Source organism: Streptomyces sp. NPDC037083 (assembly GCF_055606485.1).
In genome coordinates this window covers 630,475-688,145 of sequence record NZ_JBVJSQ010000002.1, presented here as the reverse complement: position 1 = coordinate 688,145, position 57,671 = coordinate 630,475, and the positions used below count along the sequence as shown (strand labels likewise).

Genomic DNA, 57,671 nt, shown 5'->3' with positions numbered 1-57,671 from the left:
CCGGAGGCGGTCGCCGCCCTCGTCGCCACCGCCCTGCTGGGCGGCCGCAGGGCGCGTTCGGCGGGCGAGGGACTCGCCGAACGGATCGGCGCCCACGGGGCGCTGAGGCTGCGCGACCGGTCCGGACGGCTGCTCGCCGAGCACCTCGACCGCGTGATGTACGCGGAGCGCGACCGCCGCCTCGCCCCGCTCGAGGGACTCGAAGTCCACCCCGAACCCCAGGCCGAACTCATCGCCGCGCTGTCCGTACTGCAGAAGGAGAGGTGACCGGTGACCGCCGTCACTGACCAGGACCACACGGACAACAGGGACCAGGAGCAGGAGCACACCGAGCACGTCGATCATGAACACACCGACCACACGGATCAGCGCCACACCGGCCAGGACCACACCGGCCACACGGATCAGCGCCACACCGGCCAGGACCACACCGGCCAGGACCACACCGGCCGGGACCACACCGGCCAGGACCACGCCGGCCAGGACCACGCGGACCAGAAGCAGGCGGACCAGGGGCAGGCGGACCAGGGCCACACGCCCCGCGACCGCACGCCCCCGGACCACACGGACCGGGGCCACTCGGACCGCGGGCACGTGAACCGGACCGGCAGTCCGAGGGAGGACGGGACCGCGGAGACCGGTGTTCGAGACCAGCGGTCTCAGGACCGTACGGACCGGGCCCTCACCGATCCGGGCCGTGCGGACCAGGGTCGTCCGGATCCGGGCCACACGGACCAGGGTCGTCCGGATCGTTCGGATCCCGAGGGCAGCGCCGTCCAGGAGCACTCCCGCGCGGGGGAGGCGCGCGCCGAGAGACGGGGCTGGGCGAAGCAGGAGGCGGCCCGCCACGCGCGCGTGCCCAAGGCCGGCGAGGACTCCTCCTCTCGTACGGACTCCGGCGCGGGCGCCGGTGCCGAGTCCTGCGCGGAGGGCGCAGGAGCCTGGGACGACGGTCTCATCGCCCGCCGGGTGAACGAGACCTCCGCCGCCGAGCAGGCCGCCGTCAAGGAGACCCGGAGCGGCGGAGGCGGCGGAGGTGGCGGAGGTGGCGGCGCAGGCTCCCTGCCCTCGACCCCGCTGTCGTACGACGGGCATCTGCGATCCCGGCTGGAGGCCCTGCGTGAGCTCGTGGGGCTCTCCCGCACCCGCGTCGACAACCGGACGCTCGCCCGGGCCGGCCGGGTGCTCGACGAGGCGGCCGCCCGGCGCAGACTCTCCGGGCAGCACACGGTCGTCGCCATCGCGGGCGCCACCGGGAGCGGGAAGTCGCAGCTGTTCAACGCGCTAGCCGGAGTGACCATCTCCGAGACGGGCGTGCGCCGGCCGACCACCTCGGCGCCCGTCGCGTGCAGTTGGAGCGACGGCGCGTCGACCCTCATCGACCGGCTGGGCATCCCGGGCCGACTGCGCAGGCGGCCGGTGCAGAGCCAGGAGGATGAGGCGCAGTTGCGCGGGCTCGTCCTGATCGACCTGCCCGACCACGACTCGGCGGCCGTGCAGCACCGCGAGCAGGTCGACCGCGTCCTGGGGCTCGTCGACGCCGTCATCTGGGTCGTCGACCCGGAGAAGTACGCCGACGCCATCCTCCACGAGCGCTACCTGCGGCCCATGGCGGGTCACGCGGAGGTCATGTTCGTCGTCCTCAACCAGGTCGACCGGCTGCCCGGCGAGGCCGCCGAGCTGGTCCTCGACGATCTGCGACGCCTTCTCGACGAGGACGGCGTCGCCCTCGGGGAGTACGGAGAGCCCGGCACCACCGTGCTCGCCCTGTCCGCGCTCACCGGGGACGGCCTCGGGGAACTGCGCGAGCTGCTCGGTCAGTTCGTCGCGGAGCGCGGTGCCGCGGCCCGCCGCATCTCGGCCGACGTGGACTCCGCCGCGTGGCGGCTGCGGCCCGTCTACGCCACCGGGCGGCGCGTGGGGCTCAGCGAAGCGGCGCGCGACGAGTTCGCCGACCGTCTCGCGGACGCCGTGGGCGCCACCGCGGCGGGCGAGGCAGCCGAACGGGCCTGGCTGCGCAACGCCGGCCGCGCGTGCGGGACGCCGTGGCTGCGGCTGTGGCGGTGGTCACAGGACCAGTGCGACCCTCCCACCGGACGGCTGGCGGTCCGTGCCCAGCCCGACGAGGAGATCACGGCGCGGCAGCGCGTCGAGCAGGCGGTGCGCACGCTGTCCGAGCGGGCCTCGGCGGGGCTTCCCGTGCCGTGGGCGCAGGCCGTGCGGGAAGCGGCCGTACGCGGTGCGCAGGGCCTGCCCGAGGCGCTGGACGAGCTGGCGGCGCGGGCCGGCCTGCCGCCCGGTCGGCCGCCGCGGCCGGGCTGGTGGCCGGTGGCCGTTCTGGCCCAGGCGTCCATGACGCTTCTTCAGGTCGTCGGCGGCCTGTGGCTGGTCGGGCAGATCGTCGGGGTCCTCGCGCCGAATCTCGGGGTCCCGGTGCTGTTGATGCTGTCCGGCATCGTCGGCGGTCCGCTGGTCGAGTGGAGCTGCCGGATGGCGGCCCGGGGGCCGGCCCGGCGCTACGGCCAGGACGCGGAACGCCGGCTGAGAGAGGCTGCGTCCGGGTGCGGGCGGGCGCGTGTGCTGGATCCGGTGGCCGCGGAGCTGCTGCGGTACCGGGAGGTGCGGGAACAGTACGCGCGGGTCACCGGGGTGGGAGCCGGAGCACGGTGAGGGGCGCTCGGCGCGGGTGGCCGCGGCCGTCCACCCAGGACGGGAGGCCTGGTCGGTAGGGGGTTGGGTGGTGATCCGCCCGGGCGGATCACCACGGTTGGCCCACACGGGTTGATCCACTCGGAGGCGATGAGTATCACTCGTCCGGGTGGTGGGGTTTTCCACAGGCGGGTGGTGGTCCACAGCGCCCGGCGGGCCCGGCTCGGCGGAGGCAGTCTGGCTCCACGGCGATCGCGACGGACGCGGTGGCCGTGCGGGCGGCGACGGTACGCGGTGCACGAGGTCGGTGCACCAGGCTGCGGCCGTCGCGGCGGACGCAGCCGTACGGGACGGGCCCGTGGGCGCATCCGGGCGGCGCGACCGTCCGGTGAGGGAGGGGTTCTAGTGAACGAGACGATGGTCTGCGCGGTGGGCAACGTGGCGACGCAGCCGGTCTACCGGGAGCTGACGGCGGGCGCGTCGGCGAGGTTCCGGCTGGCGGTGACCTCGCGCTACTGGGACCGCGAGAAGAACGCCTGGACCGACGGCCACACCAACTTCTTCACGGTGTGGGCCAACCGCCAACTGGCCACGAACGCGATGGCCTCGCTGAACGTCGGCGACCCGGTGATCGTGCAGGGCAGGCTGAAGGTGCGCACGGAGGCACGCGAGGGACAGCAGAACTGGACGTCGGCGGACATCGACGCGGTGGCGATCGGCCACGACATCTCGCGGGGTACGTCGGCCTTCCGGCGGTCGGGCCGCCCGGAGCCGGCGGCGCAAGGGGCGCCGGTGCGTCCCGAGCCCAACTGGGAGACACCGGCTCCGGATTCCGCGGAGCCGGAGCCCGACACCGTGAGGCGCCGCGAACCGGTGGCGGTGACGTGAAGCGGTGGCGGTGACGCGATGCGGTGGCGGTGACGTGAACCGAGGTCCGGTGCCGCGGCGCCGGACCGTTCGCAGCGTGACGAAGCGACCTGGTGACAGAGCGTCAGGGTGCCGCCTGCACCGACGCTGACCGATCCGTGGCTTATCGACGCATGTGCTCCGAACGACCGAGTGTATTTGTCGATAAGCCCGGGCGGTGGACGATCTTGGGGATAACGATTCCGATTCGGATCGGGGATCCGATGAGATGACCGGTAAGCGTGGTGCGTCGCGTCTCTAGGATGCCGGACGTGGCTCACGGGGCTTCTGATTCTGCTGGTGGGACCGTACCCCCCCACATCAACGGGTCCTGCTCGAAGGGGAATTGTGTGATTTCTTCGTTCTCGGCGCCGTTCACGCGCGGGCGGGGCGCGGTTCGCCTCGCCGTGGCGACGTTGGTGTCCGGCTTCGTCGCGGCGGGCGTCATCGCCGGAGCGGGCACGGCCGCCGCCGCCGAGGTGACACAGGGTCAGGGCGGAGCCACCGCGACGATAGGCGGCCTCAAGACCTACGGCACCGCCGTGATCCATGCCGACGGCGGCGACCAAGAGGTGTCGGCCGGTCTCTTCGAGATGTCCGTCGAAGGCGGCGGCACCCTGCAGACGTACTGCGTCGACCTGTACAACCCCACGCAGCGTGACGCGAGATATCACGAGACCCCCTGGAGCGGCACCTCGCTCGGCGCCGACCAGGACGCGGGCCGCATCCGTTGGATCCTGCAGAACTCCTACCCCCAGGTCAATGACCTCGCCTCGCTGGCGGACAAGGCCGGCATCGGCGGCGGTCTCACCGAGCAGGACGCCGCCGCCGGCACCCAGGTGGCCATCTGGCGCTACTCGGACGGCGCACGCGTCGACGCCGTCGACCCGCAGGCCGAGCAGCTCGCGGACTATCTCCAGAAGGCCGCCCGCGTCCTGGTGGAGCCCCAGGCGTCCCTCACCCTCGACGTGGCCGCCGTCTCCGGTCGCCCCGGCGAACTGCTCGGCCCGGTGACGGTGCACACCGACGCGAGCGGCGTGACGGTGACGCCACCGCTGGACGCCGCCACCAGCGGGGTTCGGATCGTCGGCAAGGACGGCAAGGCGGTCACGTCCGCGACGGACGGCAGCGAGCTGTTCTTCGACGTGCCCGCCGACGCGGCCGCCGGTTCGGCCGAGCTGACCGTGCAGGCGTCGACGACCGTCCCCGTCGGCCGCGCCTTCACCTCCGAGAGCCGCAGCCAGACGCAGATCCTGGCCGGCTCCAGCGAGTCGACGGTGACGGCGGCGGCAAGCGCGGCCTGGGCGCCGCAGGGGGCGGCGCCGGTCCTGTCCGCGACGAAGAACTGCGCTAAGACCGGAGTGGACCTCACCGCCGTCAACCGGGGGGACGCGGCCTTCGTCTTCGAGCTGATGGGCGCCGAGCACGCCATCCCGGCAGGCGCGTCTCAGACGGTGACGATCCCGCTGCAGGAGGACCAGGCCTACGACTTCACGATCAGCGGTCCGCAGGGCGCCGACTACCGCTTCACCGGCGTCCTGGACTGCCGGACCCAGGCCGACGAGATCGCCGGCCTGACCACCCAGACCCTCAGCGAACCGAGCCCGGCCACGGTGGGCGGCTCCTCCACAGAGAACGGCACCGACCTCGCCGCGACCGGCGGCACCAGCGCCACGCCCCTCATCGCGGGCACGGCCATAGGCCTGGTCATCATCGGCGGAGCGGCCCTGGTGCTGACCGGCCGGAAGGAGACCGACGTACCCGACTGAGCCCACCCACCGCCCCCAGATCACGCCACGCCGGTCCGAACCGCGCCAGGCCGCATCACGCCAGTTCACGACGCTGATGCGCAGGCGCGTGGCACGTACCCCGGCCGCCGGCGTCGTCGGGCCGGCCGATGACCTTTCGAGCGGCTCCTGTGTGGATCGCGGAGGACCGGACTCGGTGACCGGAGGCGGCATGAGTGGCGAGCTCGAGCGGGGCGGCGGACGCGTTCCGGTTCAGTGCCACCAGTTCGGCATCGGCGACGAGGGCGGGCCGACCGGCCCGGAGATCGAGGGCACACACAACGGGCTGGTGGAGGTTGCCGAAGGAGTCATCGTCGTCCTGACCGGCATCCACGCCGGCGACGTCGACGTGACGGTCACCCTGCACGAGGCCGAGCCCCCGGTGGGCGCGCGCGGCTGGCAGGAGATCGTCGAGGTCTGCGCCCACTCCGCGTCCGGTGAACTCACGGTCCGCGGAATGATGGACGACCTCGATGAAGAACTGCCCGTCCTCTCCTTCGACGGCCCCGGCGACTACCGGCTCCGTGTTCATGCCCGAGGCCGGGACACCGCCGTTGATCTGGCTCCCGACGAGATCACCGAGTGGTACCTGATCCAGGCATGGCCGGCAGCACCCCCCGCGAAACGGCAGTACTGCGCCTGACGGACGGCTACGGCGCATCGGTGCGTTCCCGCTGAACAGGCGACGGGACGGCAGTGATCTCACCGGTGAGCAAGCAGGCGGCCGCAAGCGGGTACTTTTGCGAATTACCCTCGCCGGTATATTCCGGAACCCGAAGACGCTGGCGGTCCAATAGGTCGCCAGCGTCTTTTCTGGTTCCAGCCGGAAGGGTCAGGTGTTAAGGCACGGAGTCTTGATTCCCTGCGAAGCGTTCACATCCGCGGGGTCGGGATACACCATGAGCAGGAAGGCCTTGTAACACTGCGTCCCGGCCTTGTCCGCGATGGTCGTCTCGAAGCTGGAGCCCCTGTCCTTGTTGATTATCGTCTTCAATGGAAGCCTTCTGGCCACCCACGATCTTGGCAGTCCGTCATGACCACTACAAGCAATGGGTGAAGCTTTGAGGTAGATCTGAGGTTGGGGAAATCCTGGCGGCGGACAACAGGCAAAGCGGGGGTATTCAGCCGCTCTGCGGAATTGGTGCAGAACAGCCGTGACGGAATGGTCGGCTCCGATTGTTCAACGTTTCTGACACACATAGTGCGACCGCACCGCAAGCGCACCGGACGGCCAAGGAGCGACGGGGGATCAATTCCCGCAGCTTCCCCAGGCTGAGGGCCGGCACCGACAACGTCATTGAGCCGGTCCGGGGGCAGGGAGGCGCACGCGCGCCTGGTCGGTCGAGGGCCCGCCCGTCAAGCGTGTCGTGCCATGACAGTGATCAGCGCAACCAGCACCGCGGCGGCTTCACCAGCCCAGGAACCGTCCACCGAGAGCCCCCCCGCACGATCATCCACGGACGTCCATGCGCTGCACCGGAGACCAAGGGATACGAGGTCGTGCTCCACGGCGGCAGGAACGCCTCGATCTCCGCGGACATGCAGTGGTCGAGAGACGCAGACTCCCCGTCCACCATGTGGCGCAGCCGGCACTCGTATAGTCGCTGCATGGTGACTGCGACTGTCCGTGAGTGGCACGACGAGGAGGGGTGGGGGGTACTCGACTCTCCCGAGACACCCGGCGGTTGTTGGGGCCACTACTCCGTCATCCAGACGAAGGGCTTCCGTACGCTGTCGCCGGGACAACGTGTAGACCTCCAGTGGGAAGCCCCTGGCTACAAGCAGGACGGCTACACGTATCGCGCAGTGAACATAGTGCCTCAGCCGGCCTGACATCCACGTCTGACATCAACAACGGCAGACAGCAGCAGCTACGAGCGTCCCGTGACGGCCATGCTCCAGGCATCCGAAGCTCCCAAAGCCGCGTTGATCGAACTCCTGAGCCGGAGCTCTCAGAACCCATGCCGCACTCGGCGTGTGCGGTGGCTGTCACCATCATTGGATGGCAGGCAAGCAGCTCCCGGCAGGTTGGACCCTGGAGGAGATCCGCAAGGTCTCCGGCGACCGGGAGGCCACACCTCTCGGCACCGATCGCGTCGTGACAGGCTGGCCCGCGCAAGGCGAGCGCCTCCACCCTGAGATCGTCTTGGGATTCCACGGGCTCTGCCTGGTGAAAGCCGTCAACGACGACGACTGGTACATGGGCAGCCTGAACGACGACGGCAGCGTCAGCTGCTGGAGCGCCTACGCCGACCTCTACGAGGCACTTCGCGGCCTCTAGCCCGACGACACCTGTACCGGCCGGACGTCAACGTCCGTTTCAGTTTCCGTCTCATTCAGCGCCGTTCACGGCCGTTCGGACGAGACCCGTAGCCGCCCCCGCCCCGATGGCCGACCGCCCATGAACGCAGGTGAACGCCCGGGGACGACGCCCACCACCCCACCACCACAGTTGGAGGGCGTGTTGGAGGCACCGGGATTGAACGTACGGCACACCAAGACCAGCGCCCCGTGATCAGCTTGGAGCGTGGAGACCATCATCGCCAGCGCCATAGCCGTCCTGGGCACTCTGCTCGGTTCAGGGATCACTCTGGCGTTCCAGCATCGCACCACCGACAGGAGCCACCAGTTCACCCGCCGCGAGAAGCTCCGGCAGGAACGACTTGATGCCTACTCCGCCTACGCCGGCGCGCTGATCAACTATCGCCGCTGCTTGGTCCACCTCTGGTTCTGCGAGCATGAGCAGCCACCGCCCGAAGACGCCGACACGGTGCGCATTCGAGCATATGACTTGCGCTCCAACGCCCAAGAAGCCCTGTTCAGAGTACAGATGCTTACAGATGACGAGACACTGAGCCGGACCGCGGAGGATGTGCTCGCCGACATCACGGCGTTACCCAAGGTCGGCAGCAGAGTCGAGCTCGACGCCCTCAGGGTGCAGACCCGTGATGACATCGGTCGACTTGTCAGCACGGGCAAGCAACACCTCTGAGGGCTTGCACAGCCGCTTCTGCAGAGTGTCCAGACCAGACCGCACCACAAGCGCACCAGATCGAGCGGGGAACAGTGGGGAATCACGGTGAAAGCAGGCGGACCCAACGAGGCCCCGTCTCGACCTTTCGCTCAGGTCAGCCTCGGAACCAGCCGCCAATGATCGCAGCTTCCCAAGCTGATGTCTCCAACAGAAATCAGAAGGTCGAGCCAGCCGCCGGCAGGGACGATGGCAACACGAACTGCGTGACAACGCCGACGAACAGCAGCGGGCCGGCGCGGACGGCCGGCCACGTCCAAGGTGCCCTCAGTCGGTCAACAGGCCGGACCGGGATGATCAACCCTGGGCAGTCCCTGGGCAGTCCCTGGGCAGTCCCTGGGCAGTCCCTGGGCCGTCCGAGGTTCCCCGAGGCCGCTCGACGGTGACCGGCAGTGACAGCAGTCGAAGGCGTCCACGCCGAACCCCCAGGTCAGCCGCCCCCCACCATTCGGGTTACCACCCAGGGGTGGACCTCAGGCAAGATGGGGTGTATCTGCCCACTGCCTGATTTCAAGCTGCCGGACGGTTTCTCTTGGCTGAGTACATCTACACCATGCGCAAGACGCGCAAGGCACACGGCGACAAGGTCATCCTTGACGACGTAACGCTGAGCTTCCTGCCCGGCGCGAAGATCGGTGTGGTCGGGCCGAACGGTGCCGGTAAGTCCACCGTTCTGAAGATCATGGCGGGGCTCGAGCAGCCCTCCAACGGTGACGCGTTCCTGTCGCCCGGATACAGCGTCGGCATGCTGCTGCAGGAGCCGCCGCTCGACGAGTCCAAGACGGTCCTGGAGAACGTGCAGGACGGCGCCGCCGAGATCATGGGCAAGCTCAAGCGCTTCAACGAGGTCGCCGAGCTGATGGCGACCGACTACTCCGACGCGCTCCTGGACGAGATGGGCAAGCTGCAGGAGGACCTGGACCACGCCAACGCGTGGGACCTGGACACCCAGCTGGAACAGGCCATGGACGCCCTGGGCTGCCCGCCCGGCGACTGGCCGGTCACCAACCTCTCCGGTGGTGAGCGCCGCCGCGTCGCGCTGTGCAAGCTGCTGCTCGAGGCCCCCGACCTGCTGCTGCTCGACGAGCCCACCAACCACCTGGACGCCGAGTCCGTGCAGTGGCTGGAGCAGCACCTCGCCAAGTACCCCGGCACCGTCGTCGCCGTCACCCACGACCGGTACTTCCTCGACAACGTCGCCGAGTGGATCCTGGAGCTCGACCGCGGTCGGGCCCACCCCTACGAGGGCAACTACTCCACCTACCTCGACACCAAGGCGACCCGCCTCAAGGTCGAGGGGCAGAAGGACGCCAAGCGCGCCAAGCGGCTCAAGGAAGAGCTGGAGTGGGTGCGGTCCAACGCCAAGGGCCGGCAGGCCAAGTCCAAGGCGCGTCTCGCCCGGTACGAGGAGATGGCGGCCGAGGCGGACAAGATGCGGAAGCTGGACTTCGAGGAGATCCAGATCCCGCCGGGCCCGCGGCTCGGCTCCATCGTCGTCGAGGTCAACAACCTCTCCAAGGCCTTCGGCGAGAAGGTCCTCATCGACGATCTCTCGTTCACGCTCCCGCGCAACGGCATCGTCGGTGTCATCGGCCCGAACGGCGCCGGCAAGACCACCCTGTTCAAGATGATCCAGGGCCTCGAAACCCCGGACTCGGGCTCGATCAAGGTCGGCGAGACCGTCAAGATCTCGTACGTCGACCAGAGCCGCGAGAACATCGACCCGAAGAAGTCGCTGTGGGCCGTCGTCTCCGACGAGCTGGACTACATCAACGTCGGACAGGTCGAGATGCCGTCCCGCGCGTACGTCTCCGCGTTCGGGTTCAAGGGACCGGACCAGCAGAAGCCGGCCGGGGTCCTCTCCGGCGGTGAGCGCAACCGTCTGAACCTCGCGCTCACCCTCAAGCAGGGCGGCAACCTGCTGCTCCTCGACGAGCCGACGAACGACCTCGACGTCGAGACCCTCAGCAGCCTCGAGAACGCGCTGCTGGAGTTCCCGGGCGCGGCCGTGGTCGTCTCCCACGACCGCTGGTTCCTCGACCGGGTCGCCACGCACATCCTCGCCTACGAGGGCGACTCCAAGTGGTTCTGGTTCGAGGGCAACTTCGAGTCGTACGAGAAGAACAAGATCGAGCGCCTGGGACCGGACGCCGCGCGTCCGCACCGCGCCACCTACAAGAAGCTGACCCGGGGCTGATCGGTCTTGCGCCACCTCTACCGCTGCCCGCTGCGCTGGTCGGACATGGACGCGTACGGCCACGTCAACAACGCGGTCTTCATCCGCTACCTGGAAGAAGCCCGCATCAACTTCCTGTTCCGCCCGGACAAGGACTTCAAGCAGGGGTCCGTGGTGGCGCGCCACGAGATCGACTACAAGCGGCAGCTCGTGCACCGGCACACACCGGTCGACATCGAGCTGTGGGTCACCCAGATCAGGGCGGCGTCCTTCACCATCACCTACGAGGTGAAGGACGGCGACCAGGTCTACGTCCGGGCGTCGACGGTGGTCGTGCCGTTCGACTTCGAGGCCGAGCGGCCGCGCCGGCTCACCGCCGAGGAGCGCGAGTTCCTGGAGGAGTACCAGGACGAGGACCGGGACGCCGACAAGGAGGCCGTCGCCGCATGACGGCGCTCCACCTCGCCGACGAGGGGGAGGCGGCGGACCTCGCGGCCTTCCTCTCCCGGCTGCTCCACTACGACCGAGGAGCGGCGGTCCGGCTGCAGGCGGCAGGCACCGCCCTCGCCGTCTTCGGCCGGCCGCCGTCCTTCGAGGTGCTCGCGATCCGCGCGGTCCGGCTGGCCAAGCCGTACGAGAACGGTCTCGACGTCACGCTGGACGTGACCGTGTCGGCCGGTGAGCTGCTGGAGTCCGTCGACGAGAGCGCCGCCACGGCCGCCGTCCCGGCTGCCGTCACCGGCCCGCCGTGGGCCGGGGTGCTGCCGCCGCGCGGCGGCTGGACGCCCGAGCCGGGGCTTCCCGCTCCGGACGCGCTGCGCGCGACGGTCGGTGCCGCCGTCACGGAATTCCGTTCCCGTACCGAGGAGTTGGCGGACGAGTCGCGCACGCGCGCCGAACTCGACCGGATCGGGCGGGAGATCTGGTCCCGGGCGATCGGGGAGACCGGCCTTCCCGTGCGGGCCGTGCACGCGGCCCAGTCGCTCGGATTCCTGCGGCCCTCCACGCGTGCCGGGGACCTGGCGCTGCTCTCGCTCGGCGCGTGGCTGCGGCTGCGCACCCCGTACGGGTCGATCGCCGTACGGCGGGCGGGGCGGCTGGGGATGCTCGACGTCAACGTCCTCTGACGCCTCTGACGTCCCGCACGTTGCCCCGGGGCTCTCATGCCCCCACGGTCCCCCTGCCCCCATGCTGTCCCCCATGCCCCACGTCCCCCTGGGCGGTGGCTACTCCGGGGTGTTCATCATCGACGCCGCCGCGTAGGTGAGGTAGTTCCACAGGGTCTGCTCGTGCTCCTCGGACAGGCCGAGCTCGTCGACCGCCTCCCGCATGTGCTTCAGCCAGGCGTCGTGCGCGGCCCGGTCGACGACGAAGGGCGCGTGCCGCATGCGCAGCCGCGGGTGGCCGCGGTGCTCGCTGTACGTCGTCGGACCGCCCCAGTACTGCATGAGGAACAGCGCGAACCGCTCCTCGGCCGGACCCAGGTCCTCCTCCGGGTACATGGGCCGCAGGATCGGGTCCTCGGCGACTCCCTGATAGAAACGGTGGACCAGTCGGCGGAAGGTCTCCTCCCCACCGACCTGCTCGTAGAAGGTCTGCTCCTGAAGCGTGCCGCGCCGAATCTCTTTCACGTCTCCCATGGTCTCAGACGCGTGGACGGAGGACTCCAGGCTTAGGACCACGCACCGCGCACCCCAAGCACCGCGGACCACAAGCACCACGCACCGCGAATCACGCACCGAGCACCACGCACCGAGCACCGCCGGTCACACGCCGGCGGCCACGACGTTCGCCTCGGGGCGTGTTCCGCCGCACAGTGGAGTCATGGGTGCGCACGGAATCGGCGGAGACAGCGCGGAGCTCGCCGGCATCGCGGACGTCGCCGCCTCGGCACGGGCCGCGCTGGTGCGCGAGATCGAGGCGAGCGGGGCCTTCGCCGCCGACCCGCGATGGCGGGAGGCCTTCGCGGCCGTCCCGCGCCATCTCTTCGTGCCGTACTACTACGTCGGCGGCGTCGGCGGCTACGAGCGACGCTGGGGCGAGAGCCCCGACCCGCGCAGCAGGGAGCGCTGGGTGCGCGGCGCGTACGCGGACGTCCCGCTGGCGACCCGGCTGCGCGACGGCGTGCTGCTCTCCTCGAGCAGCCAGCCCTCGCTGATGGCGCTGATGCTGGCCGAGCTGCGGGTCGAGGAGGGCGACCGGGTCCTGGAGATCGGCGCGGGCACCGGGTACAACGCGGCGCTGCTGTCGTACCGGCTCGGCGACGCGAACGTCACCACCGTCGACCTGGATCCCGAGATCACCGAGTCCGCCCGCAGGCACCTCGCCGAGGCCGGGTACCGGCCCACCGTCGTCACCGGGGACGGGGCGCGAGGGGTTCCCGAGCGCGCCCCCTTCGACCGGATCGTCGCGACCTGCACGCTTGCGTCGATCCCGCGGGCCTGGCTCGCCCAGTGCGCTCCGGGAGCCCTGATCCTGGCGCCGCTGGCCACCGGCCTGATCGCCCTGACGGTCCGGGACGCCGCTCATGCGGAGGGCCGCTTCCTGCACACCTCGGCCTTCTTCGTGCCGCTGCGCGGCACGGACCGGCCGGAGCCGGAGACGGTGGCGCTCGCCGGGGTCCCGCACCGGGCCAGGGAGAACGACCTGTTCCGCTTCCTGCTGGCCCTGACCCGGGGCTCGCTCGACCCGCAGGAGGCGTACGTCCTGTGGGAGCGCGAGGGCATGCCGGGACGGGAGCGCTACGGCATCACGGTCGGCGCCGGGCACGCGTGGGCCTGGCTCGACGAGCCGGAGGGGCCGTACGCGTGGCCCCTGCCGGGTTCGTCGGGTTCCGCCGCCGTAGAGGCCTAGGCGGCGTTGAGGGCCCGGGCTGTCGCCAGCGTGTCGGAAGGCCCGGATGCCGTGCGGGCCCAGGCCCCTCAGCCGCGGCGGATCGTGATCGTCGTCCAGGCGCCCACGTGCACCTGGTCGCCGTCCTGCAGCGGTACCGGGACGAACGGCTGGATCGGTTCTTCCGAGCCGTTGACCGTCGTGCCGTTCGTCGAGTTCTGGTCGACGACCGCCCAGCTGCCGTCCGGCTGCTGGACCAGCACCGCGTGCTGGTGCGAGACGCCCGGGTCCTCCGGCGGCACCGACAGGTCTATGTCGGGGGTCTCGCCGGTGGAGTGGCGACGGCGGCCGATGGTGATCTGGTTGCCGGTGAGCGTGCGCTGCTGCTCGGGCGAGTACGCGGGCAGGTTCAGCCCCGCGGCCTCGGGGCCCGAACGGTGCATCATCGCCATGAAGTAGGCGCGGTCCGGGCCGATCGTCGCCGTCCAGGTCGCCGGCTGCTGCGGGTACGCGGAGCCGGGCGGGGGCGGGGCCTGCGTGGCGCCGGGCTGCGGGTAGCCGTAGCCACCGCCCTGGGGCCCGCCGGGACCCCTGGGGTCCCCCGGTCCGGGGCCTGTGTTCGACGGCGGGGAGAGCACCCAGTCGTCGTCACCGTCGCCGAAGGGACGGCCGCCGGGCTGGGGTCGTCCGCTCTCCTGCGGGTAGGCGGACGGCGCCGACGGGCCGGACGGCTGGAAGGCCTGCGGAATCCCCGGACCTCCGGGGCCTCCGCCCTGCCCCCCGTATCCACCCTGGCCGCCGGGAGCACCCTGGCCTCCGGGACCGCCCTGGCCGCCGGGAGCACCCTGGCCTCCGGGACCGCCCTGGCCGCCACGGTTGCCCTGGCCGCCGGGTCCGCCGGGACCGCCCTGGCCCGGGAAGCCGGGGCCGCCGGTGGGCGCGGGCCCGGGCGGCGGCGGAACCGGCCGCGAGGGGTCGCCGCCGTAGCCGGACGGGTTGCCCTGGCCGGGACCGCCCTGGCCCGGGGGACGGCCCCCGGGGCCGGACGGCTCACGTCCGAAGGGGTCGCCCTGACCGGAGGGCTCGCGGCCGAAGGGGGCCGAGGACTGCCCGGTCTGCTCACGTCGGTAGGGGTCCGAGGGCGGTCCGGAGGGCTCACGTCCGAAGGGATCTCCGGGCGGGCCCGGGGGACGGCCGCCGGGGCCGGAGGGCTCGCGTCCGAAGGGGGTTCCGCCCGGACCGGAGGGGTCGCGCCCGTAGGCGCCCGGCGGGGGACCGCCGGCGGTGGCGGACGGACCGCCGGGACCACCCGGGCCGGAAGGCTCGCGTCCGAACGGCGGCGGACCGCCGGCCGGGCCCGAGGGGCCGCCGGGGCCACCCGGTCCCGAGGGCTCGCCGCCGAACGGCGGGATCGGTTCGGCGGGACGGTTCACCTGGGACGGCCGGGAGCCCTGGTACTCGAAGGAGTCGCCGCCCCCGTAGGACGGCGGCGGCTGGAACCGCCCGCCCGGACCTGGACCACCGGGACCCTGACCACCCGGACCGGGACCACCGGGGCCCTGACCACCCGGACCCTGACCACCGGGCCCCGGACCGGGCGCCGGCGGGCGCGGGGCGGCCGGGGTGTACGAGGTCGCGGTGTTGGTCAGGAAGTTCCAGCGGCACTCCTCGCAGAACGGAGCACCGCCCTCGCGGGGCGTGCGGCACTGCGGGCACAGCTCGGGCTCGTGGTCGGGCACGGAGGACAGGTGCCGTCCGCCGCCCTGGCCGCCCTGACCGGGGCCGGGCGGGGGAGGCGGGAAGCCGTAGCCGCCGCCGGCGGTCGGGGGCGGTGGGGGAGGGGGCGGGGGCACGGCACCGGCCATGCGGTGACCGCAGACCTCGCACCAGTCGTCGGAACCCGACTGGTGTCCGTTCGGGCAGGTCGGCATGTCGGCGCGTCCCCCTCTCTCCTTCGGTGTCCCAAAAGCTCGTTCAGGTCACTTCTTTACACGAACAGTCTTTGTGGACCGGGTCTCGAGCGTCATCTCGTCGGCGTCCGCGACCTTGGCCTTCAGTCGCACAGTACCTGTCGTGGCGTCGACCACGTCCACCACCTTCGCAAGCAGTTTCGCAGTATCCGCGTTCCCCGAGACGCTGGCGAGCTGCACGGCCCTGCCCAGTTTGGCGGTGGCTCCATCCATATCGCCCGCTTTGCGGAGGTCCAGGCCCTGCTGGATGACCTGGGCCAGTTCGGCCTGGCCCGTGTAGTGCGCCACCTGAGGGTTGATCGACGTGGAGGCGGCCATGTCGTCGGTCCACACGGCCCGTACGAGCCCCTGGGCGCCCAGGTTGTGGACCGCCCCTCCCCCACTCCCGGCTGCGCTGGAGCCGGAGGTGCCCCCCGCCTGCGGGATCACCAGCGAGATCCGCGCGGCCAGCATCTCCTGGCCCAGGTTCGCCGACGGGACCTCGACGCACACGTGGTAGTCGCGGGACTCGTCGCCCCAGGAACCGGTGGGGTAGTCGCCCGCGCGCGGGCCGGCTTCCGTGCGGCGGTCGGTCAGTTCCTCGACCGTCGGCGCGACCTGCTTGACGAACTTGATGGCGGTGCCGACCGGGGTCCACAGCCGCAGGGCGACGTCCGCGACCTCCTTGCCCATCGCCGTCTCCATCATCTGCGTGAAGTCGGCGGCGAGGCCGGCCGGGTCGGCGACGATGTCGGCGGTGCCGAGCAGGGCGGAGGCGATCCCTGTGACTTCTTTCACTTCCCAGTCGGTGCCGACGCCACGGGCGTCACAGGTGAACCGTCCGGCGCAGTCGTCGAGCGCGGCCTTGAGGTCCTGCGGCGACTCGTGCTCGTTGCGGCCGTCGGTGAGCAGGATGCCGTGCCGGATGGCGACGTCGGCCGTGGACAGGAGCCGGTCGGCGAGCCGCAGCCAGGTGCCGATCGCCGTGCCGCCGCCCGCGCTCAGCCGGCGCAGCGCCTGCTTGGCCTGCTCGCGTGTGGTCGCGTCGGCGACGGCGAGCCGGCCGCCGCCCGGATAGACCTCCTTGGCGACGTGCGTGCCGCCGATCACAGCGAAGTGCACACCGTCGCGCAGGGTGTCGACGGCGGCGGCGGTGGCGTCGCGGGCGTTGCGCATCTTGGTCGGCGGGTAGTCCATCGAGCCGGAGCAGTCCACCATGATCGCCACGGCGGCGGACGGGCTCTGGCCCGGCGAGTAGAGGTGCGGCGCCGCTGCCGCGCTGCCCACCGTGCCGCCGCCGGTGGCGGTGACCGTGACGATCGCGTTGACCTCGCGACCGCCCTCCGGCAGGTACTCGTTCTGGTAGACGTCCACTGAGAACTGCGGCACGTTCGACTTCGAGAAATTGGCCATGCCTGCTCAAATCCCCCTCGGAAACCCCACGTTCGCAGGGCGATGTCTGGAAACGGACCGGTCCCCACCGGTCCGTACGCGTCTTTCCCCGTCTTTCCCCGTGTTTCCCGTATTCCCGTTCTGCGGCCTCAGGCCGATCCTGCCCCCTGCGCGGGGGCGGGGAACGGCACGACGGCCACTGTTACGTTGTCGTGGCCCCCGCCGTCCAAGGCGTGGCCGAGCAGTACCCGTGCGCTGTGCAGCGGCCGGACGGAGGCGTCCGGTGGGAGGACCTCGGCCATCTCCTCGGCACCCTCGGCGTAGTTCCACAGGCCGTCCGTGCACACCACCACGACACCAGGCCGGTCCGGCTTGAAGGAAGCGGTGTGCGGCTCCAGTTCGTAGGCGTCGGCGCCGAGCCAGCCGGTGATCGCGTGCGCGCGCTCGTCGGCGTAGGCCTCCGCCTCGCTCATCAGGCCAGCGGCGACCATCTGCGCGGCCCACGAGTCGTCCTCGGTGAGCCGGGCCGGGGGCGAACTGCGGTCCGCCGGCACCCAGTAGGCGCGGCTGTCGCCGACCCAGCCGACGACCAGCAGGCCGGCGGTGACCACCGATCCGACGAGCGTGCATGCGGGGGCGTTCTGGTGCGGGGCGTGTTCGCGGGCGGTGGCGGGCTCCTCGGCCAGCGCGTTGACCGCGTGCGAGGCGGCGACGATCGCCTCGTGCATCGCCTGCTGGGGGTGCGCGCCCTGGGGGAGGGCCGCCAGCAGCGACTCGCTCGCCGCCCTCGAGGCGGCCAGGGAGGCGTCGTCCGGGCGGGTCGCGGAGGACACGCCGTCGCAGACGATCGCCACGAGCGCGGGCGAGCCGTCGGGCAGCACGGCGCAGCCGAGGCCGAAGGCGTCCTCGTTGCGGTGGTGGCGCAGACCGCGGTCGCTGACGGCGGCGATCGGGCCCGACTCCAGTTCCATGTGGTCGCGTTCGCGCGGCTGGGCGTGCCCGCAGTTCTCGCAGTACCCGTCGTCGTCCACCCGGCCCGCACGGCAGGCCACGCACACCTTGGCGGTCTCGGCCACGGCGACGGCCTCGGCCGCCACCCGGGGGTCGGGGGCCTGCAGGGCGTACTCGTCGGGCTCCGAGGGCCGGTCGAACCGGACGCCGGACACGGGAGCGGCGGAGGCCGGGGAGGCCGCGGGGGCCGCGACGGGCGGCGGGACGGGAGCCCCGGCCGCCGACGGCGGCACAGCCGCACCCGGCGTGCCGTGCGTGTCGGCGGTACCCGGTGCATGGGCCGCACCGGGAACACCGGCGGTACCGGGCGCATGGGCCGCACCGGGGACACCGTGGGCGACGGCACCGGGAACACCGGCGCCCGGCACCGCCGTACCGTTCGCCGCCACCGCGTCGGCTCCCGCGAATCCCCCGAATCCCGCGACGCCGGTGACGTCCGTCGTCGCAGCCGTGGGAGCCGGCTGCGCCGAGCCGTTCATCGTCAGGGTCGGATGGTCGTCCGGGCGCGGCGGCACGGCGGACAGGTCGTATCCGCACGCACCGCAGAAACGGTCACCCGCGTCGAGCGGCTCCGCGCAGCTCGGACACGTCGGCAGGGCGGCCTGCCGGGGCATCTGCGACATTGACTACACCCACGTCCGGGGGCGGTAACGATTGGCACGTTCCACCAGGTCGATCCTCTCCTCGCCGCCGGTCGCCAGCCGGGCCAGCGTGCGGTACGAGCGCTCCAGGCCGAAGCGCAGCCCTCGCTCGTCCAGTTCGCTGCCGAGCAGCGTCCGGGCGGCCGGCGCCGCGCCCCGGCCACCGGAGAGTATCCAGTCGAGGGCGCAGCCGAGGACTTCCGCGGACAACTGCTCGCGCCGCGTCGGGTCGAGACCGTACGCGTCCAGCGCCTCGACCTGGGCCGCGGCGGCGGTGAGGTCCTCCAGGAAGGGTACGTCGGAGGCGAGGGCCGTCCGCTGCCGGAGTCGCGCGCGCACGGCGGCGACCCGGGCCGCCGTGTAGCAGATGGAGGACTCCGGCACCGACTCCAGTGTCCGGACGGCTCCGCGGCGGTCCCCGGCGGCGAGCTGCACACGGGCCAGGCCGAACGCGGCGCTCACATAGCTCGGGTCGGTCGACCACACCAGGCGGTAGTACTCGGCGGCGTTGTCGAGCTGCCCCAGCACCTCCGCGCACAGGCCGAGCGCCAGCTTGGGCGCGGGCTCGCCGGGGAAGGCGTCGTAGATCGCGTCGAAGGCCAGTGCGGCGCCCTCGTGATCGCCGGTGACCAGCGCGGCCACGCCCCGGTACCAGACCACCCGCCAGTCGTCGGGCCGTTCGTCCTCCAGCTTCTGGAGGGACATCAGGGCGGCGTCGTGGTCGCCGTTCTCCAGCCAGGCGCGGATCTGCCGCAGTCTGGTCTCCACCGACGGCGCCGGCGCGGCCGTGAGCGCCGAGATCAGCTCGGCCGGCGCCGACGCCAACAGGCCTGCGAGAAAGCCCGCGTTGGGGTCGGAGGGGTCGACATGGGGGACGGGCAGCGCGAGGGCCGCAGCGGGCGCGGGGACGGTCTTCACCAGCCCGCCGGAAACGACGGCCGGTCCGCTGCCGCCCGACGACGCGCCGCCACCCGCGCCCGGCAGCGTACTGCCCACCCCGCCCGCGCCACTCGCCGGGAAGGCCGGGGCGCCGCCGCCGGCGAAGGCGAGCGCGGGTGCGGGTGCGGCGCCGGCCGCGCCGGCCAGGGCGGGCGCCGTGCCCGGGGCGACGGACGGCATGGCCCCGCCGCCCGTGCCGACGGGGAGAGCCCGGCCGGCCCCCGAACTCCCGAACAGCCGCCGGGACGCGACAGCGACCCGTGCCCCCAGCCGCGACACCTCGCCCTCCAGCTTCGGGAACAGCTCGGTGTCCGTGACCTTGACCTCCGGCCCGAACAGCGTCGACAGGGCGGGCCGCGCCCGGCCGCTCTGCAGCGAGACGACCTCGCGCAGCACGCCCGTCAGCTGCTCCGCCATCTCCTGCGCGGAGGCGAACCGGCGTGCCGGGTCGGGGTCGGTGGCGCGGACCAGGAGCCGGTAGAAGGACTCGTACTGGCGGAAGACCTCGATGTTGTCGGGGTCGGGCAGGGAGTCCACGAAGACGGTCGTGTAGCCCTGGAAGTCGAAGGTCAGGACGGCGAGCGTGCGGCCCACCGTGTACAGGTCGGACGCCACGGAGGGGCCGACCTCCGCGACCTCCGGCCCCTGGTAGCCGACCGTGCCGTAGATGGCCGACTCGTCGTCGTCCATTCTGCGGACCGCGCCCATGTCGATCAGCTTTAGCTGGTCCTCGGTCTGGATCGCGTTGTCGACCTTGAAGTCGCAGTACAGCAGGTTGCGGCTGTGCAGATGGCCGAGCGCCTCCAGGGCCTCGATGCCGTACGCGCACGCCTGCTCGACCGGCAACGGGTCCCGCTTGCCGGCGGACGTGCGGCGGGCGTTGGCGATCTCCTTCAGGGACTTGCCGCCGACGTACTCCATGACGATGTAGCCGTCGAGCGAGCCGGTGCGCTGGTCGAGGTGCTCGACGAAGTTGTAGATCCGCACGATGTTGGCGTGCTCGATCTCGGCGAGGAAGCGCCGCTCGGAGATCGCGGCGGCCATCGCGTCCTGGTCGCCGGTGTCCAGCAGGCCCTTCAGCACCACCCAGCGGTCGGACACCGCACGGTCCACGGCCAGGTAGATCCAGCCGAGGCCGCCGTGCGCGAGGCAGCCCACGACCTCGTACTGGCCGTGCACGACGTCGCCGGCTTTCAGCTTCGGCACGAAGGAGTACGGGTGGCCGCACTTGGTGCAGAAGCCCTCCGTGCGGCCCTCCCGCTCACCCCGCGCGCGGCCCACCGGCGCGCCGCAGTCGGAGCGCGAGCAGAACCGCTTGCGCTCGGGCACCTCGGGGTTGTCCAGCACCATCGCGCGCGGGTCGGGACGCGGCACCTGCGGCACCGAGACCAGGCCGACGCCCAGCCGGGCCCGGCCGGAGGAGTTGGCGGTCGAGCCGGAGCTGCGCACCGACACCGAACGGCCCGTCGACTTGCCCGAGAGCGAGCGCGACAGCCGCCCGGACACCGAGCGGCGCGACTTCGACGACTGCGACGACGTACGGGAACTGCGGGCGCTGCGCCCGCTGGCGCGTGAACCGGCGCTGCCCGAGGAGCCCTTGCCGCCCGCGGTCATCCCGGTCGGCGGCGAGCCGACCAGGCCTCCCCCGGAAGAGGGGCCCCCGGACGCGACGACCGGGGCCAGACCGCAGGTGTCGCAGTACAGCTCGCCACCGCCCACGTCCTCGTACGACCCCTCGCAGCCCGGCCGCTGACACGACTGCCCTGCCTGACTCATGGCTACTGCTCCCCCCTGTGGTCCTCGGGTCCGCCCTGCTCCGGCACGCGCGGCGCCGTGAGCAGTTCGGCGGCCGCCTGCTGGTAGCGCAGGACGGCCTGTTCGGCGACGCGCAGATCGCAGGGCGCGCTCCACAGCATGCGACGCGCCGCGTCGTAGCGCTCGATGAGGAACGGGTCCTCGGCGAGCCCGTGCCGGGCGACCTTCGCCTTGTACGCGTCCAGCCGGCCGCGCAGCTCGGCGCGGACCGCCAGCGGCTGGGTGACCGCGCTCAACGACTCGCGGGCGCGCAGCAGTTCGTCCTCCGCCTTCTGCTCCAGGGACTCCAGGAGCGGGGACAGGCGGTGCCACTGGGCGTGTCTGCGGTATTCGGCGGCCGTCGCGAGCTGCTCCTGCAGCACGGTCGGCGGGCCGCTGACCACCGGCACCTCCGTGGCGGCGATCTTCGCCAGCACCTCGCCGCGCGCGGTGCGCGCCTCGGCGAGGGTGCGGTCGGCGCGGCTGAGGAGGTCCCGCAGCTTCACCAGCCGCTGCTCCGCGTCCTGGCGGACCGTCAGCACGGCGTCGATCTCCCGGCGTACGTCCTCCAGGGCGCGCGCCTCGCGGTCGTACACCGTGGTGTCGGGACGGCCGCCGCCGGGCGCCGAACTGCCCTGTGCGCGCACCCAGAAGGCGAGCGGGTCCGACACCACCTGCTCGCGCAGGGAGGTGAGCGTGTGGGTGATGCGTTCCAGGTCGTCGCCCGCCGGGTGCTCGCCCGGACGGACGCCGACGGAGTGCGCCAGCCGGCGCGTGCGCTGAAGTTCCGCGGCCAGTAAATCTATCCGGGCGGGCAGCGCCGACCACACCGCGTCGGCGGCGACGACCATGTCGAGCGAGGACGCGTACAGCTCGTTCATGCGGTCGACGAGGGCGCTGAGGGAGAAGCTCTGGCTGAGCTTGCCCGTGCCGTGCAGCGTCGGCGCGTTGGCCGTGGCGGCGGCCGGGCCGACGACCGATCCCGCGACCGTGACGGACTCGCCGCGCAGCACTTCCGTCAGCTCCGCCAGGTCCTCGCGACTGGACCAGCGACGGCGCGAGCGGATCTCACGGGCGCCGCGCAGCGCGTCGGTGTACGCGTCGAAGTACGCCCACAGCAGCGTGATCGACGCCTCCGCGGACGCCCAGCGCTCCTTGGTGACACCGGTGAGTTCGGCGCCCTCGAGGAGCCGCCGGCCCGCGTGGTCCTGCAGGGCGAGAAGCGAGGTCTCGATCGCCTCGTGCTCCGCGCCGAGCCGCGCCAGCGCACGGTCGACCTCGTCCCGGTCCATCACCGGCCCGGGGGGTCCCGTGACGCCCATCGATCACCTCTCGCTGCTGTGTCGGTTGTCCGCTCGGTCCGTTGCTGTCCTGCCCTGCTCCGCCGTCCTGCCCGTGGTCCGTCAGCTCGTGCGCAGGTACTGCGGCGCGGGCGGCCTGGACGTCGCCGCGTCACTGCCCAGTGTCGCCGACAGCCACTTGTCGTACGACGCCTGCCAGCCGCTCGCGCGGTACTGCACCAGAATCTGGTTGACGCGGCGTACCAGGTCGTCGGCGTCCTTCTTCATCGCCACTCCGTAGTACTCGGTCGTGAACGGGTCGCCCTTGAGCTCGACCGTGGGGTCCTGGGCGGCCTGGCTGGCCGCGAGCGCGCCGTCGGTGACGACGGCGTCGACCTCGCCGAGCTGCAGCCGGACCAGGCAGTCGAGCTGGTTGGGGACGGTGGTGGCGATGTCGACGCCGGGGCCGAGCCTGCCGGCCTTCTTGTCGTCGGCCAGCTTGCTGTTGGCCGTCGAACCGGCCGCCGTGCAGACCTTGTTCTTCGCCAGCGTGCCGTTGTAGCCGGTGATCGGCGACGACTTGGGGGCGAGGACCTGCTGGCCCGTCTTGAAGTACGGCGCGGAGAACGCGACGTCGGTCAGCCGGGTGCAGGAGATCGTCATGGTGCGCACGACCATGTCGACCCGGCCCTCCTGGATGGCCGGGATGCGCTGGTTGGTCGGGATGGCCTTGAACTGGACCGCGTTCGGGTCGCCGAGGATGTCCTGGGCGATCCGGTGGACCAGGTCGATGTCGAAGCCCTCCAGCTCCGCGCCGGTGTTGTTGGGATCGCGGTAGCCCCAGCGGTAGCTGTTCTGGTCGACGCCGACGATCAGCTTGCGCTTCTCGCCCTGCCGGGCCTTGATCGCCGCGATCGTGGGGCCGTCCGCGTTCGACGGCGCCAGCGTCTGCTTCTCCGGGGCCGTGCAATCGGCGTCCGCCACCGGGCTCGCGTCGGCGACCTTCCCGCCGCCCCGGCCGGTGCTCGCCGCCCCGCCGGGACCGGTCCACGGCAGCATCAGCACCAGGGCCAGCGCGAGGACGCAGACGGCTGCCATCGCGCCGACCCCGCCCCAGCCCCTCAGCCCGGCCCGCACCCGTCGCGCATGCATCGTCACGCCCCCCATCACCGGTACTCCGACAGTCTGCGGCCGATGCCGAGGACCGCGCCCGCGGCGCCCAGCACGGCGAGCACGGCGGCCCCGATCGACAGGCCGGCCATCGCGTCCAGACCGTTCCCGGCGGCCTGCCTGAACTCGGCCTGCTCGTGGTCCAGCGCGACCGCGAGGTTCTTGTCGACGCCGTCGAAGCACGCGCCGGTGGCGTCCTTGCCGCCGATCACCAGGGCCAGCGCCTGCTCGTAGTTGCCGTTGTCGTCCTGGGTGCGGGCGGCGGTGTGGCGCTTCTTCCACTCCGCCATGTTGCTCTCGGCCGACGCCACCGGCTTCTCGCCCGACTGGTCGTCGGCGAGCTTCGCAGCGAGGGCGAGGCCCTTGTCGAGGGCGCTCATGTCGGTGGTGAACTCGTGGTCGTACTTGTCGAGGGTGATCTCGTCGCCGTCGGCCGCCACCTTCACCGTCTCGGCGCCGCGCGCCACCAGCGTCAGGTTCTCGTTGCCGCGTGCCTTGAGGGAGGCGATCCGGGCGTCGTGCAGGACGTTCAGCGAGCGGACGCCGTTGTCGTAGGAGTCGTTCAGACCCGCGCGGGCCACCGTGTGGCCGACGACCAGCCAGAGCAGGACGACGGTGGTGGCCGCCGACGCGGCGACCAGACCGTGGTTCAGGACCCGGTTCGTACGGCGGTAGTTGCGGTGCTGCGCCCAGGCGAGACCGGCCAGTGCGACGACGCCCAGCGCGATCGCCGCCCACGGATAGGGCGTCGCGTCGCCGTAGTCGTCCTGCAGGCGCTGGTTCTCCTTCTTGTAGAGATCCTCGGCCGCCGGGAGCATCTCGTCCTGCATCTTCTGATTGGCGTAGCGCAGATAGGCGCCGCCGACCGGGAAGCCCTGCCGGTTGTACGTCCGCGCCCGCTCGACCAGGCCCTTGTACTCGGGCAGCAGCTTGTTCAGCCGGGTGATGAACGCCGTGGAGGGGGAGCCGGGGTCGGCGTTGCTGGCCGCGGTGACGAGCTTGGCGGCCGCGGTGTCGATGTCCTCCTCGTAGCGCTGCCGGGACGCCGCCGTCTCCTGGCCCCCCGCCAGGAAGCCGCTGGAGGCGGCCGTGTTGGCGTCGGCCAGCGAGCGGTAGATGGCGGCCGCGTCCGAGCTGAGCGGCTGGCTCTTGTGCAGGACGTCGTCGGCGGCGGACTCGCGGTCGGCGGTCTGCCAGGCCGTCACGGCGCCGAACGCGACGACGAGGAGAGCCAGGAAGGCGCCGATGATCCGCAGCCGTCCCGGCTCGGTCGTCGCCGCGCCGCGGACCTTGTCGACGCCCTCCGCGAACGCCGTACGGCGTCTCGGCGGCGGTGTCGTTCTGGTCGGCGGGCTTGCCAGGTCTGCCACTGCTTGACCTCCCCCATGGTCATCTCCCGCCGGTAAGTATCGCTGGCGGGAGGTGTCGTGCGCACCGGCCTTCACTCGATCTTGATCAGATCGCAGTCACCCCTGTTCATGAATACGTCGGGAGCGCGCGTTCGGTTCCCTGGAGGCCGCCGCCCCCGGACGCGGCCCGGGCCCTGGACGGACCTGGTTCTCAAGTTCCCCCGAAGGAGTCGTCCCCGGACGGGCCGGGTCCCTCGAAGTGGGCCCGCAGCGACCTCTGCGCCCGCGCCCCCGCGCCCAGCCGGTCCAGGCCCAGCAACGCCGCCCCCAGCACGGGCCGGGCGCGCACCACCCGCGCCACCGCCTTCGGGGCCCTGGCGGCCAGCAGTTCGCGCACCCGGTCGTCCAACCGGGCGTGACCCGCGGTCAGGACGCCCCCGCCCAGCAGCACCGGCGTCTCCTCCTCCAGCAGTTCCAGGCGGGTCAGCGCCACCACGGCCATCGTCACCACCTCCTGCGCCAGCCGGTCGACGATCGCGCGCGCCACCCCGTCCCCCTCCGCCGCCGTCGCGAAGAGGACCGGGGTCAGCTCGTGGCGGCGGGACGGGGGGACGCGCTCCAGATGCAGCGCCTCGATCAGGGCGTACATGGTCGGGAGGCCGAAGTGGGCCGGGAGGGTGCGGGCGAGGGCCGTCGGACCGCCTCTGCCGTCCGCCGCCCGCGCCGCGTGCCAGACGGCCTCCTCGGCCAGGCCCCAGCCGCCGCCCCAGTCGCCGGACAGACGGCCCAGGGCGGGGAAGCGGGCGGTGCGGCCGTCGGGGCGCATGCCCACGCAGTTGATGCCGGCGCCGCACACCACGGCCACGCCCCGGGGGTCGGCCACGCCGGCCCGCAGGATCGCGAACGTGTCGTTGCGGACGTCCACGGACCCGCCCCACGCGCGCGCGTGCAGGGCCGTCGCCAACTGGTCCTCCTCCACCGGCAGGTCCGCGTTGGCCAGGCAGGCCGAGACATGGGCCGCGGCCGTGACCCCGGCCGCCCGGTACGCGCGGGTGACGGTGTCCGCCAGTGCGTCCACGGCCGCCGCCACGCCCACCGCGGGCGGCCGGAAGCCGCCGCCGCGGGCCGTGGCGAGGACCTTCCCGCCGGCCGTCACGACCGCGACGTCCGTCTTGCTGTTGCCCGCGTCGATGGCGAGCACGCTTGCCGTCAGACCCACGCGAGGTGCTCCCGGTTGTGTGCGATCAGCCGGTCGGTCAGCTGTTCGGCGTACTCGTACTGGGCGATCAGGGGGTGGGACAGCAGCGCCTTGAACACCCGGTCGCGGCCGCCGTGCAGAGCCGCCTGCAGGGCCAGGTCCTCGTAGGCCGTCACGCTCGCCGTCAGGCCGGCGAGGAGCGGGTCGAGGGTCGGCACCGGCAGCGGGGCGGGGCCCTTGGGACCCACCGCCGCCTGGACCTCGACGACCGCGTCGTCCGGGAGGAAGGGCAGCGTGCCGTCGTTGCGCGTGTTCACCACCTGGTACGGGCTGCCCGACCCGGTCAGCAGCGCCGCCGCCAGGTCCACCGCGGCCTCCGAGTAGAACGCGCCGCCGCGCCCGGCCAGCAGGGCCGGCTTCTCGTCCAGGGCCGGGTCGGCGTACAGCGCCAGCAACTCGCGCTCCATGGCGGCCACTTGCTCCGCCCTGGACGGCTTGGTGCGCAGTTCCCGCACGACCTCGTCGTGCGCGTAGTAGTAGCGCAGGTAGTAGGACGGGACCACGCCCAGTCGGTCCAGGAGCGGGCGGGGCAGGCGCAGGTCGGCGGCGATGGCGTCGGGGTGCTCGGCCAGCAGGGTAGGCAGGACGTCCTCGCCCCCGGGGCCGTGCAGTCGTACCCCGGTCTCCCAGGTGAGGTGGTTGAGGCCCACGTGGTCGAGGTGGAGATCGCCGGGCGCGACGCCGAGCAGGGCCGCGAACCTCCGTTGCAGGCCGATCGCCACGTTGCACAGTCCGACCGCCCGGTGACCTGCCTGGAGCAGGGCGCGGGTGACGATGCCGACCGGGTTGGTGAAGTCGATGATCCAGGCGTTCGGGTTGGCGCGGCGGACCCGTTCGGCGATGTCCAGGACCACCGGGACCGTGCGCAGCGCCTTCGCGAGGCCGCCCGCGCCGGTCGTCTCCTGTCCGACGCAGCCGCAGTCCAGGGGCCAGGTCTCGTCCTGCCGGCGTGCCGCCTGGCCGCCGACCCGCAGCTGGAGCAGGACGGCGTCGGCGCCGTCGACCGCCGCGTCCAGGTCGGACGTCGTCACGATCCGGCCGGGGTGGCCCTGGCGGGCGAAGATGCGCCGCGCCAGCGCGCCCACCAGCTCCAGGCGTTCGGCGGCCGGGTCGACGAGGACCAGTTCCGTCAGGGGGAGGGTGTCCCTCAGGCGGGCGAAGCCGTCGACGAGTTCGGGTGTGTAGGTCGAGCCGCCGCCGACCACGGTGAGTCTCACTGGGGGGTGCCTCTCTTCTGTGCGCCGGGGGCGGTGGTCCTCCGTGCGCCGGGGGTGGTGGTCATCGGCCGGGGGTCCGGGGGTCGTCCCCCGGCAGGACGCTGCATGCCCTGTCAGCCCTTCACTCCGGTGAGCGTGACGCCTTCGACGAACGCCTTCTGCGCGAAGAAGAACACGAGGATCACGGGGGCCATGACCAGCACGGTGGCCGCCATGGTGAGGTTCCAGTCGGTGTGGTGCGCGCCCTTGAAGGACTCCAGGGCGTAGGAGAGGGTCCACGCGTCCGGATTTTCGGAGGCGTAGATCTGCGGGCCGAAGTAGTCGTTCCAGGCGGCGAAGAACTGGAACAGGGCGACGGCGGCGATGCCGGGCTTCGCCATCGGCACGACGACCTTCAGCAGGGTCCGCAGATCGCCGCAGCCGTCCACCTTCGCCGCGTCCACGTACTCGTTCGGGATGGTCATCAGGAACTGCCTGAGCAGGAAGACGGAGAACGCGTCGCCGAACGCCAGCGGGATGATCATCGGCCACAGGGTGCCCGACAGGTCCAGCTGCTTCGCCCAGAACAGGTACATCGGGATGACGACCACCTGCGGCGGCAGCATCATCGTCGAGATCACCAGCATCAGCGTCAGATTGCGGCCGCGGAAGCGGAACTTGGCCAGCGCGTACGCCACGGGGACCGAGGAGACGACGGTGAGGACCGTGCCCAGTCCGGCGTAGAGCAGCGTGTTCCGCCACCAGGTGAGAAAGCCCGGGGTGTCGAAGACCTTCCGGTAGTTGGCCCACTCCCAGGTGTGCGGGATCAGGTCCCGGCTGAGCGCCTGCGAGTCGCTCATCAGCGAGGTCAGGAACACGAACACGAAGGGCAGGGTGAAGAAGAGGGCGGCCGCGACGCCGAGGGAGTGGACGGCGATCCACTCCAGCAGTGCCTTGCGGCGGGCGGTGCGCGCGGCGGGCGAGGCGGATGTCCTCAGCTCCGCCGGACGGTCCTCCGCCGGCCGGTCCAGTACCTGGGCCATGTCAGTCACCTGCCTGGATGAGACCGCCCCGGCGCCGCATCAACAGCGCGGTGAACGCCATCGACAGGGCGAACAGGACCAGGGCGACGACACAGGCGGAGCCGTAGTCGAAGCGCTGGAAGCCGAGGTTGTAGACGAGTTGGGGGAGGGTGAGCGTGGAGTGCTCGGGGTAGCCCGGTTCGAACATGGTGCCCGCGCCCTGGATCACGCCCGAGGCGACCTTCCCGGCGACCAGCGGCTGCGTGTAGCACTGCATCGCCGCGATCACCCCGGTGACGACCGCGAACATGATGATCGGCGAGATGTTGGGGAGGGTGACGAACCGGAACCGCTGCCAGGCCGACGCGCCGTCCAGCTCTGCCGCCTCGTACTGCTCCTTCGGCACGTCGAGCAGCGCGGCCATGAAGATGACCATCAGGTCGCCGACGCCCCACAGGAACATCAGCGTGAGGGCCGGTTTGGACCAGTCCGGGTCGTTGAACCAGCCCGGGGCCGGGACGCCGGTCTTCTCCAGGATCGAGTTGACCGGGCCCGTACCGGGGTTGAGGAGGAACGCGAACGCCATGGTCGCGGCCACCGGCGGGGCGAGGTAGGGCAGGTAGAAGAGGGTCCGGAAGATCCCCGTGCCCGTCTTGATCTTCGTGATGAGCATGCCGATCCCGAGCCCGAACAGGACCCGCAGCGTCACCATGATCACGACCAGCCAGAGCGTGTTGCGCAGGGCGGGCCAGAAGAACGGGTAGTGCTCGAAGACGTACGTCCAGTTCTTCGTCCCGCTCCAGGTCGGCGGCTTGAAGCCGTCGTAGTGCATGAACGAGAAGTAGACGGTCGAGATCATCGGGTACGCGAAGAACACCGTGAACCCGATCAGCCAGGGCGAGAGGAAGGCGAGCGTCCGCAGTGCCTGTCCGCGCTGCTTCGCAGCGAGGCCGGCCGGGCGGCGCTTCTGCGTCGACGTGGGCGCGCTCATGACTACTTCGCCTGCGCGATGTCCGTGTCGATCTGCTCGGCGGCCTTCTTCAGACCGTCCTGCAGGTCGGTGACCTTGCCGCTCTCGTAGTCGTAGCCGAGCTGCTGGATGGTCGTGAGGTACACGCCGCCGTTGAGCGAGGCCGGGGACGTGGTCGAGTACGGGTTGGCGGCGATGTCCAGGAACGTCTTGAAGCGCGGGTCGTACTTCAGGTCCGGGGACTTCAGGGCGGCGAGCGTGGACGGCACGTTGTGGATGGCGTTGGAGAAGGCGACGACCGCGTCCGTGTCGGTGGTCATGTACTTCAGCAGTTCCCAGGCCGCGTTCTGCTTCTTGCTGGTGGCGGCGATGCCGGCGATGGTGCCGGTGATGTAGCCCTTGCCGTACTGGTCGGCCCGGTCGTCGGGGACGGGCAGCGGGGCGACGCCGATCTCGAAGCCGGGTTTGGCCTCCAGCGCCATGCCGAGGCGCCACTCGCCGTCCATCTGCATGGCCACCTGGCCGGTCTGGAAGGGGTGCTTGGGGCCCCACTCGTCGCCGAGGCCGGCGCGGAACTTCTCCAGCTTTCTGAAGCCCCCGAGTTCGTCGACGAGCTTCTTCTGGAGGGTGAAGGCGTCGGCGACGGCAGGGTCGGTGGCGATCGTGGACTTGCCGGACTTGTTGAAGTAGGTCGGCGAGAACTGGCCCAGGTAGTGCTCGGTCGTCGTCTCCCAGCCGTGGTAGTTCGGCATGAAGCCGAGCTGCTTGTACGTGTCGCCCTGGGTGATCGTCAGCTTCCTGGCGTCGGCCTCGAACTCGGACCAGGTCTTCGGCGGGGCCTTGATGCCGGCCTTCGCGAACGCGGTCTTGTTGTAGTAGAGGCCGTAGGCGTCGCCGAGCAGGGGCGCCGCGCAGCGGTCGAGACCGTACCGGGTGTACTCGTTCATCGCCTTCGGGAAGGTGGTCGCGGGGTCGATGCCCGACTTCTCGAAGAACGGGGCGAGGTCGACCAGGGCGCCGGAGGAGCAGAACTTGCCGACGTTGTTGGTCGTGAAGGACGAGATGACGTCGGGCGCCTTGGCGCCGCCCGCGCGCAGCGCCTGGTTGATCTTGTCGTCGGTCATGTTGCCGACGACGTTCACATGGATGTTGGGGTGCGCCTTCTCGAAGCCCGCGATCAGCGACCGCACGGCCTTCACCTCGTTCGGCGCGCTCCAGGCGTGCCAGAAGGTGAGGGTCTGCTCCTTGGACGCGTCGTCGCTCGCGTCGGAGGCGGACTGGCCGGTGCAGGCGGTGGTGCTCAGCAGAAGGGCCGTGGAGGCGGTGAGGGCGAAAGCCGCCTTTCGGACGACTTCGGGTATGCGTGTGGGCATGGCGGAGCCTTCCAGGAACAGGGCAGGGTGATGTGGAGCGAGGTGAGGGGTGAAAAGAGAGGTGAAGGGATCTACCGCGGGTGTGGCTAGCGCGAGGTGTCGAAGACCTCGTCGCGGACGGCCGCCAGCGCGCTCTCCAGCGCGCCGCGCAGCACGGGTCGTTCGGTGACGTCGCCCATGACCAGCTTCGGCCGGGACGCGGCCAGCTCCTCCAGCTCGTCCTGGACGAGGGCGCGCAGCACCTCGCCGCCGGCCGTCAGGGAGGCGCCGCTGAGGACGACGAGTTCGGGGTCGAGCACGGAGACGAGGGAGGCGAGACCGGTCGCGAGCCGGGTCGCGTACGTCTGGAGCAGCAGCCGGTGCAGGGCGGTGTCCTCGGCGGCCGCCCGTTCCACGAGCGCGGCGGCCACCTCGGCGTACGGTCCGGACGGGATCCCGGTCATGCCGATCTGCCGGGCCAGCTGGGGGAGCGCCTGGGAGCCGGCCAGCTCCTGGTATCCGCCGCTGTTGGCCTTGGTCACCTGCCGGACCAGGGGCGCGCCCGGAACAGGAAGGAAACCCACCTCTCCCGCGCCGCCGGTCCAGCCGCGGTGCAGCCGGCCGCCGAGGACGAGCGCGGCGCCGAGACCGCCCTCGTTCCACAGCAGGACGAAGTCCTCGTGGCCGCGGGCCGCACCGAGCCGTTGTTCGGCGACGGCGGCGAGGTTGACGTCGTTCTCGTACTCGACGGGCATCGGCAGGGCTGCGGCGAGGTCGTCGAGCAGCGCGGGGGAGTGCCAGCCGGGCAGGTGGGAGGCGTAGCGCAGCCGACCGGTGGTGGGGTCGAAGGCGCCGGGGGTGGCCACCACGAGCCGCCGCACGTCGTCCCGGGTGAGACCGGCCGCCTTCACCGCGCCGTCGAGGGCGTCGGTGACCTGCCGTACGACGGCCCCGGCGGTCTTCCTGCCGGGCGTGGGCACCTCGAACGAGCCGACGGTACGGCCGGTGACGTCGGCGACGGCGGCGAGGACGCGTTCAGGGGTGACGTCGAGTCCGGCGGCGTGGGCGGCGGCCGGATTGACCTCGTACAGCTGGGCGTTGGGACCCGGGCGCCCCTCGGTGGTGCCGGTGGCCAGCACCAGTCCCGCCGCCTCCAGGCGGGCCAGGAGCTGTGAGGCGGTGGGCTTGGACAGGCCGGTGAGCTTGCCGATGCGGGTGCGGGACAGGGGGCCGTGCGCCAGCAGGAGGTCGAGGGCCGCCCGGTCGTTCATGGCGCGCAGGACGCGCGGGGTGCCCGGCGTACCGGCGGTTCCTGCCATGGGATCGACACCTGCCTTTCTGAACTGCCCAGCTTCTCAGTGCCGCCGGACGCAAGTCCACATCCGGTCACTGTTAGGAAAGTTTCCTATCGGTGGAAGGGAAGGTAAGCCCGGCGCGAAGGGGACGTCAAGGCGCGAAACGGCAAACACCCCCGAGGCAACGCAGTCGTTACCTCGCGGGCGGGGTCTCCCCGGTGGCGGGCTCCGGGGGCCGGGCTCTCGGGGGAGGGCCCTCGGTGGCGGGCTCCCGGGGGCGGGCTGCGGGGGCGCGCATGCGAGAAGGCGGCGCCCGGAGCCCGTCCGGGTGCCGCCTTCCTGGTGCGGTGCGGGTTACTTCGCCGGCGGCGCCGCCGCCCGCTGGGGGGTGATCGGCGTGGCCGCCGCCACCTGCGGCGAGTCCGCGTTGGAGAAGACGGACGGGGCCGCGACGGCGGCCGTCGGGTCGGCCGGGTCCTCCGTCACCGGGGCGGTCGCTCCCCCCACGATGCGGATGTCGGCCTCGTCGAAGGCGCGCTTGACGCGCCAGCGCAGCTCCCGCTCGACCGCCAGGGCCTTGCCCGGCATCGTCTTCGCGGAGACGCGGACCACCATCGAGTCGAGCAGGACGCTGTCCAGGCCGAGAACCTCGATCGGGCTCCACAGGAGCTCGTTCCAGGGCTCCTCCTTGCTCATCTTCTCCGCCACCTCGTCCAGCGTGGCCTTCACCCGGTCGAGGTTCTCGGACGCCTTGACGGTCACGTCGACGCCGGCCGTGGCCCAGCCCTGCGACAGGTTGCCGATCCGCTTCACCTCGCCGTTGCGGACGTACCAGATCTCGCCGTTCGCACCGCGCAGCTTGGTCACCCGCAGGCCGACCTCTATGACCTCGCCGGAGGCCACCCCCGCATCGATCTGGTCGCCGACGCCGTACTGGTCCTCCAGGATCATGAACACGCCGGAGAGGAAGTCCGTGACCAGGTTGCGCGCACCGAAACCGATCGCCACGCCCGCGACACCGGCGGAGGCCAGCAGCGGGGCCAGGTTGATCTCGAAGGTGGCCAGGACCATCAGGGCGGCCGTGCCCAGGATCAGGAAGCTCGCCACCGAGCGCAGCACGGAGCCGATCGCCTGCGAGCGCTGACGCCGCCGCTCGTTGTTGACCAGCAGCCCGCCCAGCGCCGTCCCGTCGACCGAGGCGACGGTGCGGTTCATCCGGTCGATCAGCTTGGTGATCGCCCGCTGCACCACCACTCTCAGCACCACCGCGATCACCAGGATCAGCAGCACCCGCAGACCGATCGCCAGCCACGTCGACCAGTTCTGCTCGACCCAGCTGGCGGCGTTCGTCGCGCTCTCCTGGGCGTCCTCGAGGGACGGGACGGTCACCGCGGTCGGCGACTCCGAGGGAGTCGGCGACGGGGACGCGCCGGCGGCCAGTAGGACGGCGGGCAAGGACACGGCAGGTACCTCCAGGTGCTGCACTGCTCCATCCGGTGCGGCGGTCACGGTCGACACGCGCTGCGAGGTCACGGGAAGGTCACCGGACAGGCAGAACCACCACACTAACGGGGCATTGTGTGTGGTTCGGCGAGATGAGTGAAGACGAGACGGTCCTCACTTGCGCTTGAACAGGCCATGATCCTGGGGAGAAAACAGGTGTGGTCGAAAACACTCCCAGCCCGTTACCGGGACATGGTGGCGCGTCCACCAGGCAAGAGGGGAGACTGACTGCAGATCGTCCCGGCGCGAGCCACGCGCCGCCGACGCCCAAGGAGGCATCCGTGCCGCATGTCCTGGTCCTCAACGCGTCGTACGAGCCCCTCGGCGTCGTACCGCTCCGCCGCGCGCTCATCCTCGTCCTGGAGAACAAGGCAGTCTCCCTGGAGGAATCCGGCGCCTTCATGCACAGCGCGACTGTCACAGTCCCCGCACCCAGCGTGGTCCGGCTCAAGCGATTCGTCCGGGTTCCCTATCGGGGGCCCGTTCCTCTGACCCGTCGAGCGCTCTTCGCGCGGGACGGGGGCCGGTGCATGTACTGCGGTGGCGTCGCAACCAGCGTCGACCACGTCATCCCGCGCAGCCGCGGGGGCAAGCACGTCTGGGACAACGTCGTCGCGTCCTGCCGTCGCTGCAACCACGTCAAGGCCGACCGGCACCTCGTCGAGATCGGCTGGCGGCTGCGCCACAAACCCGCTCCCCCCTCCGGCCTCGCCTGGCGCATCATCGGCACGGGCCACAGGGATCCGCGCTGGCTGCCGTACTTGCAGCCGTACGGCGCGGACGACGCCCTGGCCCGGATCGACGGCATCTCCGCCTAGCCGATCCGGGTTTCTTCATGGCCCCGTGGCGCCGCACCTCCGACGCCTGCCACGGGGCCCGTCGTGACGCCACCCCTCCGGCGTCGGCCACGGGGCCCGTCGTGCCTCCGCCGCCACCGACAGCCCGCCGAAACGCGCCCGCCGTCGACTGCGGCCCCGCCGCCGGCGCGTGCGCGCCGTTGACTGAAGCCCCGTCGATGACGGAAGCCCGCCGCCCGCGACGCCGGCCACTGTGCGACGACGGCGACCGCATTGGCCGAGAGCCGCCGGGCGCGTGAGAGAGGAAACGGTGCGAACGGGGGCGCGCAGAGGCATCAGCAGCGATCAGCGACGCCGGCCCGGATCCGGATGGGCGCCGTCGCTCCGCCCCGACGCCCCGGACGGCGCCCCGGAGCACCCGGCGAGTGAGGTGAGTGCGAGTGCTGGGTCGCGCGTCCCGAGCGCCGTCGATGAGGTTGTGGCAGGTTGGGGTGTGGTGGGTACGTCTGTCCTCGCGTCCGCTGGGTAGGGCTGCGGTATCCGATGTCGTATCCGATGAGGAGGCCACCGTGATCGCCCCGGCCCGCTCCAAACGCCCGGCGGAGACGTCCGCCACAACCCCCGTCGACCTCGCCGACCCCCACCTGTGCGTCTTCAGCGCCGAGGGAAGCTGTGCCGAGCCCCCGCTGACCAGCGAACCGCCGCTGCCCGACGCCGAGCCCCTGACCAGTGAACCGCCGCTCGCCGCGGACTCCGACTCCACGAGGCCGTAGATGACCGCACCCCCCGGAGAGGAGCTCGCCCGGCTCGCCGCGCTGCACGGCGTCGCGACCTCCTACCAGCCCTCCCCGGACCGTACGGTCACGGCCCCGGCCGCCGCCGTCGTCCGCGTCCTGGCCGCTCTCGGCGTCGACGCGGGCACCCCGCAGGCCGTGCGCGCCGCGCTCACCGCCCGGGAACGGGAACTGGGCGAGCGGCTGCTGCCGCCGACCGTGGTCTGCTGGAGCGGCAGCCCGGCGGAGGCGCTCGCCGCCCTCCCCGACGGCAGCCGGCTGCACGTGGAGACGGAGCAGGGCGAGAGCCGCGACTCCGTCGACGCGCTCCCTCTCGGCGTGCACCGGCTGACGGCCGTCACACCCGACGGGCGGACCGGCAGCGCGCACCTCGTCGTCGCCCCGCCCCGGCTGCCCACGCCCGCCGGCCGGTCGTACGGACTCCTCGTCCAGCTGTACTCCCTCCTGTCCCGCCGCTCGTGGGGCATGGGCGACCTCGGCGACCTCGGCGAGCTGGCCGCTTGGGCCGGACGGGACCTGGGGGCCGGATTCGTGCAGGTCAACCCGCTGCACGCGGCCGTGCCCGGGGCCCCGACCGACCCCTCCCCGTACCGTCCCTCCTCCCGACGCTTCCCCGACCCCGTCCACCTGCGCGTCGAGGACGTCCCCGAGTTCGCGTACGTGCGCGACGAGACGCTGCGGGCCGCGCTGCCGGAACGCGCCGCGCGGCTCCGCGAAGCCGTCCTCGACAAGGGCGAGCTGATCGACCGGGACGCCGTGTGGGAGCTCAAGCGGGAGGCCCTGGAACTCGTGGCCCGGGTGCCGCTCGGGCCCGGCCGCCGCGCCGCCTACTGCGACTTCCTCGCCGAGCAGGGCCAGGCCCTGGAGGACCACGCCACCTGGTGCGCGCTCGCCGAGGTGCACGGGTCGCAGTGGCGGCAGTGGCCGGCCGGGCTCCAGGATCCGCGCTCCGCCGAGACCACCCGCGCCCGCGGCGAGCTGATGGACCGCGTCGACTTCCACTCCCGGCTCGCCTGGCTCACCGACGCCCAGCTCACCGACGCCCAGCGCGTCGCGCGCGAGGCGGGCATGCCGGTGGGGATCGTGCACGACCTGGCGGTCGGCGTGCACCCCGAGGGCGCCGACGCGTGGGCCCAGCAGGAGTACTTCGCCGCCGGCATGTCGGTCGGCGCCCCGCCGGACGCCTTCAACGCCCTCGGCCAGGACTGGGGCCTGCCGCCCTGGCGCCCGGACCGGCTCGCCGCCTCCGGCTACGCGCCCTACCGACGACTGCTGCAGGCGCTCTTCCGCTACGCAGGCGCCCTGCGCATCGACCACGTCATGGGGCTGTTCCGGCTCTGGTGGGTCCCGCAGGGCGAGCCGCCGACCGAGGGCGCGTACGTCCGTTACGACGCCGAGGCCATGCTCGCCGTCCTGGTGCTGGAGGCCTCCCGGGCCGGTTCGCCGGTGATCGGCGAGGATCTCGGCACCGTCGAGCCGGGCGTGCGGGAGGCGCTGCGCGAGCGCGGAGTGCTCGGCACGTCCGTCCTGTGGTTCGAACGCGACTGGGAGGGCGACGGCCGCCCCCTGCTCCCCGACCGCTGGCGCGCCGACTGCCTGGCCACCGCCACCACCCACGACCTGCCGTCCACCGCCGCCCGCCTCACCGGCGAACACGTCGAACTCCGCGACCGGCTCGGCCTGTTGACCCGGCCGCTGGAGCAGGAGCGCGCGGAGGCGGCCAACGACGCGGGGGAGTGGCTGGCCCTCCTCACCCGCCTCGGGCTGCTGGCCGGCGCCTCCGGGGGCGGCGACCGCTCGTCGGAGGAAGCCGAGGTGCAGGCCGTCCACCGCTTCCTGCTGCGCACCCCCGCGCGCATGATCGGCGTGTGGCTCCCGGACGGCGTCGGCGACCGCCGCCCGCAGAACCTGCCCGGCACCTGGGACCAGTACCCGAACTGGCGGCTGCCGATCGCGGACTCGCAGGGCCGCCCGGTCACCCTGGAACAGTTGGCCGCCGCACCGAGGCTCCATGCGCTGATGGACGTCCTTCGTGAGCGGCAGGAGCCCGCAGGCAGCGGCCCCTTCGGGGGCGACCCCGCCGGGGAGGTCTGAGGAACGGACCTGCCGGGTCCGGCGTGGGGGGCGCGCGGGTCCGGCGCGCAGGGCGGGCCGCGGCGGGCGGGTCCGGCGCGCCGCGTCTGGGTGCGGGTCGGGGTGCAGGTCGGGACGCGGGTCGGGGTGCGGCGGTCCCGTGGTCCGGGAGGCGTCAGCGGGCGGCCGCAGGCGTCCGCAGCGCATGCGGCACCTCATACGGCACCCCGGACGCGCGCTCCCCGACGCCGTTCGCTAGCTTTGCACCGTGGACAAGAAGAACGCCCTGCGCGCCGGCGCCCTGGCTGCCGGTACGACGCTGATGATGCTGCTCATGTCGTCCCCCGCGCTCGCGCTGACCCGCGACGACGGCGACGACCCCGGCCCGGGACTGAGCGTCATCGAGACGCTGGGTCTGTTCGTCCTGGCCCCGATCGCGCTGTTCGCGCTGATCACCGGCCTGGTCTGGGTCCTCGACCGGTCGAAGGACCGGGCCGACACCACCAGCTCCAACATCACGGTCAAGGGCGAGGCGAAGGCCAAGGTCTGACCGGCTCGACCCCTACGGGTGCGGCGCCGCCAGGCAGCGCCGCACCGTGGGCGACGGCCACGCCACCGCTTCTTCCTGGGGCGGTGCCACGACCGCCGGCAGGCGCAGGACGTGGCCGGTGAGCCCGAGCTCCAGCCCGAGCAAGTGGGTGGCGCAGAGCAGCCTGTCGGCCCACCGGCGTCGGCCCGTCGTCAGCCGGCGGGCGTCTCCGTCGCCAGCAGCAGCTCCCGCAACAGGTCGGCCAGTCGGTCGGCCTGTTCCGCGTTCAGGGCGCCCGCCAGTGCCTCGGTCTGGACGGACAGACCCGCACCGACCGCCCGGTCGACCAGCTCCAGCCCCTCCCCGGTCAACGTCACCTGCAGGCCACGGCGGTCGTGCGGGTCGGGTGAGCGGCGCAGCAGCCCGGCCCGTTCCAGTTTGTCTAGGCGGCCGGTCATGCCGCCGGTGGTCAGCATGAGCGTCGCCGACAGCTGGCGCGGCGAGAGGGTGTAGGGCTCTCCGGAGCGGCGAAGCGTGGCCAGCACGTCGAACTCGCCACGGGCGATGCCCAGAGCCGCGTACGTCTTCTCCATCCGGTCGCCCATCGCGCGCGCGAGCCGCGAGATCCGGCCGAAGACCTCCATGGCGGCGGTGTCCAGGTCGGGCCGGACCGTCGCCCACTGCTCGACGATCGCGTCGACGGGGTCCTTGCGCGGAGGGTTCTGACTGCTCATGTCCCGAGTATCCAGTCGCTCTCGGTCACATGCAAGAAAGTGGCTTGACGGTAAGTTGCTTGGCGCTAAGCTATTTTCATGAAGAGGTCAGCGACCGTTCTGCTCACCGCCCTCGCCCCCGTCTCCTGGGGCACCACCTACGCCGTCACCACCGAGTTCCTCCCCGCCGACCGCCCTCTGTTCACCGGCCTGATGCGGGCCCTGCCCGCCGGGTTGCTGCTGCTCGCGCTCGGCCGGGCACTGCCGCGGGGCCGCTGGTGGGGGAAGGCCGCGATACTCGGCGCGCTGAACATCGGCGTCTTCTTCCCCCTGCTCTTCCTCTCCGCCTACCGGCTGCCCGGCGGCATGGCTGCCGTCGTCAGCTCGGTCGGACCGCTGTTCGTCGTGGGGCTCTCGGCGCTGCTGCTGGGGCAGCGGCCCACCGTGCGGACCCTCCTCACGGGGGCCGTGGCCGCCTTCGGCGTCAGCCTGGTCGTGCTGAAGGCGGCCGGGGCGCTGGACGCACTCGGGGTGCTCGCCGCCCTCGCCTCCACCGCCTCGATGTCGGCAGGGACGGTCCTGACGAAGAAGTGGGGCCGTCCCGACGGCGTCGGCCCGCTCGCGCTGGCCGGCTGGCAGCTCACCGCGGGCGGCCTGCTCATCGCCCCGCTCGCCTTCCTCCTGGAAGGCCCCCCGCCCGCACTCGACGGCCGGGCGGTCGGCGGCTATCTCTACCTCGCCCTGGCCAACACGGCCGTCTCGTACTGGCTCTGGTTCCGCGGCATCGGCCGCCTCAGCGCCACCCAGGTCACCTTCCTCGCTCCGCTCTCCCCGCTGACCGCCGCCGTCGTCGGCTGGGCCGCCCTCGGTCAGGCACTGACGCCGGTGCAGCTGACGGGGATGGCCCTGGCCTTCGGCGCGACGGTGGCGGGCCAGCTCGGAGCGGGGCGGTTCCGGGCGGGGCCGTTCCGCGCGGGGCGGCTCGGAGCGGGGCGGCTCGCGGGCAGGCCGGTCCGGCCCGCTCGCCCGCGACCGGTCGCTTCCACCGTGGACGAGCCCCGGCCGGCCGCAGAGCGTCCCCTCCTCACCGCCGCCGCCGAGCACCCGACGGTGCGGGGACGGCGGTGAGCCGCCGGCGGTGAGGGGACGGCGGTGAGGCAGCGATGACGAGGGGCGCCCGGTATGGCACCGGGCGCCCCTCGTCACCGTACGGGGTTCGGACGTGCGGGCTACCGCGCGTCGGCCGCCTGGGCCTTCAGCGCGCGCTCCACGCCCGCGCGGGACTCGGAGACGAGACGGCGCAGGGCCGCGTTCGGCTCGGCCGAGGCCAGCCACGCGTCCGTCTTGTCCAGGGTCTCCTGGGCGACCTGGACCGCCGGGTAGAGCCCGACCGCGATCTGCTGGGCGATCTCGTGCGAACGGGAGTCCCAGATGTCCTTGACGACCTCGAAGTACTTGTCCGTGTAAGGGGCGAGCAGTTCGCGCTGGTCGGTCTGGACGAAGCCGCCGATGACGGCCTCCTGGACGGCGTTGGGCAGCTTGTCGGACTCGACGACCGACGCCCACGCCTCCGCCTTGGCCTCCGGAGTCGGACGCGCGGCCCGCGCGGTCGCCGCGTGCCGTTCGCCCGCGGCCGTCTTGTCCCGCTCGTACTCGGCGGAGATGTCGGCGTCGTCGAACGTCCCCACGGCCACCAGGCGCTGCACGAACGCCCAGCGCAGCTCGGTGTCGACGGCCAGACCCTCGATGGTCTGGGCCCCGTCCAGCAGCGCCTCCAGCAGGTCGATCTGCTCCGGCGTGCGGGCCGTCGCCGCGAACGCCCGCGCCCACGCCAGCTGGTGGTCGCTGCCCGCCTCGGCGGACCGCAGGTGGGCGAGCGTGGCGTCCGTCCAGCGGGTCAGCAGGGCCTCGCGGGCGTTCGGGTCGGCGTACAGGTCGATGGCGAGCTTGACCTGGCGGTGCAGCGACTGCACGACGCCGATGTCGGACTCCTTGCCGATGCCGGACAGCACCAGGGACAGGTAGTCGCGGGTGGGCAGTTCGCCGTCCCGGGTCATGTCCCAGGCCGACGCCCAGCACAGGGCGCGCGGCAGCGACGACTCGAAGTCGCCGAGGTGCTCGGTGACGAAGGCGAGCGACTGCTCGTCGAGGCGGACCTTGGCGTACGACAGGTCGTCGTCGTTGAGCAGCACGACGTCCGGACGACGCTTGCCGACCAGCTGCGGGACGGCCGTCAGCTCGCCGTCGATGTCCAGCTCGACACGCTCGTCGCGCACCAACTTGCCGCTGTCGCCGTCGAGTCCGTACAGGCCGACCGCGATGCGGTGCGGGCGCAGGGTCGGCTCGCCCTTCGCGCCCGCGGGAAGCGCCGGGGCCTCCTGGCGGATGACGAACGACGTGACGACGCCCTCGGCGTCCGTCTCGATCTCGGGGCGCAGCACGTTGATCCCGGCGGTCTGCAGCCACTTCTGCGACCAGGTGCCGAGGTCACGTCCGGAGGTCTCCTCCAGCGCGCCGAGCAGGTCGGACAGGCGGGTGTTGCCGAACGCGTGGCGCTTGAAGTACGCCTGCACGCCCGCGAAGAACTCGTCCATGCCGACGTACGCCACGAGCTGCTTCAGGACGGACGCGCCCTTGGCGTACGTGATGCCGTCGAAGTTGACGAGGACGTCGTCCAGGTCGCGGATCTCGGCCATGATCGGGTGCGTGGAGGGCAGCTGGTCCTGCCGGTACGCCCAGGTCTTCATGGAGTTGGCGAACGTGGTCCACGAGTGCGGCCAGCGCGAGTCCGGCGCGTACGCCTGGCAGGCGATCGAGGTGTAGGTGGCGAACGACTCGTTCAGCCACAGGTCGTTCCACCACTCCATGGTGACCAGGTCGCCGAACCACATGTGGGCCAGCTCGTGCAGGATCGTCTCCGCGCGCAGCTCGTACGCCGCGTCGGTCACCTTGGACCGGAAGACGTACTGGTCGCGGATGGTGACCGCGCCCGCGTTCTCCATCGCGCCCGCGTTGAACTCCGGGACGAACAGCTGGTCGTACTTCTTGAACGGGTACGCGTAGTCGAACTTCTCCTGGAACCAGTCGAAGCCCTGCCGCGTGACCTCGAAGATCGCGTCCGAGTCGAGGAACTCGGCGAGGGAGGGCCGGCAGTAGATGCCGAGGGGCACCGACTGCCCGTCCTTCTCGTACACGCTGTGGACGCTGTGGTACGGCCCGACGATGAGCGCGGTGATGTAGCTGGAGATTCGCGGCGTCGGCTCGAAGACCCAGACGTCGTCCTTGGGCTCCGGCGTCGGGGAGTTGGAGACGACGGTCCAGCCGGTCGGGGCCTTCACCGTGAACTGGAAGGTCGCCTTGAGGTCCGGCTGCTCGAACGACGCGAACACGCGCCGTGCGTCTGGCACCTCGAACTGCGTGTACAGGTAGGCCTGTTCGTCGACCGGGTCGACGAAGCGGTGCAGGCCCTCACCGGTGTTGGTGTAGGCGCAGTCCGCCACGACCCGCAGGACGTTACGGCCCTCCAGGAGCCCGGGCAGCGCGATCCGCGAGTCGGCGAACACCTCCGCCGGATCCAGCGCGTCGCCGTTGAGCGTCACCTCGTGGACGGTCGGGGCCACCAGGTCGATGAAGGACTCCGCGCCGGTCCCGGCGACGGCGAAGCGCACCGTGGTCACGGACCGGTAGGTGCCGCCCTCCTGCGCGCCGGAGAGGTCGAGATCGATCTCGTACGAGTCAACGGTGAGCAGCTTCGCCCGCTGCTGCGCCTCTTCGCGAGTCAGGTTTGTGCCAGGCACGCGGTCATCTCCTCGATATGTGTCGGTTGCGTCATCCTTCCACGGGAGGGCTGCCCGCGGCGACGACCTTCCGGGGAGGCCGCCGTCCGCCTCGCGGGACGGGCTGGGAAGCGTCCGCGCTGCGCTGAATGGTGGACGCATGGCTTCCACACCCGGGGCGACCACGTCCTCGGCGGCCTCCCGCACGGCCGTGCGGCACCCCTGGGCCGCCGTCCTCGCGCTCGGCGGCGCGACCTTCTGCGTCGTGACCGCCGAGATGCTGCCGGTCGGCCTGCTGACCTCGCTCGGGGAGGGGCTCGGCGTCTCCGCGGGGACCGCCGGACTCACCCTCACGCTGCCCGGTCTGGTCGCCGCGGTGGCCGCCCCGCTGCTGCCGGTCGCCTTACGGCGGGCCGACCGACGGCACGTGCTGTGCGCCATGCTGTTCCTGCTCGCCGCGGCCGGCCTGCTGTCGGCGCTCGCGCCCAACGTCACCGTGCTGCTCGTCGCCCGCGCGCTGGTCGGCGTCTGCATCGGCGGGGTGTGGGCGGTCGCCGCCGGACTCGCGGTACGGCTGGTGCCGACGGCCTCGGTCGGCCGGGCCACCTCGGTCGTCTTCAGCGGCATCGCGGTCGCCTCCGTGCTGGGCGTCCCGGCCGGCACGTTCCTCGGCGCGCTCGCCGGGTGGCGCTGGGCGTTCGGAGCTCTCGCCCTGACGGCCCTGGGCGCGGCGGGCGCGCTGGCCCTGGCCCTTCCCTCGCTTCCCGCCGAACAGACGCTGCGCTTCGGGGAGTTGGGGCTCCTGGCGGGCGATCGTCAGGTGCGGTGCGGTCTGTCCGCGGTGGCCCTGCTGGTCACCGGGCACTTCGCGGCGTACACGTACGTTCGCCCGGTCCTCGGGCGGGTGCCCGGCCTCGGCGACGGCCAGGTCGGTCCCCTGCTTCTCGGGTACGGCCTCGCCGGTGTGGTCGGCACCTTGGTCGCGGGCGCGCTCTCCGCGCGCGCCCCGCGCCGCACGCTGGGCGTCATCATGGCGGCCCTCGGCGCGGTCGTCACCTTGCTCGTGCCCGCCGCCGGGTCACCGGCCGCGTCGGCGGCCCTGCTGCTGACCTGGGGACTGCTCTACGGGGGCGTCTCCGTCTCCGCCCAGACCTGGCTGGCGGCCGCCGTCCCGCACGCCCGCGAGGCCGCGTCCGCCCTGCTCGCGGGCGTCTTCAACACCGCCATCGCCCTCGGCGCCCTCACCGGCGGCCGGGTGGCGGACGCCTGTGGCCCGACGGCGGTGCTGTGGCTGGACGCGGGACTGTCCCTGACCGCCACCACGATCCTCACCACGCTCGGAGCACGACGTCCGCATGCCACCACCGGTGGGGCCGGACGGCGGGGGATGAGTGGGCGCGGGGGATGACGCCGGGAGCGGGCGCCGGGGATGACGCCCTCGACGTCCGCCCGGCGCGGGTCGCGGGGCGTGGGACGTGGGGCGTGGGGCGCCGGTGCGGGTGCCGGTGCCGCGGTCGTCAGGACGTACGGAGCACGACGTGCGGAACCCGCCGCCGGTGGGGCCGGACGGCGGAGGAGGAGTGGGCGCGGGGGGTGACGCCGGGAGTGGGCGCTGGGATGACGCTTTTGACGTCCGCCCGAGCGCGGGGCGCGGGTCGTAGGGGGCTGGTGTCGGCGCTGTGGCGGGCCGGGTAGGGGGGCCGTTGCGGCGGTCGTCGCGGCTTCCGAGTCGACGTTTCTGACGGAGTGCGACGTCCGGAATCCGCCGGTGGGGGCGGGGCACGAGCGAGAGGCTCGTCGTATGACGACCTCGACACAGACCCCGCCGGTGACCCATGCCGCACGGCCCATCCCGCCGGACGTCCTCGGCGAGCTTCGCCGCACCGACGACGCGGGCCGCCCGACCGTTGCCGAGACCGCCGCGGAGGGCGGTGACCCGCTGCGCTGCTGCCTGCGCCGCAGTGAGCCCGGCGAGCTGATCGCCCTCGTCTCCTACGCCCCACTGCGCCGCTGGGCGGCCGAGAGAGGCGTCGATCCCGGCCCCTACGACGAGCAGGGCCCCGTCTTCATCCACGCGCGCGCGTGCCCGGGCCCGGACGGGGCCGCTCTGCCGTTCGCCGACGCCCACCGCACCGTCCGCCGCTACTCCGCCGACGGCCGCATCCTGGGCGGCCGGCTCGTCGAGGACCGGGACGGGTTCGAGGCCGCCTTCACCGAGGCGTTCGCGGACCCGGAGGTCGCCCTCGTCCACGTACGGGCCGTCGAGTACGGCTGCTTCCTGTACGAGGTACGTCCCCGCTGACGACGGGTGCGGCGGCCGCCGTCGGCGAGCTCGGTTCGCGGAAACGGTCTTCGCGGAGACGGCGACGGAGACGGCGGCGGAATCGGTCCGCGCGGAATCGGTCCGCGCGGAAACGGCGAAGGGGGCGAGGCGCCGCACGGCGCCCGCCCCCTTCGGAGGATCCTGGCGTCAGCCCTTCAGCTCCGCCGCCACCAGCTCCGCGATCTGCACCGCGTTCAGCGCCGCGCCCTTGCGCAGGTTGTCGTTGGAGACGAACAGCGCGAGGCCGTGCTCGACGGTCTCGTCCCGGCGGATGCGGCCCACGTAGGACGCGTCCTGGCCGGCGGCCTGGAGCGGGGTCGGGATGTCGGTGAGGGCCACGCCCGCGGCCCCGCCCAGCAGCTCGGTCGCGCGCTCCACCGACAGCGGACGCGCGAAACGCGCGTTGACCTGGAGGGAGTGGCCGGAGAAGACAGGGACGCGCACACAGGTGCCGGAGACCTTCAGCTCGGGGATCTCCAGGATCTTGCGGGACTCGTTGCGGAGCTTCTGCTCCTCGTCGGTCTCGTGCAGACCGTCCTCGACGATCGAACCCGCGAGCGGGACCACGTTGAAGGCGATCGGGCGCTTGTAGACCTGCGGCTCCGGGAAGTCCACGGCCCCGCCGTCATGGGTGAGCCGATCCGCGTCCGCCACGACCTTCTGCGCCTGGCCGTGCAGCTCGGCCACGCCCGCGACGCCCGAGCCGGACACCGCCTGGTACGTGGCGACGACCAGCGCCTCCAGACCTGCCTCCTCGTGCAGCGGCTTCAGGACCGGCATCGCGGCCATCGTCGTGCAGTTCGGGTTGGCGATGATGCCCTTGGGGCGGTCCACGATGGCGTGCGGGTTCACCTCGGAGACCACCAGGGGCACCTCCGGGTCCTTGCGCCAGGCCGAGGAGTTGTCGATCACGACCGCGCCCTGCGAGGCCACCTTCTCGGCGAGCGCCTTCGAGGTCGTGCCGCCCGCGGAGAACAGGACGATGTCGAGGCCGGTGTAGTCGGCCGTCGCCGCGTCCTCCACCGTCACGCCGTCCAGGACGGTCCCCGCCGAGCGGGCCGAGGCGAACAGGCGCAGCTCCGTGACGGGGAAGTCGCGTTCCTTGAGGATCCCGCGCATGACCGTGCCGACCTGACCGGTGGCTCCGACGATTCCGACCCTCACGGCGACTCCCTTTGTCTCGTTGCGTACGCATTGCCTGGCCGTGGCTTTTCCATCATGCGGCCGACACCGGGCCGCCTGTCCAATTCTTTGGCCCCCATGCCCGAGGAGTGGGACGCCCGGCCGTGATCAACGGTTGCGGAAATTGCTTCCACACCCCGCTGAGCTGGAGGAATTCCCCCGACGGCGGCATCGTGCCGCAAGCTGTGCTGCCGTGCCCGCCGGTGTGACGTACGCCTCTGCACGGTCGTCCGGAATTCGTCGCGCGGGGACCGAACGTTTCCGCGCGCTGCGGCGTCGTAGGTGAAACGCGGCGAGGGAGGGGTGTCTGTGCTGCGCAGAATCACCCGTCGCGGCCAGGGGGACGGGGCCGGGCACGGCGACGACCCGCTGGACGCGGCGCAGGAACGCCGGGTGCGGGCGGTGCTCGCGCTGGGCGGGGTGCCGCAGGCGGACCTGCTGGACGGGGTACAGCAGGTCCGCCTGCGGCTGCTGGAGCGGGCGGCGAAGGGGTACGAGGCGCCGCGCGACGTCTCCGCGTGGGCGGCGGTCGTGGCCTCCAACCTCGCCATGGACTGGCACCGGGCCAGGCGCCGTCAGGAGCGGCTCGGGGAGCGGCTGGCCTCGCTGCGCCAGCACGAGCACCCCTCGGGCGAGGACACGAGCGTGCTCTCCCTGGCCGTCGCCCGGGGCCTGGACGATCTGCCCGACGCCCAGCGTCAGGTCCTCGTCCTGCGCTTCTACGCCGATCTGCCGGTGCGCTCGATCGCCCAGGAGCTGGGCGTTCCGGAGGGCACGGTCAAGAGCCGCCTGCACACGGCGGTCCGGGCCCTGCGCGCCCGCCTGCACGAGGACGAGGTGGTGTGACGTGACCGCGGAACACGACGGCCGCGCCGGGCTGGACGCGCTGATGGCCGCGATCACCGACGAGCCGCTCACGGACGAGGCCCGTGCGGACGACGCCTTCATGGCGGAGCACCGCTCGGCGACGGCCGACGTGACGCTGCTGCGCGAGCAGCTCGGCGTCCTCGCGGACGCCCTGGCGGAGCCGGGGCGCGAGCCCGCGGCGCAGGCGTCCCGCGCGCCGGTGCGGCGACCGCGCGCGCCCCGCCGTCTTCGTCCCCTCGCCCTGCGGGCCGTGGGCGTGGCCGCCGCGGGCGCGATGGTCTTCGGGGCCGGCTGGACGGTCGTCCAGGTGGGGCAGGGGGCCTCCGACGACTCGTCGAGCAAGAGCGCCGCGGGCGACGCCGGGCGCGACGAGGCGGGAGCCAAGGCGTCCGAGGACGCCGGCGCTCTCCTCGGGGACCCGGGGTACCTCGCCTGCGCCCGGCTCGTCGTCGAGGGCGACGTGACGGACGTCCGCCGGCTGCCGGGCACGACCCGCGAGCGTGTCAGCCTGCGCGTCACGCATGTGTACCGGCCGGCGAAGAGCGCGCCCGAGGTCGCCTTCGAGATGGAGCAGGACATGGATCCGCTGCTGGACACGGGCGACCACGTCCTGGTCGGCCTCGGGAGGGGGTCCGCCGTCCCCGACGTCTGGGCGGTCGGCGAACCCGACATCGCCCCCGAGCGGGAGGCGCTCGCACGGGCCCTGCCCGAGACGGAGACGACCGCGGCCTCCTGCGGGTAACCCCGAACAGGTCCTGCGCGGTCCGCGACGGCGGGGCCGGGCGGGCCGGGAAGGGCGGGGGCGGGCGGCCTGGGAACGGCGAGGGCCGGCGGGCCGGGGGCGGCGGGCCGGGGGGCGGCGCGGACCTGGCGCGAAGAGCGGCCCGGGAACGGCGGGGCCGGGCGGCCCGGGGTGGCGACGGGGTGGCCCGGGGATGGCGAAGGGCGGGCCTGGGACGGCCAAGGGGGGCCCGGGAGCGGCGGGGCCTCGTGGCCCGGGGACCGCGAAGGCCGGATGCCGACGGTAGGAGGCGGGCCTGGGAACGGCGGTGCCGCGTGCCGGGGACGGTGAGGGCCCGCCTGTGGACGGGAAGCCCGGGGCCGGCGGTGGGGTGGCCTGGGGCCCGCGGTGGGGTGGCCCGGGATGGCGAAGACGGGCCCGGGGACGGCGAAGGGCGGGCGCCCCTTGTGGGCGCCCGCCCCTTTCGTGCCCGAGGTGTTACGGATTGACCTTCTCGATCGTCACGTTGCCGGAGCCCGCGACGGTGCCCCGCGCGTTCACCAGCTGGACCTGGCCGAAGAGGACCCGGCCCGCCGGCGCGGTGGCCGAGGCGGTGACGGTCGCGGAGACCGCGGCCGAGGCGCCCGTGGCCAGCTTCACCGGCGACGACTCGTCGACGGTGACGGTGCCGAGCGCGGACGACAGGAACGCGTCCACGTAGTCGTACGCCGTCGTGCCGGCCGGGACCGAGTAGCCCGCGACCGCGATGGTGTACGTGCCGGCGGCGGGCGACGGGATGGAGACCGCCTCCTCCGAGTCGCCGTCGGCCTGCTGCGCGACCTGGTTGCCGGCCGCGTCGTAGACCGTCAGGTCCAGGTCGGCGGAGGCGTCGGAGACGTTGCCGATGGAGACGTCGAGCGACTTGGCGCCGGCCGGGACCTCGACCGTGGTGGTCTGGGTCGCGCCGTTCGCGATGGTCGGGCGGTCCTTCTTGGACGAGCCGAGCGGGCCGCCGGCCAGCTTGCCGTCGATGGCGGCGAAGTTGTTCGTGACCTTCCACGAGACGGGGGCCGGGACGCCGACCTTCGCCTCGGGCAGGGTCACGTTCTCCGGGGAGAAGGCCGCGCCGTAGACGGTGGCCTCCAGCTTGTACGGGTTGTCGAGCAGCGGCGAGGTGCGGCGCGACTCGACCTCGATCTCCCAGACCCCGGCCTGCGGGTTCTGGTACGAACGGGCGTCGGGCCGGCAGCCGTTGCCGGCGAGGTAGTCGTTGTAGCAGTAGATCGTGGAGCTGTCCTCGACCGCGACGCCGTACGGGTGGATCGAGATGAAGCGGGTCTGGCTCTTGTCCTTCAGCCCGCCGATCGCGACCTCGAACGCCTTGGCGCCCTCGGGCACGGTCAGGAAGTAGGACTGGAAGCTGTTGCGCTGCACGGTGTTCGACACGGTGAACCGGTGGCTCACCGGCGTCGAGACGACGACCGTGTTGAGGATCTGCTTGTCGACGCCCTCGGTCTTCGGGTCGTCGACCTCGAGGATGGCGCTGGCGATGCCCGCGGCCTTCGGCCTGGCCTGGATCTGGACCGTCACCGGCTTGTTCAGCGGGAGCTTCACGTCGCCCTTGCCGAGGATCCGGAAGGCGCCGGCCGCGTTGTTCGCCAGGTGGAGCTCGTGGCGGATCGCCTTGTCGGCGCCGGAGGTACGGGTGATGGTGACGTCGTACGTCTTCTTCTGACCGGCCTTCAGGCCGCTCTCACGGTCGTAGACGCCGGTGCCGAAGCCCGGCGTCTTCAGCGCCTGGTCGAGCGCGGTGTCGACCGGGGCCTTGACGGTGTAGTCGTGGGCGGTGGCGCCCTTCCTGATCGACTTCCAGGCGTCCACGATGTCGATGGCGCCCGCGCCCTCCTCGTAGGCCTGCAGACCCTTGATGTGGTCGGCGGTCGAGGACAGCGCCGTGCGCAGGATCGCCGGGGTCAGCGCGACCTTCTGCTGCTTGGCGGCGGAGATCAGCAGCGCCGAGGCGCCCGCGGCCTGCGGGGAGGCCATCGAGGTGCCCTGGAGCATCGAGTAGCCGGCCGGCAGGGTGTAGCCCGACTCGGCGACCGGGGAGCCCGGCAGCCAGGTCTGCGTGGTGTTGATCGCGGCGCCCGGGGCGACGAGGGTCGGCGTGAAGCCGCCGTCCTCACGCGGGCCGCGCGAGGAGAAGGGCAGCAGCGCGTACTTCTTCGTCACCTGCGAGCCGTAGTTGGCCGCCCAGGTCTCCTTGGAGATGGCCGCGCCGACCGAGATCACCTTGTCGGCCAGACCGGGGTCGCCGATGGTGTTCGCGCCGGGGCCCTCGTTGCCCGCGGAGATCACGAGCTGGACGCCGTAGGTGTCGATGAGGCGCGTGTACAGCTCGGCGCGCGCGTTGTTGCCGTCGTTCAGGCCCGGCAGACCGCCGATCGACATGTTGACGATGTCGACGCCGCGGTTGACGACCAGGTCGATCATGCCCTCGGTGAGGGCGACGTTGGTGCAGCCCGGGCCGAAGACGCAGGCGCGGGCGGAGACGAGCTTCGCGCCGGGCGCGGCGCCGTTCATCTTTCCGCCGAACAGTCCGTTCGCGGCGGTGATGCCGGCGACGTGCGTGCCGTGCTCGCTGGCGATGAGACCGATGTTGGCGAAGTCGGCCTTCTTGCCGACCCAGTCGCCGCCGAACGGGTCCATCGGCACGTCCTTGCGGATCTGCACGACGAAGGGCTGGCGCTCGGCGACGTCGGTCGACGGGTTGTCGGTGCCGAAGTAGCCGATCTGGTAGCCGTCCTTGTACGGCTTCATCGCGGTGTCGTCGGTGAAGTCGCCGTTGGCGTTCACGTCGACGGTGACCGTGCCGGCCGCCGCGTCGTACAGGACGCCCCACACGTCGGTGGTGTCGCCGTCGCGGTTGACGTCGCCCTTGGCGTCACCGCCCGCGGTGGCGGACTCCCGGAAGAGGTTGATCTGGTACGAGCCGGCCTTCGCCGTCCAGGTGCGGCCGCCGAAGGTGAAGCTGGGGCCGGACACGGAGGTCGTCATCAGGCGCCAGGAGGCGTCGCCGTCGAGGATCGGGTCGGTGGCGGTCACCCAGTCGACGATCTTGCGCTCGCCGGTGGTGGTCTTCTGCAGCGCGGGGTGCGCCAGGTCCACGCCGGAGTCGAGGATGCCGATGGTGACGCCGCGGCCGTCCGCCTTCGGGTTCTTCTTCACGAAGTCGACGGCGCCCGTCTCGAAGGACGGGTTGTACGGGTTCTCGGCGGGGGTGTTCTTGTTCGGCGCCGGGTAGGTCTTCGCCTTCGCGGCGGACCGGGCGCCCTTCGCGGCGTCCGCGCCCGGCGTCGGGTCGTCGAGGACGATGTCCTGCCGCAGGTCGATGGCGTGCACCGAGGACAGCTTGGCCGCGGCGGCGATCGCCGAGTCGGCCTTGGCCGTCGGGACGGTGGCGCGGACGTAGCCGAGCTTGTCGTAGGACTGCCCCACGGAGCCGCCCTTGACCGCGTCCAGCTCCGCGGCGACCTGCTCGGTCTGGCCGGGGGCGGTCGCGACCATCAGCGTGACGTTCTTGTCGCCGGAGGCCTTGGCGTCGGCGAGGAGCGCGGCGTCGTCGGAACCGAGCTTGCGGGGAGCGGACTTCGCGCCCGGGTCGGCCGCGGCCGGGGTCTGTCCGGCGTCGGCGGAGAAGGCCAGGGGTATCGGCCCGGCCGCGGACAGCGCGGCCACCAGGCCCGCGGCCACGGCTATGCGGGCCACGCGTCTGGTGCCCGATATCGGTTCACGCTGGGGGGTGAGGGTCATCGGCATCCCTTGTAGGTAAAGGAACGAGCGGCACGTGATCGGACCGTTCCTGCCTGATCACGGTCGTCCGGAACGCGGTCCCGGATGACCGCAAAGCTTTACCTAAGGGACTGCTGTTTGGGGAGAGTTGACCGAATCGATATGGATGTATGGGGAAAACCCTCTACGAGCCGCCTGTGCGCGGACTGTCCATGATCTGTCCATGGTTCGTCCGCGGTCAGCCCGTGGTCCGTCCGTGGTCGGTCGGTGGTCCGACCGTCGCCGGCCATGGCCTGCCCCCGGTCGTCCACGGCTGCCGGTCACCTCGCCCGGGGCGCCTGCGTCAGCTCTCCTTCGAGCGGGCGTGGTGCCGGGAGGCCTTGGCGCGGTTGCCGCAGGTCGCCATGGAGCACCAGCGGCGGGCGCCGTTGCGCGAGGTGTCGAAGAAGTGCAGCACGCACGCCTCGTGGGCGCAGCCGCGGATCCGGTCGGGCGCGGTGGAGAGCAGTTCCAGGTAGTTGCGGCCGGCCAGCCAGGCCGGACCCCAGGTCCGGTCCGCGAACTCGGCCCGCTCGCCGGGTCCTTCGGCGGTGAGGGTGGGCCGGATGCGCCCATGTTCGAGCACCGAGTCGAGGTCCTTCGTGCGCCGGCCGTCCACGGCCGCCCCGATCGCGTCGCGGGCGTCGAGGACGTGCCGCAGGGTCGCCGCGTCGGCGGCGAACCGCCCGTCCAGTCCGTTCGCCGCGAGCCACACCGCCAGTCCGTCCGCGTCCCGCAGCAGATCGTGCACGGCGCCTTCCCGGGTCCAGCGCGTGTTGAGCAGGTCGAGCGCGAGGGGTTCGCCGGTGAGGGGCCGGGGGTCGAGGGGCCGGGGGTCGGAGTGCTGGGGGGCGGGAGGGCGGGGAGCGGGGGCGCCGGGCATGGGGACTCTCCTTCGGTCTAACCCTTCAAGGGTACGTGACCGGTTGACCTGTCCGGAAAATCTCCCGTCCGCCCGGACCGGAACGGCTAACGTCCCGGTATGCGCAAGAGGTTGAGGGTGGCGGCCTACGCCGTCTGCGTCCGTGACGGCCGGATCCTGCTCGCCCGCTCTCCGGTCCCCGACGGCACCCCCGAGTGGGTGCTCCCCGGCGGCGGGATGGAGCACGGGGAGGACCCCCTGGACACCGTCGTCCGGGAACTGCACGAGGAGACCGGCTACCGCGTCGAGGTGACCGGCCTCCTCGGTATCGACTCCGTCCGCCGCACCTTCGGCCGGGAGGGCCTGCGGGGTCCACGGGACCATCACGGCGTCCGCGTCGTCTACGAGGCCCGCGTCGTCGGCGGCGAGCTGCGCAACGAGGTGAACGGCTCCACCGACCTGGCCGCCTGGCACGACCTGGAGGCCGTCCCGGACCTCGTCCGGGTGCGCCTGATCGACGTCGCGCTCGGGCTGTGGCGCGAACGCCCGGTGGACGGACGGGTGTTCGTCCCGGAGCGCTGAGGCCGCCCCGCCGGTCCACGGCCGCGGCCGTCACGGGGTCGTGGACCGCGTCCGGAACCGGCGTGCGCACGCCCACGGCGCCAACTGCGCCATCCCGAGGGCCGCCTCGACGCCGAGGAACGGCCACAGCACCCCCGGCGCGCCGTGCGTCGCCGCGTAGGACATCCAGGCGGAGAACAGGGCGCGGGCGACGCCGTCGTACAGGCCGTGCACCGGCAGCGTCCCGACCAGGCGCAGCACCGCCCAGACGACCACCACCGCTCCCATCAGGTTGGCGAACAGGGTCTGCACCGGGTCGAGGGGCGGGAAGTCGCCCAGTCCCCAGGCGTCGCTCCACGACGACAGCAGGCGGTGCACCCCGGCGTACGTCCACGGTGTCGCGAAACCGGCCGTGACGACGAGGTCGTACCAGGCGCTCGCGCGGACGACGCGGAGGTAGGAGGGCCGGTCGGGACTGAGGTGATCGGTCATGGGACGACGCTAGACATGGGACTACGCTCCAAGGTCAAGCGCCGGACCGACACTTGACGGAGTCGCACGCATGCGCATCGGAGAGCTCGCCGCCCGCACCGGCATGTCGCGGGACGCCATCCGCTTCTACGAGAAGGTCGGCCTCGTCGAGGGCCGCCGACTGGCCAACGGCTACCGGGACTTCGGGCCGGAGACGGTGGAGTGGCTGGCCTATGTCCGCACCGCGCAGACCCTCGGCTTCTCCCTCGCCGAGATCGCACGGCACGGCGAGGAACTGCGCGAGGCCCCCGACTCGGCCGACGCGCTCTCCGCGCTGTTCGAGGAGAAGATCCGGATCGTCGACGCCCGCATGGCCGAACTCGATGCCCTGCGCGCCGAACTCACCGCCCGCGTCGGAACGGGCTGCCCCCTGCGGGCGGCCGGCGCATGAAGAGGAGCCGTCCGGGCTGACCCGACGGCTCCTCCTCTCCCCTCCTGACACCGCCTCGGTCCGTCACTACCGGGGCAGCACCACGACATGCGCGGCCGGGTCCCGGTCGCCGGACGCCATCAGCGCCGTGCGGACCACCGCCGCCTGCTGTTCCATCCAGTCCCGCAGCTTCCTCGGCGTGATGTACACGACCGTGATGCCCAGCCGCTCCAAGTGCTCCCGCTTGCGGGCGTACTCGGACCACAGCGCGTCCTCGTCCTGGCGCGGGGCCCGGGTGTCCAGCTCCACCGCCACCGCCTGCTCCGGCCAGTAGGCGTCCAGGCCGCCGAGGTGGGGCCCGCCGGGCAGGCGCAGGTCCACGTTCCACACCGGGTCGGGCAGGCCGTACTCGCGCACCATCGTGTACAGCCGCGCCTCCGCGATCGCGCGGCCCTCGGCGAGCAGCGCGTCCACGGCGTCCACGACGTGCGGACGGCTCAGCAGCCTGGCCTCGTTCAGCTCCCTGACGACCGAGGCGGGTTCGCAGTGGCCGCCGCGCACCGCCTCCGACAGCAGCCGCCGCACCACCCCGGCGTCCGTCAGCTGGGCCACCGCGTCGGCCAGCGCACGCGGCACCGGCGCCACCGGCAGTCCGGTCGCCTGCTCGGGCGTCGGCAGCTCGGACGTGCGGACGACGTGTGCGCAGCCCGTCGAGCGCAGCCGGCGCGGCCGCGGCACCAGGACGTCGATGTGCTCCAGGGACGGCAGCGGGGGAGCGGACGCCACGCCGTGCAGGTTCAGCGCCGCGAGGCCCGTGATCATCGCCTCCCTGTACACCGGCCGGTGCGGTTCCCCCGAGCCCGGCTGGGCCGGCACCCCGGTCGGCGTCGAGGTGTCGCGGCCCGCGTACATCAGCACCGCGTGCAGCCGCTCCTCGCTGGTCGGCGGACCCGGGTGGAGCAGGTACACGCCGGGGAGGATCTGCTGCCAGGGGCCGCCGGGGCGGCACTGCTCGTCTGCCTCGGCCGGGGCGACGCCCTGCGTGCGCAGCCGGGTCGCCGTGGTGACGCGGCGCTGGACGTCCGACAGGTGGCGGACGGGGCGGGGGGACGCCGAGGGAACCTGGGGGAGCGGGGAGTTGTGGTTCATGCAACGGGGATTCCGCGCCGGGACGGCCTCGTAACCGCTGTTACACGCCCGTCGACAAATCCGGACAAGCTCGTACTAAAGGACGAGTGTTCGGATGCCGATGGGGCGCCGAAAACCCCTGGTCCCACCGGGGGGCGCCAGGGGTTACGGGTCGGATTGCCTGAATTCCGTAACGGTGACCGTGCGCGGAATTCATGGCCAACGATCAGCCGGTTCCGGCCTCCGCGGCGCCCGCCTGGGCCCGCAGCGACCGCGCCAGGTCGTCCCGCGCCTCCAGCACCAGCCGTCGCAAGGCCGGAGCCGCCGACTCGTGCGCCGCCAGCCACGCGTCCGTCGCCGCCAGCGTCTCCGGCGAGTCCTGGAGCGAGGGGAACAGGCCCTGGACGACGTTCATCGCGATCTGGATGGACCGCCCGGCCCAGATCCGCTCGATCGCCGCGAAGTACTTCCGCGCGTACGGCTCGAGCAACTCCCGCTGCGAGGGCTGGGCGAACCCCGCGATCGTCGCCTCCACCAGCGCGTTGGACAGCGTGTCCGACTCCACCAGCTGGGCCCACGCCTGCGCCTTGACCGCCGCCGACGGACGCGCGGCCAGGCAGCGGACCTGGTGGCGCTTGCCGGACGCGGTGTCGTCGCGGGCCAGTTCCGCCGCCAGCGCCGACTCGTCCGCCCTGCCGTGCGCCGCCAGCGGCTCCAGGAACGCCCAGCGCAGCTCCTGGTCCACCGTCAGGCCGTCGATCTTCGCCGTACCGTCCAGCAGGCCCTGCAGCAGGTCCAGGTCGGGTCCGGACGACGCGACCGACGCGAAGAACCGCGCCCAGGCCAGCTGGTGCTCGCTGCCCGGCTCGGCGGCCCGCAGGTCCCGCAGGGCGACCTGCGCCAGCATCTCCTCGCCCGTCGGCCGCCAGTCCCGCGGGGCGTAGTGCACCAGCGCCGACTCCGCCCACGCGTGCAGCATCTGCAGGACACCGACGTGGGACTCGCGGCACGCGAACCGTGCCACCAGGTCCACGAAGCCCGGCGCGGGCAGCAGCGCGTCCCGGGTCATGTTCCACAGCGCCGACCAGCACAGGGCGCGGGCCAGCGGGTCGGTCAGATCGCCCAGCTGCTCGCGCAGCGTGGCCAGCGAGGTCTCGTCGAAACGGATCTTGCAGTACGTGAGGTCGTCGTCGTTGACCAGCACCAGCTCGGGCGCCTCCGCTCCGGCCAGCTCCGCGACCACCGTGCGCGGACCGTCGACGTCCGCCTCGGCGCGCGCGTAGCGCACGAGACGGCCGTCCTCGCGGCGGTACAGACCGATCGCCACCCGGTGCGGCCGCAGCTCGGGATGCGTCTCGGGCGCCTCCTGGAGCACCGCGAGCTCGTCGATCCGGCCCTGCGCGTCCAGCAGCACCTGCGGTGTCAGCGAGTTGACGCCCGCCGTCTGCAGCCAGGACCGCGCCCAGCCGCCCATGTCCCGGCCGCTGGTCTCCCCGAGCACCGACAGCAGGTCGCCGAGGCGCGTGTTGCCGTACGCGTGCCGCTTGAAGTAGCGGCGGGCGCCCTCCAGGAACGCGTCCTGGCCGACGTACGCCACCAGCTGCTTGAGCACGCTGGCGCCCTTGGCGTAGGTGATGCCGTCGAAGTTGAGCTTGGCGTCCTGCAGGTCGCGGATGTCGGCGGTGATCGGGTGGGTGGAGGGCAGCTGGTCGGCCCGGTAGGCCCAGGCCTTGCGGCGGTTGGCGAAGGTGATCCAGGCGTCGGAGAAGCGGGTCGCGCCGACGTTCGCGAACGCGCCCATGAACTCCGCGAAGGACTCCTTCAGCCACAGGTCGTCCCACCACACCATGGTGACCAGGTCGCCGAACCACATGTGCGCCATCTCGTGCAGGATGGTGTTCGCCCGCGCCTCGTAGGAGGCCCGGGTCACCTTGCCGCGGAAGATGTACTCCTCGCGGAAGGTCACCAGGCCCGGGTTCTCCATCGCGCCGAGGTTGTACTCGGGCACGAACGCCTGGTCGTACTTCCCGAAGGGGTACGGGTAGTCGAAGCGCTCGTGGAAGAAGTCCAGGCCCTGGCGGGTGATCAGGAAGATGTCGTCGGCCTCGAAGTAGGGGGCCAGACCCTTGCGGCACATCGCGCCGAGGGGGATCTCCAGTGTCGTGCCGTCGCCCAGTTCGCGCCGGTAGGTGTCCGTCACGTAGTGGTAGGGCCCGGCCACCACACAGGTGATGTACGTCGAGACGGGCTTCGTCTCCGCGAACCGCCACACCCCGTCCGCGCGCTCGCCGGCGCCATTGCTCCACACCGTCCACTCCTCGGGCGCGCGCACCTCGAAGCGGAACGGGGCCTTGAGGTCGGGCTGCTCGAAGCAGGCGAACACCCGGCGGGAGTCGGCCGGCTCGTACTGCGTGTAGAGGTAGACCTCGCCGTCCTCGGGATCGACGAAGCGGTGCAGGCCCTCGCCGGTGCGGGAGTACGCGCACCGGGCGTCGACGATCAGCTCGTTCTCCGCGGCCAGGTCCTCCAGCAGGATCCGGGCGCCGTCGAAGACCTCGCCGGGGTCGAGGTCGCGGCCGTTGAGGGAGACGGACGTCACACTCGGCGCGATCAGGTCCGCGAAGCTCGACGCTCCGGGCTCGCTGCAGCGGAAGCGGACCGTGGTGACCGAGCGGAAGGTGCGCGGCTCCTCCCCGGCCTCCCCCGCCGGACCGCCCACCGCCGAGCGGACGTCGAGGGACACGTCGTACCCGTCGACGGACAGCAGGGCGGCCCGCTCCCGGGCCTCGTCGCGGGACAGGTTCTCACCGGGCACGGGCGGTACTCCCTCACAGCGTTGCGCGTGGGTCTTGTGGACAGGAGCGATCCTGCCACGCGCACCTGACGCGGAGCAGCAGGGAATGTGCGGCACGAACCGCGGTGTTCAGTGGGAAAGCCCTGTCTGCTGAGGACCTCTGAGGAGAGACATGCCGGAGAAGACCCCCGTCGACTTCTGGTTCGACCCGCTGTGCCCCTGGGCCTGGATGACCTCCCGGTGGGTGCTGGAAGTGGAGAAGGTCCGTGACATCGAGGTCCGCTGGCATGTGATGAGCCTCGCCGTCCTCAACGAGA

47 protein-coding genes (2 of these 47 only partly in view) are annotated in these 57,671 nt (G+C 72.2%); 24 read left to right on the top strand and 23 right to left on the bottom strand.

The window, feature by feature from the left end; all coding sequences use genetic code 11:
- From ACZ7DE_RS07740 to ACZ7DE_RS07690, 11 genes are all read left to right on the top strand, one after another.
- Window positions 1–267, top strand: the final stretch of a protein-coding gene (locus ACZ7DE_RS07740) for a dynamin family protein (RefSeq protein WP_470758812.1). Its footprint begins 1,341 nt before the window's first position; only the last 267 of its 1,608 coding nucleotides appear in the window; its start codon lies off the left edge, out of view; its stop codon occupies window positions 265–267.
- Between the two features lie 3 nt (window positions 268–270).
- Entirely contained in the window at window positions 271–2,670 is a 2,400-nt protein-coding gene (locus ACZ7DE_RS07735) for a GTPase (protein WP_470758811.1), read from the top strand.
- 384 nt (window positions 2,671–3,054) lie between these two features.
- Window positions 3,055–3,537 (top strand): single-stranded DNA-binding protein, encoded by a 483-nt coding sequence (locus ACZ7DE_RS07730; protein WP_470758810.1) that lies wholly within the window; start codon window positions 3,055–3,057, stop codon window positions 3,535–3,537.
- A 368-nt stretch (window positions 3,538–3,905) separates the two neighbouring features.
- Window positions 3,906–5,324 (top strand): TQXA domain-containing protein, encoded by a 1,419-nt coding sequence (locus ACZ7DE_RS07725; protein ID WP_470758809.1) that lies wholly within the window; start codon window positions 3,906–3,908, stop codon window positions 5,322–5,324.
- A 190-nt stretch (window positions 5,325–5,514) separates the two neighbouring features.
- The gene (locus ACZ7DE_RS07720; protein ID WP_470758808.1) at window positions 5,515–5,985 is read left to right on the top strand and encodes a hypothetical protein; all 471 of its coding nucleotides are present in this window, start codon (window positions 5,515–5,517) and stop codon (window positions 5,983–5,985) included.
- 965 nt (window positions 5,986–6,950) lie between these two features.
- A complete protein-coding gene (locus ACZ7DE_RS07715) occupies window positions 6,951–7,175 on the top strand; it encodes a cold-shock protein (protein WP_470758807.1) in 225 nt (74 codons plus the stop codon).
- Between the two features lie 169 nt (window positions 7,176–7,344).
- Window positions 7,345–7,623, top strand: coding sequence for a hypothetical protein (locus ACZ7DE_RS07710; protein WP_470758806.1), 279 nt, complete (start codon window positions 7,345–7,347; stop codon window positions 7,621–7,623).
- A gap of 246 nt (window positions 7,624–7,869) precedes the next feature.
- Window positions 7,870–8,334 (top strand): hypothetical protein, encoded by a 465-nt coding sequence (locus tag ACZ7DE_RS07705; protein WP_470758805.1) that lies wholly within the window; start codon window positions 7,870–7,872, stop codon window positions 8,332–8,334.
- A gap of 571 nt (window positions 8,335–8,905) precedes the next feature.
- Complete coding sequence (gene ettA, locus ACZ7DE_RS07700) at window positions 8,906–10,570, top strand: energy-dependent translational throttle protein EttA (RefSeq protein WP_470758804.1); 1,665 nt, start codon at window positions 8,906–8,908, stop codon at window positions 10,568–10,570.
- A gap of 6 nt (window positions 10,571–10,576) precedes the next feature.
- Window positions 10,577–10,999, top strand: coding sequence for an acyl-CoA thioesterase (locus tag ACZ7DE_RS07695; protein ID WP_470758803.1), 423 nt, complete (start codon window positions 10,577–10,579; stop codon window positions 10,997–10,999).
- On the top strand, window positions 10,996–11,676 hold the full coding sequence (locus ACZ7DE_RS07690) for a DUF8010 domain-containing protein (RefSeq protein WP_470758802.1): 681 nt from the start codon (window positions 10,996–10,998) through the stop codon (window positions 11,674–11,676). Before ACZ7DE_RS07695 ends, ACZ7DE_RS07690 begins: the two co-directional genes overlap by 4 nt.
- 99 nt (window positions 11,677–11,775) lie before the next feature.
- On the opposite strand, the gene ACZ7DE_RS07685 is transcribed toward ACZ7DE_RS07690, so the two are convergent.
- Complete coding sequence (locus ACZ7DE_RS07685; RefSeq protein WP_470758801.1) at window positions 11,776–12,189, bottom strand: globin; 414 nt, start codon at window positions 12,187–12,189, stop codon at window positions 11,776–11,778.
- Window positions 12,190–12,373: 184 nt separating this feature from the next.
- On the opposite strand from ACZ7DE_RS07685, the gene ACZ7DE_RS07680 reads away from it, so the two are divergent.
- Window positions 12,374–13,402 carry a methyltransferase domain-containing protein gene (locus tag ACZ7DE_RS07680; RefSeq protein WP_470758800.1) on the top strand — a complete coding sequence of 343 codons (1,029 nt, stop codon included), beginning with the start codon at window positions 12,374–12,376 and terminating at the stop codon, window positions 13,400–13,402.
- 68 nt (window positions 13,403–13,470) lie between these two features.
- Here the strand turns inward: ACZ7DE_RS07680 and ACZ7DE_RS07675 are convergent, their stop codons facing one another.
- The 14 genes from ACZ7DE_RS07675 to ACZ7DE_RS07610 all read right to left on the bottom strand — a co-directional run bounded on the left by ACZ7DE_RS07675 (window position 13,471) and on the right by ACZ7DE_RS07610 (window position 33,460).
- Window positions 13,471–15,312: an FHA domain-containing protein gene (locus ACZ7DE_RS07675; RefSeq protein WP_470758799.1), complete on the bottom strand. Its 1,842-nt coding sequence runs from the start codon at window positions 15,310–15,312 to the stop codon at window positions 13,471–13,473.
- Window positions 15,313–15,360: 48 nt separating this feature from the next.
- Window positions 15,361–16,743: a vWA domain-containing protein gene (locus ACZ7DE_RS07670; RefSeq protein ID WP_470758798.1), complete on the bottom strand. Its 1,383-nt coding sequence runs from the start codon at window positions 16,741–16,743 to the stop codon at window positions 15,361–15,363.
- 128 nt (window positions 16,744–16,871) lie between these two features.
- On the bottom strand, window positions 16,872–18,356 hold the full coding sequence (locus ACZ7DE_RS07665; RefSeq protein ID WP_470758797.1) for a PP2C family serine/threonine-protein phosphatase: 1,485 nt from the start codon (window positions 18,354–18,356) through the stop codon (window positions 16,872–16,874).
- A 3-nt stretch (window positions 18,357–18,359) separates the two neighbouring features.
- Window positions 18,360–21,089: a serine/threonine-protein kinase gene (locus ACZ7DE_RS07660; protein WP_470758796.1), complete on the bottom strand. Its 2,730-nt coding sequence runs from the start codon at window positions 21,087–21,089 to the stop codon at window positions 18,360–18,362.
- 2 nt (window positions 21,090–21,091) lie between these two features.
- A complete protein-coding gene (locus ACZ7DE_RS07655) occupies window positions 21,092–22,429 on the bottom strand; it encodes a coiled-coil domain-containing protein (RefSeq protein WP_470758795.1) in 1,338 nt (445 codons plus the stop codon).
- 81 nt (window positions 22,430–22,510) lie between these two features.
- A complete protein-coding gene (locus tag ACZ7DE_RS07650) occupies window positions 22,511–23,539 on the bottom strand; it encodes a glutamate ABC transporter substrate-binding protein (protein ID WP_470758994.1) in 1,029 nt (342 codons plus the stop codon).
- Window positions 23,540–23,553: 14 nt separating this feature from the next.
- Window positions 23,554–24,927: a hypothetical protein gene (locus ACZ7DE_RS07645; RefSeq protein WP_470758794.1), complete on the bottom strand. Its 1,374-nt coding sequence runs from the start codon at window positions 24,925–24,927 to the stop codon at window positions 23,554–23,556.
- Between the two features lie 190 nt (window positions 24,928–25,117).
- Complete coding sequence (locus ACZ7DE_RS07640; protein WP_470758793.1) at window positions 25,118–26,125, bottom strand: N-acetylglucosamine kinase; 1,008 nt, start codon at window positions 26,123–26,125, stop codon at window positions 25,118–25,120.
- Window positions 26,116–27,381, bottom strand: coding sequence for a 6-phospho-beta-glucosidase (locus ACZ7DE_RS07635; protein ID WP_470758792.1), 1,266 nt, complete (start codon window positions 27,379–27,381; stop codon window positions 26,116–26,118). Before ACZ7DE_RS07635 ends, ACZ7DE_RS07640 begins: the two co-directional genes overlap by 10 nt.
- A gap of 113 nt (window positions 27,382–27,494) precedes the next feature.
- Window positions 27,495–28,403 (bottom strand): carbohydrate ABC transporter permease, encoded by a 909-nt coding sequence (locus tag ACZ7DE_RS07630; protein WP_470758791.1) that lies wholly within the window; start codon window positions 28,401–28,403, stop codon window positions 27,495–27,497.
- A gap of 1 nt (window position 28,404) precedes the next feature.
- Window positions 28,405–29,373 (bottom strand): carbohydrate ABC transporter permease, encoded by a 969-nt coding sequence (locus ACZ7DE_RS07625; protein WP_470758790.1) that lies wholly within the window; start codon window positions 29,371–29,373, stop codon window positions 28,405–28,407.
- Between the two features lie 2 nt (window positions 29,374–29,375).
- Window positions 29,376–30,725, bottom strand: coding sequence for an ABC transporter substrate-binding protein (locus tag ACZ7DE_RS07620; protein ID WP_470758789.1), 1,350 nt, complete (start codon window positions 30,723–30,725; stop codon window positions 29,376–29,378).
- Window positions 30,726–30,811: 86 nt separating this feature from the next.
- A complete protein-coding gene (locus ACZ7DE_RS07615; RefSeq protein ID WP_470758788.1) occupies window positions 30,812–32,023 on the bottom strand; it encodes an ROK family transcriptional regulator in 1,212 nt (403 codons plus the stop codon).
- Between the two features lie 330 nt (window positions 32,024–32,353).
- On the bottom strand, window positions 32,354–33,460 hold the full coding sequence (locus ACZ7DE_RS07610) for a mechanosensitive ion channel family protein (RefSeq protein WP_470758787.1): 1,107 nt from the start codon (window positions 33,458–33,460) through the stop codon (window positions 32,354–32,356).
- A 323-nt stretch (window positions 33,461–33,783) separates the two neighbouring features.
- Here ACZ7DE_RS07610 and ACZ7DE_RS07605 point away from each other — a divergent pair, with 323 nt between their 5' ends.
- The 4 genes from ACZ7DE_RS07605 (at window position 33,784) to ACZ7DE_RS07590 (ending at window position 37,716) form a co-directional block, all read left to right on the top strand.
- A complete protein-coding gene (locus ACZ7DE_RS07605; RefSeq protein WP_069772758.1) occupies window positions 33,784–34,320 on the top strand; it encodes an HNH endonuclease in 537 nt (178 codons plus the stop codon).
- Window positions 34,321–34,868: 548 nt separating this feature from the next.
- Window positions 34,869–35,072: a hypothetical protein gene (locus ACZ7DE_RS07600; RefSeq protein WP_470758786.1), complete on the top strand. Its 204-nt coding sequence runs from the start codon at window positions 34,869–34,871 to the stop codon at window positions 35,070–35,072.
- On the top strand, window positions 35,073–37,187 hold the full coding sequence (gene malQ / locus ACZ7DE_RS07595; RefSeq protein ID WP_470758785.1) for a 4-alpha-glucanotransferase: 2,115 nt from the start codon (window positions 35,073–35,075) through the stop codon (window positions 37,185–37,187). It abuts the gene before it with no gap.
- A gap of 247 nt (window positions 37,188–37,434) precedes the next feature.
- Entirely contained in the window at window positions 37,435–37,716 is a 282-nt protein-coding gene (locus ACZ7DE_RS07590; RefSeq protein ID WP_470758784.1) for a hypothetical protein, read from the top strand.
- Window positions 37,717–37,907: 191 nt separating this feature from the next.
- Here ACZ7DE_RS07590 and ACZ7DE_RS07585 read toward each other — a convergent pair whose 3' ends face one another.
- A complete protein-coding gene (locus ACZ7DE_RS07585) occupies window positions 37,908–38,429 on the bottom strand; it encodes a MarR family winged helix-turn-helix transcriptional regulator (protein WP_470758783.1) in 522 nt (173 codons plus the stop codon).
- Window positions 38,430–38,507: 78 nt separating this feature from the next.
- Between ACZ7DE_RS07585 and ACZ7DE_RS07580 the strand changes: the two genes are divergently transcribed.
- Window positions 38,508–39,536 carry an EamA family transporter gene (locus tag ACZ7DE_RS07580; protein ID WP_470758782.1) on the top strand — a complete coding sequence of 343 codons (1,029 nt, stop codon included), beginning with the start codon at window positions 38,508–38,510 and terminating at the stop codon, window positions 39,534–39,536.
- A gap of 101 nt (window positions 39,537–39,637) precedes the next feature.
- Here ACZ7DE_RS07580 and pepN (ACZ7DE_RS07575) read toward each other — a convergent pair whose 3' ends face one another.
- On the bottom strand, window positions 39,638–42,205 hold the full coding sequence (gene pepN, locus ACZ7DE_RS07575) for an aminopeptidase N (RefSeq protein WP_470758781.1): 2,568 nt from the start codon (window positions 42,203–42,205) through the stop codon (window positions 39,638–39,640).
- Between the two features lie 139 nt (window positions 42,206–42,344).
- Here pepN (ACZ7DE_RS07575) and ACZ7DE_RS07570 point away from each other — a divergent pair, with 139 nt between their 5' ends.
- Window positions 42,345–43,592, top strand: coding sequence for an MFS transporter (locus ACZ7DE_RS07570; protein ID WP_470758780.1), 1,248 nt, complete (start codon window positions 42,345–42,347; stop codon window positions 43,590–43,592).
- A 393-nt stretch (window positions 43,593–43,985) separates the two neighbouring features.
- Window positions 43,986–44,486, top strand: a complete 501-nt coding sequence (locus ACZ7DE_RS07565) for a DUF1203 domain-containing protein (protein WP_470758779.1) — start codon at window positions 43,986–43,988, stop codon at window positions 44,484–44,486.
- 168 nt (window positions 44,487–44,654) lie between these two features.
- On the opposite strand, the gene ACZ7DE_RS07560 is transcribed toward ACZ7DE_RS07565, so the two are convergent.
- Complete coding sequence (locus tag ACZ7DE_RS07560; RefSeq protein WP_470758778.1) at window positions 44,655–45,671, bottom strand: aspartate-semialdehyde dehydrogenase; 1,017 nt, start codon at window positions 45,669–45,671, stop codon at window positions 44,655–44,657.
- Window positions 45,672–45,992: 321 nt separating this feature from the next.
- On the opposite strand from ACZ7DE_RS07560, the gene ACZ7DE_RS07555 reads away from it, so the two are divergent.
- Together ACZ7DE_RS07555 and ACZ7DE_RS07550 are read left to right on the top strand one after the other, a co-directional pair.
- Window positions 45,993–46,535, top strand: coding sequence for an RNA polymerase sigma factor (locus ACZ7DE_RS07555; RefSeq protein ID WP_470758777.1), 543 nt, complete (start codon window positions 45,993–45,995; stop codon window positions 46,533–46,535).
- 1 nt (window position 46,536) lies between these two features.
- Complete coding sequence (locus ACZ7DE_RS07550) at window positions 46,537–47,298, top strand: hypothetical protein (RefSeq protein WP_470758776.1); 762 nt, start codon at window positions 46,537–46,539, stop codon at window positions 47,296–47,298.
- Window positions 47,299–47,775: 477 nt separating this feature from the next.
- Here ACZ7DE_RS07550 and ACZ7DE_RS07545 read toward each other — a convergent pair whose 3' ends face one another.
- A complete protein-coding gene (locus tag ACZ7DE_RS07545; protein ID WP_470758775.1) occupies window positions 47,776–51,090 on the bottom strand; it encodes a S8 family serine peptidase in 3,315 nt (1,104 codons plus the stop codon).
- Window positions 51,091–51,412: 322 nt separating this feature from the next.
- Window positions 51,413–51,991 carry a CGNR zinc finger domain-containing protein gene (locus ACZ7DE_RS07540; RefSeq protein WP_470758774.1) on the bottom strand — a complete coding sequence of 193 codons (579 nt, stop codon included), beginning with the start codon at window positions 51,989–51,991 and terminating at the stop codon, window positions 51,413–51,415.
- 99 nt (window positions 51,992–52,090) lie between these two features.
- On the opposite strand from ACZ7DE_RS07540, the gene ACZ7DE_RS07535 reads away from it, so the two are divergent.
- Window positions 52,091–52,552, top strand: coding sequence for an NUDIX hydrolase (locus ACZ7DE_RS07535; protein WP_470758773.1), 462 nt, complete (start codon window positions 52,091–52,093; stop codon window positions 52,550–52,552).
- A 30-nt stretch (window positions 52,553–52,582) separates the two neighbouring features.
- Here the strand turns inward: ACZ7DE_RS07535 and ACZ7DE_RS07530 are convergent, their stop codons facing one another.
- Entirely contained in the window at window positions 52,583–53,023 is a 441-nt protein-coding gene (locus tag ACZ7DE_RS07530; protein WP_470758772.1) for a hypothetical protein, read from the bottom strand.
- A 70-nt stretch (window positions 53,024–53,093) separates the two neighbouring features.
- Here ACZ7DE_RS07530 and ACZ7DE_RS07525 point away from each other — a divergent pair, with 70 nt between their 5' ends.
- Window positions 53,094–53,453 (top strand): MerR family transcriptional regulator, encoded by a 360-nt coding sequence (locus ACZ7DE_RS07525; protein ID WP_470758771.1) that lies wholly within the window; start codon window positions 53,094–53,096, stop codon window positions 53,451–53,453.
- A 66-nt stretch (window positions 53,454–53,519) separates the two neighbouring features.
- Here ACZ7DE_RS07525 and ACZ7DE_RS07520 read toward each other — a convergent pair whose 3' ends face one another.
- Window positions 53,520–54,581, bottom strand: a complete 1,062-nt coding sequence (locus tag ACZ7DE_RS07520) for a hypothetical protein (RefSeq protein WP_470758770.1) — start codon at window positions 54,579–54,581, stop codon at window positions 53,520–53,522.
- Between the two features lie 205 nt (window positions 54,582–54,786).
- A complete protein-coding gene (pepN, locus tag ACZ7DE_RS07515; RefSeq protein WP_470758769.1) occupies window positions 54,787–57,375 on the bottom strand; it encodes an aminopeptidase N in 2,589 nt (862 codons plus the stop codon).
- Between the two features lie 151 nt (window positions 57,376–57,526).
- Between pepN (ACZ7DE_RS07515) and ACZ7DE_RS07510 the strand changes: the two genes are divergently transcribed.
- Window positions 57,527–57,671, top strand: partial view of a mycothiol-dependent nitroreductase Rv2466c family protein gene (locus ACZ7DE_RS07510; protein ID WP_470758768.1) — the 5' portion only. Its footprint extends 500 nt past the window's final position; the window shows 145 of its 645 coding nt (coding positions 1–145); it begins with the start codon at window positions 57,527–57,529; its stop codon lies beyond the right edge, outside the window.

Bases quoted from the DNA above. Each gene is read 5' to 3' on its own strand.
- ACZ7DE_RS07570 (WP_470758780.1), top strand. From the start codon at position 42,345: ATGGCTTCCACACCCGGGGCGACCACGTCCTCGGCGGCCTCCCGCACG.
- ACZ7DE_RS07685 (WP_470758801.1), bottom strand. From the start codon at position 12,189: ATGGGAGACGTGAAAGAGATTCGGCGCGGCACGCTTCAGGAGCAGACC.
- ACZ7DE_RS07665 (WP_470758797.1), bottom strand. From the start codon at position 18,356: ATGTCGCAGATGCCCCGGCAGGCCGCCCTGCCGACGTGTCCGAGCTGC.
- ACZ7DE_RS07710 (WP_470758806.1), top strand. From the start codon at position 7,345: ATGGCAGGCAAGCAGCTCCCGGCAGGTTGGACCCTGGAGGAGATCCGC.
- ACZ7DE_RS07630 (WP_470758791.1), bottom strand. From the start codon at position 28,403: ATGGCCCAGGTACTGGACCGGCCGGCGGAGGACCGTCCGGCGGAGCTG.
- ACZ7DE_RS07720 (WP_470758808.1), top strand. From the start codon at position 5,515: ATGAGTGGCGAGCTCGAGCGGGGCGGCGGACGCGTTCCGGTTCAGTGC.
- ACZ7DE_RS07540 (WP_470758774.1), bottom strand. From the start codon at position 51,991: ATGCCCGGCGCCCCCGCTCCCCGCCCTCCCGCCCCCCAGCACTCCGAC.
- ACZ7DE_RS07655 (WP_470758795.1), bottom strand. From the start codon at position 22,429: ATGGGCGTCACGGGACCCCCCGGGCCGGTGATGGACCGGGACGAGGTC.
- ACZ7DE_RS07615 (WP_470758788.1), bottom strand. From the start codon at position 32,023: ATGGCAGGAACCGCCGGTACGCCGGGCACCCCGCGCGTCCTGCGCGCC.
- ACZ7DE_RS07690 (WP_470758802.1), top strand. From the start codon at position 10,996: ATGACGGCGCTCCACCTCGCCGACGAGGGGGAGGCGGCGGACCTCGCG.
- ACZ7DE_RS07545 (WP_470758775.1), bottom strand. From the start codon at position 51,090: ATGACCCTCACCCCCCAGCGTGAACCGATATCGGGCACCAGACGCGTG.
- ACZ7DE_RS07535 (WP_470758773.1), top strand. From the start codon at position 52,091: ATGCGCAAGAGGTTGAGGGTGGCGGCCTACGCCGTCTGCGTCCGTGAC.
- ACZ7DE_RS07675 (WP_470758799.1), bottom strand. From the start codon at position 15,312: ATGCCGACCTGCCCGAACGGACACCAGTCGGGTTCCGACGACTGGTGC.
- ACZ7DE_RS07660 (WP_470758796.1), bottom strand. From the start codon at position 21,089: ATGAGTCAGGCAGGGCAGTCGTGTCAGCGGCCGGGCTGCGAGGGGTCG.
- ACZ7DE_RS07680 (WP_470758800.1), top strand. From the start codon at position 12,374: ATGGGTGCGCACGGAATCGGCGGAGACAGCGCGGAGCTCGCCGGCATC.
- ACZ7DE_RS07620 (WP_470758789.1), bottom strand. From the start codon at position 30,725: ATGCCCACACGCATACCCGAAGTCGTCCGAAAGGCGGCTTTCGCCCTC.
- ACZ7DE_RS07580 (WP_470758782.1), top strand. From the start codon at position 38,508: ATGAAGAGGTCAGCGACCGTTCTGCTCACCGCCCTCGCCCCCGTCTCC.
- ACZ7DE_RS07530 (WP_470758772.1), bottom strand. From the start codon at position 53,023: ATGACCGATCACCTCAGTCCCGACCGGCCCTCCTACCTCCGCGTCGTC.
- malQ (WP_470758785.1), top strand. From the start codon at position 35,073: ATGACCGCACCCCCCGGAGAGGAGCTCGCCCGGCTCGCCGCGCTGCAC.
- ACZ7DE_RS07585 (WP_470758783.1), bottom strand. From the start codon at position 38,429: ATGAGCAGTCAGAACCCTCCGCGCAAGGACCCCGTCGACGCGATCGTC.
- ACZ7DE_RS07525 (WP_470758771.1), top strand. From the start codon at position 53,094: ATGCGCATCGGAGAGCTCGCCGCCCGCACCGGCATGTCGCGGGACGCC.
- ACZ7DE_RS07670 (WP_470758798.1), bottom strand. From the start codon at position 16,743: ATGGCCAATTTCTCGAAGTCGAACGTGCCGCAGTTCTCAGTGGACGTC.
- ACZ7DE_RS07520 (WP_470758770.1), bottom strand. From the start codon at position 54,581: ATGAACCACAACTCCCCGCTCCCCCAGGTTCCCTCGGCGTCCCCCCGC.
- ACZ7DE_RS07715 (WP_470758807.1), top strand. From the start codon at position 6,951: ATGGTGACTGCGACTGTCCGTGAGTGGCACGACGAGGAGGGGTGGGGG.
- ACZ7DE_RS07650 (WP_470758994.1), bottom strand. From the start codon at position 23,539: ATGCATGCGCGACGGGTGCGGGCCGGGCTGAGGGGCTGGGGCGGGGTC.
- ACZ7DE_RS07565 (WP_470758779.1), top strand. From the start codon at position 43,986: ATGACGACCTCGACACAGACCCCGCCGGTGACCCATGCCGCACGGCCC.
- ACZ7DE_RS07625 (WP_470758790.1), bottom strand. From the start codon at position 29,373: ATGAGCGCGCCCACGTCGACGCAGAAGCGCCGCCCGGCCGGCCTCGCT.